Below are 56,977 nucleotides of genomic sequence, written 5' to 3'. Positions count from 1 at the left end.
AGAAGAAGCCGTCACCCCGCACATCGCCGACGATCGGCAGATCGTAGAGCTTCTCCAGAGTGGCCCGGAACGCCGGTGCCAGTTCCTTGACGTGATCGTTGATCTTCTCGCGCTCGAAGATGTCGAGATTGGCCAGCGCAACTGCCGACGAAACCGGGTGTCCGCCAAAGGTATAGCCGTGCCCGAAGACGGTCTTGCCATCGTTGAACGGCTCGAACAGCCGGTCGCTGGCGACCATCGCGCCCAATGGCGAGTAGCCCGACGTCAAGCCCTTGGCACTGGTGATGATGTCCGGTACGTAGCCGAAGTCGTTGCAGGCGAACATCGAACCGATCCGGCCGTACGCGCAGATCACCTCATCGGAGACCAGCAGCACGTCGTAGCGGTCGCAGATTTCGCGGACGCGTTCGAAGTATCCGGGCGGCGGCGGGAAGCAGCCGCCGGCGTTCTGCACCGGCTCGAGAAAGACAGCGCACACCGTGTCCGGTCCCTCGAATTCGATGGCCTCGGCAATGCGGTCGGCGCAGTAGCGGCCGAATGCCTTCTCGTCGTGGGCATATTCGGCAGGTGCCCGGTAGAAGTTGGTGTTCGGGGCGCGGAAACCGCCCGGAGTCAATGGCTCGAACGGTGCCTTGTACGCCGGGATCCCGGTGATCGCCAGCGCGCCCTGCGGCGTGCCGTGGTAAGCGATCGACCGTGAAACCACCTTGTGCTTACCCGGTTTTCCGGTGAGCTTGAAGTATTGCTTGGCCAGTTTCCAGGCGCTCTCGACCGCTTCGCCGCCGCCGGTGGTGAAGAAGACCCGGTTGAGATCGCCCGGTGCGTACCCGGCGACGCGTTCGGCCAGTTCGATGGCCGGCGGGGTGGCGTAGGACCATAGCGGGAAGTAGGACAGCGTCTCGGCCTGTTTTGCCGCCGCCTCGGCAAGTTCCTTGCGGCCGTGGCCGACTTGGACGACGAAGAGCCCGGAGAGGCCGTCGATGTAGCGCTTGCCCTTGTCGTCGAAGATGTAGACGCCCTCGCCGCGGGTGATGATCGGTGGCGTGATGCCCTGCCCGTGCCGGGCGAAGTGGCCCCACAGGTGGCGGTCGGCTTTGGCGGCCAGATCAGACGGAGCTCGCCGGGTAGGATCTGTGATTGTCATCGTGTACCCCAATTATATTGCTGTTTAACGAGTTTCAAATAGACGAGCGTTTCGGTTGATATCACTCCCGGTAGTGCGCGAATCTGGGTGTTGAGCAGGTCGAGCAGGCTGTCGTCGTCTTCGCAGACAACTTCGATGATGATGTCGAATGATCCCGCGGTCAGCACGACGTAGTCGACCGATGCCATGGCGGCCAGCTTCTCGCCCAGCTTGATCGTGTCTCCGGTGCAGCGGATGCCGATCATCGCCTGCCGGGAGAAGCCGAGTTGCAGCGGATCGGTCACGGCGACGATCTGCATGACGCCGGCGTCGACCATCCGTTGCACGCGCTGGCGGACGGCGGCCTCGGACAGCCCGATGGCCTTCCCGATGCCCGCATATGAGCGTCGACCATCCTGCTGAAGTTGTTCGATGATCGCTTTTGACAGTTCATCGAGCGGAAAGGCGGCTCCTGGCCGAGAATAGTTGACACGAAAGGGGACGGGTGCGGATGTCTGCTCGTCACCATCCGGGTCGGTCATACAACGATTTTGCACGGAATTCGTTGTTTGTGGCAGCTATTTCGATGAAATCATTTGTCTAGTTGGCCCCTGACCGCGGTATCTCGTAGGGATTGGTCATCGCATGGCGCCATGAGGGTGGCAGTGAACGCGGCCGACGGTCGGATCAACGGTGCCGCGGTGACTACCCTCGGGTAGGTGACGACGGCGGCGCAGACCGACGAGTTCGAGGCGTTGCGGCCCCACCTCCTGGCGGTCGCGTACCGGTTGACGGGCACCTACGCCGATGCCGAAGACATCGTCCAGGACGCCTGGATCCGGTGGAATGCCAACCGCGGCGAGATCAACGACCTGCGGGCCTGGCTGACCACAGTGGTCAGCCGGCTCGGCCTGGACCGGTTGCGGTCGGCCGCCCATCGGCGCGAGTCCTACGTCGGCGAATGGCTGCCCGAGCCGGTGGTGACGAGGTTCGATCTGACCGGGTCCGGCACCGTCGACCCGTTGACCGCGGTGGTCGCCGGCGAAGACGCGCGGTTCGCGGCGATGGTGGTGCTGGAACGGTTGACGCCGGATCAGCGAGTGGCCTTCGTGCTGCACGACGGTTTCGCTGTGCCGTTCCCCGAGATCGCCGAGGTGCTCGGCGTCAGCCCCGCGGCTGCGCGGCAATTGGCCTCGCGGGCCCGTCGGGCGGTGGCCGACACTCCGCCCGCGGCCCCGGCCGACACGCACAACGAGGTGGCAGGGGCGTTCATGGCGGCCTTGGCCACTGGAGATCTGGAAGCCGTTGTGCGTCTTTTGCATCCGGACGTCACGTTCACCGGCGACTCCAATCGCCGGGCGCCCACGGCCGCGCGGGTCATCCATGGCCCGGACAAGGTGGCCCGGTTTCTGCTCGGGTTGGCGGCGCGCTACGGGCCGAACTGGTTGGCGGAGGCGCAGCTGGCATTGGTCAACGGCGAGCTGGGCGTCTACACCCCGGGTGCACCCGCGGGTGCGGGCTATCCGGAGATGATGCCGCGCGTCACCGCGATGACCATCCGTGACGGGAAGGTCTGTGCGGTATGGGATATCGCCAACCCCGACAAGTTCACCGGTTCTCCACTCCGCGGAGATGCGTTGTGATGCGAGAAGAGCCCGCTTCACCGGCTTCGATCACCTGCATCGAGATCACTCCAGCTGGTCGGCCCACGGCACCCGGCACGCATCCCCCGAGCTGAAGCCCTGCTCGGTGATTCCCAGCGCCGAGTACATCCGCGCCCGCATATTCTCCACGCCGACCTGATACGTCAACTCGAACACGCCGTCGTCGCCGAATCGCTTTCGCAGATCGGCGACTTGCTCGTCGGTCACGGTGTGCGGGTCGGTGGTCATGGCGTCGGCGTAGGCGATCGCAGCGCGCTCGTCATCGGTGAACAGCGGTGAGGTGGCGTACTCGTCTATCGATTTGAGCCGGTCGACATCCAGGTTCTCCAGGCGCATGAGCATCGACCCGAAATCGACACACCACGAGCAACCTACGGTGCGGGCGGTCCAGAACACCGCCAGTTCCCGGACACTGGCCGGCAGTTTCTTCGAACCACTCTGCAGGAGGGTCTCGTGCACCGCGTTGGCGACCAGCAGCCGCGGGTGATGGGCGGCCACCGTGAACGGTTCGGGCACCTCACCGAATTTCCGCTTGGCAACGCGGTACATGATCCGGGTCAGCAGGCCGGCGCGCTTGGGGGTCACAGGGGAGATTCGTGTGGTCATATCAGTCAGACGAGACGACCCGGTGATGTGTGACAGACCGAGTGTGAAGAAGATCGCGAGATTTTCGAGAAATCTCGCGATCTTCTTCACACTCGGCGAAAGGAACTCACCGTGCGAACATCAGGGCGCGTTTGACTTCTTGGATGGCTTGGGTGACTTGGATGCCGCGGGGGCAGGCTTCGGTGCAGTTGAAGGTGGTGCGGCAGCGCCAGACGCCGTCGACTTCGTTGAGAATGTCGAGTCGTTCGGCGGCGGCTTCGTCGCGGGAGTCGAAGATGAATCGGTGGGCGTTGACGATGGCTGCGGGGCCGAAGTAGCTGCCTTCGTTCCAGTAGACGGGGCAGCTGGTGGTGCAGCAGGCGCACAGGATGCACTTGGTGGTGTCGTCGAAGCGGGCCCGGTCGGTGGCGCTTTGGATGCGCTCCTTGGTGGGCGGGTTGCCGCTGGTGATGAGGAACGGTTTGACGGCGCGATAGGCGTCGAAGAACGGTTCCATGTCGACCACGAGGTCCTTTTCCACGGGCAGGCCGCGGATGGGTTCGATGGTGATGGTGAGCGGTTTGCCGGGCTTTTTGGGTAGCAGGTCGCGCATGAGCACTTTGCAGGCCAGTCGGTTGACGCCGTTGACGCGCATGGCGTCGGATCCGCAGACACCGTGGGCGCAGGAGCGTCGGAAGGTCAGGGTGCCGTCGAGGTAGCCCTTGACGTAGAGCAGCAGGTTGAGCAATCGGTCGGTGGGCAGGCACGGCACTCGGAAACTCTGCCAGCCGGCAGCGTCGGGGTTCTCGGGGTTGAACCGGGCGATCTTCAACGTGACCATGACCGCACCCTCGGGGACAGGGGGCAGGGGCGGGTCGCCGGCTTCGGGTTTGTCCACGACTGCTGCGACTGGGGCCATGTCTAGTATTTCCTTTCCATCGGCTCATACCGGGTCTGGACCACTGGCTTGTGGTCCAGCCGGATATCGCTCAACAGGTCAGTGCCTTGTTTGTAGGCCATGGTGTGGCGCATGTAGTTGGTGTCGTCGCGGTTGGGGTAGTCCTCGCGGGCATGTCCGCCGCGGGATTCCTTGCGGTTGAGCGCACCGACCACGGTGACTTCGGCCAGTTCCAGCAGAAAGCCGAGCTCGATGGCTTCCAAGAGATCGCTGTTGTAGCGCTTGCCCTTGTCGTGCACGGTGATGCGGGAGTACCGCTCCTTGAGCGCGTGGATGTCGGTCAGCGCTTGTTTGAGGGTTTCTTCGGTGCGGAACACCGCGGCGTTGTTGTCCATCGACTGTTGCAGCGCGGTGCGGATGTCGGCGACACGTTCGTTGCCGTGTTCGGAGAGGATGTCGCTGACCCAGCCGACCACCATGTCGGCGGGGTTCTCGGGGAGGTCGACAAAGTGGTGGTTGTTGGCGTATTCGGCGGCGGCGATGCCGGCACGGCGACCGAAGACGTTGATGTCGAGCAGTGAGTTGGTACCCAGCCGGTTGGCGCCGTGCACCGAGACGCATGCGCATTCCCCGGCGGCGTAGAGGCCCGGGATGGTGTTGGTGTTGTCGCGCAGTACCTGGCCGTGCACGGTGGTGGGGATCCCGCCCATGACGTAGTGACATGTCGGGTAGACCGGTACCAGTTCGGTGACCGGATCCACGCCGAGGTAGGTGCGGGCGAATTCGGTGATGTCGGGCAGTTTGGCTTCCAGGACGTCGGCGCCGAGGTGGCGTACGTCGATGTAGACGTAGTCCTTGTTGGGGCCTGCGCCGCGGCCTTCGAGCACCTCCAGCACCATCGAGCGGGCGACGATGTCGCGGGGGGCGAGGTCGACGATGGTGGGGGCGTAGCGCTCCATGAAGCGTTCGCCCTCACCGTTGAGTAGCCGGCCGCCCTCACCGCGCACGGCCTCGGAGATCAGGATGCCCAGGCCGGCCAGGCCCGTGGGGTGAAACTGGTGGAATTCCATGTCTTCCAAGGGAAGTCCCTTGCGGAAGATGATACCCAGGCCGTCACCGGTCAGGGTGTGGGCGTTGGAGGTGGTCTTGTACATGCGGCCGGATCCGCCGGTGGCGAACACGATGGCCTTGGCGTGGAAGACATGGATATCTCCCGTCGCCAACTCGTAGGCGATGACGCCGGTGGCCACGGGGCCGGCGAGGGTTTCGGTCAGGGCGACGTCCAGGGCATAGAACTCGTTGAAGAATTCGACATCGTGTTTGACGCAGTTTTGGTAGAGGGTTTGCAGGATCATGTGGCCGGTGCGGTCAGCGGCGTAGCAGGCTCGGCGCACCGGGGCTTTACCGTGGTCGCGGGTGTGTCCGCCGAAGCGACGCTGGTCGATGCGGCCTTCGGGGGTGCGGTTGAAGGGCATGCCCATCTTTTCCAGGTCGAGCACCGCGTCGATGGCTTCCTTGGCCATGATCTCGACGGCGTCCTGGTCGGCGAGGTAGTCCCCACCTTTGACGGTGTCGAAGGTGTGCCATTCCCAGTTGTCTTCTTCGACATTGGCCAGCGCGGCGCACATGCCGCCCTGGGCGGCACCGGTGTGGCTGCGGGTGGGGTAGAGCTTGGTCAGCACCGCGGTGCGCGCGCGGGGGGCTGCCTCGACCGCGGCGCGCATCCCGGCGCCACCGGCGCCGACGATGACGACGTCGTAGCGATGGTGGTGGATCATGCTTTTAACCCCCGATGTTCGCGTCGAAGGTGACCAGGACGTAGGTGCCCAGCACCAGGGTGAATCCGGTTGCCAGTAGCAGCAGTGAATTCAGGTAGAACTTGGTCACGTTCTTGCGCGCGTAGTCGCCGATGATGGTGCGCATCCCGTTGGCACCGTGGATCATCGCCAGCCACAGCAGGGCCATGTCCCAGATCTGCCAGAACGGTGAGGCCCAGCGCTGCGCCACGTAGTTGAAGTCGATCCGGTACACGCCGTCTTGCCACATCAGCATGATGAACAGGTGGCCCAGCGCCAGAAAAACCAGCGCCACACCGGAGAACCGCATGAACAGCCAGGCGTACTTCTCGAAGTACGGAATGCCCCGGGGGCGCCGTGGGGCGCGCGGGTGATCGAGTCCGGCCGGGCGGTCGTGTTCGCGTTCGAGGATCGGCGCGGGCCGGCCCAGGCGGGATTCGCCCGTCCCTGGCGCGCTCATAGGAACCGCTCCACCATATGCATACCGAGAACTCCCAGTCCGGCGATGAGGGCCACAGCGAAGACGCTGACGGCGACGGCGAGCATGTGCCGCTGATAGCGCGGGCCGTACTGCCAGAAGTCGATGAGGATGACGCGGATGCCGTTGAGTGCGTGGAAGAGCACCGCGGCCACCAGGCCCATCTCCATCAACCCGACGATGGGGGTCTTGTAGGTCTCGATGACTGCGTTGTACGCCTCGGGGCTCACCCGGACCAACGCGGTATCCAACACGTGCACGAACAGGAAGAAGAAAATTGTGGCGCCGGTGATGCGATGCAACACCCACGACCACATGCCGGGATCACCGCGATACAACGTCAACCGGCGGGACTTGACCGGGCGCGGAGCCGGCACCTCCGTCTGTGCGCTCATAGGGCCCTCCAACATCATCAGCGGATGTTCGGGACCGGTCTGTCGATTAGCCCCAAACCTCGGGGCGACTCTAAACCCATTTGCACGGGCGAACGAATACGGTGTCGTCGTAAGAAGCCGTGAACATGAGAAAATTAGGCTTACCTATCTACATCGCGCGTCGATGGGGTGGAGGTTTCGGAATGCATTCAGTAGCTGGCCGAGGTTGTTGAATTGGCGCCGAATATCGACTGGAAAGTATTGCGGGACAAGGCGATTTCCGTGTCGCATACCGCTTATGCACCGTATTCGCAATTTTCGGTCGGCGCCGCGGCGCTGGTGGACGATGACCGAATCGTGGCCGGATGCAATGTGGAGAATGTCTCATATGGCCTAGGTCTCTGTGCCGAGTGCGCTGTGGTCTGCGCCCTGCATTCTTCGGGTGGCGGCCGGCTTGTCGCTTTGAGCTGTGTCGGGCCCGACGGAGCGTTGCTGATGCCCTGTGGGCGCTGCCGGCAGGTGCTGTTGGAGCATGGCGGGCCGGGGCTGTTGATCGATCACCCCCGTGGTCCACGCCGGCTCGCAGAGTTGCTTCCCGACGCGTTCGGACCCGAGGATCTCGCCCGCTCGGGGCGCCGCCCCCCGCAGGCGTGATGTCAAGCATGTCAACGGCTCTGGCCTGGGCGTGGCTCACCGGTCCCGAAACAGCCAAAGGGGTAACACCAGTCCGCCTGTCGCGGCGGCGCCGGCCGCGATCGAAAACGCCACGGTAAAGCCGGTGTTGACGCCGGCGGGGGCAGTGCAGCCGGCCAGTACCGCTGCTGCGATCTGCCCGCCCAGCGCGCCGCCGACGGTGCGCGCCACCGTGTTCAGTCCGTTGGCGCTCCCGCTTTGTGTCGGCGGGCAGGCCGCATTGACCATCCGGGGCAGCGCCGACATCGCCAAGCCCCAGCCGAGACTCGCGATCGCGTAGTCCAGCACCGCGTGCCATACCGATCCGTGCGCGACGGCCAACAGAGCGGTGCCGATCGCCCCGCACAACAGTCCGGCGGCCAGTGGCGTACGCACCCCGAACCGGTTGGCGAGGCCAGGAGCAGCCCAGCTGGCCGGCATCGTCAACAGCGTTCCGGGCACCAACACGAGTGCCGCGCCTGTCACCGATAGTCCGAACCCGTCGTTGCCCGTGGGGAGTTCGGCCAGTTTGGGTAGGGCCACGTACACCGCGAACTGGTTCACGCCGAGCAGCAGCCCGCCCAGATGTGCTGCCGTCAGAGGCGGTTTGGTGAGCAGTGCCAGGTCCACGACGGGGTGGGCGACCCGTTGCTCCACGGTGACAAACACTGCGAGCACCGCCACCGCCGCGCCGAACAATCCGAGTACCCGGGCCGAAGCCCACCCCCATGCCGGTCCCTGGGTGATGGCGAGCAACAGGGCCAGCAGGCCGACCGTCATCAAGGCTGTGCCCCACAGGTCGAGCCGGCCGGGGTGGCGTCCGCGACTCTCCGGGATCCATCGCGCCGTCATGATCAGCGCAATCAACACGGGAACGGCTCCGATTACGAACAGCCACCGCCACGATGCATGGTCGACCACCAGGCCGCCCACCAGCAGGCCCACCCCGGCGGTGCCGCTCACGAGCCCGGACGCCGCGGCCAGGCCACCGTGCACCCGCGCTGCGGGCAGCGCCTCGCGCAGGATTGCGAACGTCAGCGGCAGCAGGGTGAGGCTGACGCCCTGCACGGCCCGGCATGCGATGAGCGTGCCGATGTTCGGCGCCGCGACCGCCGCGAGCGTGGCGGCCAGGAAAATCGTGAGCATCCCCAGCAGCACCCGGCGCTTGCCGAACCGGTCGCCGATCCGGCTCGCGACGGGGGTGATGACCGCGCTGGCCAGCAGCATGGCCGACAGCACCGCCCACGACGCTGCTGCGGTGGTCGTCTTCAGATCGCGTTGCAATACGCCGATGGTGGGCACCAGCATGGTCTGCAGGAGCCCGTATGAGACGACGACTGTGCACATCGCCGTGAGGACGCGCCGCGAACCGCCCCGCCGGGCGGCCTCGGATGCGGCATGCTGGCGGGCGATGACGTCCATGGATCTCCTCGAACAGGTGTTTCCGACATGTGCGAACGCTGTTCGCATCTGCGGTAACCGTAACGCGAACGCTGTTCGCGTCGGGGCCTACCTATGACGCCGCCGCTGAACAAGGACTCGATTGTCGCGGCGGCGCGCCGTATCGCCGACCGGGACGGTCCGGCCGAGCTGACGCTGCGGCGGATCGCAGGCGAACTGGGCACCGGCGCGGCCTCGCTCTACCGGCACATCGCCGACCGACAGGAACTACTTCTCCTACTCGTCGAAGACCTGGTGGCCGGTTACCCGATGATCGACACTGTCGGAGTCGCCCCGGTGGAGGCGGTGGTCCGGCAGTGGCAGGCCATGTACGACTACCTGGTTGCGCACCCGTGGAGCGGACCCGTCATCGCCGACGGCGACTACGCGCTGTCGTCGGCGAAACCGATCGCCGACCATTGCGTGGCGTTGCTGCGCGCGGCGGGCCTCGACGACGTGGCCACGCAACGCACGTACCGCGCGGCGTGGCGGTTGATGATCGGCCACCTGACCTGCCGGCATCCGTTCGGGCATCTGCAGGGCGCTCCACCCGAACGGGACGATTTCGACTGGGCCCTGCGGGCGTTGCTGCGGGGTGCGCTGGTGGGGTGAGCGGCTAGGATTTGCGCCATCGACGCGCCCACCATCATCCGAACCAAACGCGACGGCGGAGTGCTGTCGGACGCCGCCATCGACTGGATCATCGACGGCTATACGCATGGCCGTGTCGCCGACGAACAGATGTCGGCACTGCTGATGGCGATCTTCCTACGCGGCATGACGCCGGCTGAGATCACCCGCTGGACCGCGGCGATGGTGGCGTCGGGCGAGCGGTTCGACTTCACCGATCTGCGCCGGGCCGGTAAACCGCTCGCGCTGGTGGACAAGCATTCGACCGGCGGCGTCGGCGACAAGATCACCATTCCGCTGGTGCCCGTGGTGTTGGCGTGCGGAGGCGCGGTGCCGCAGGCCGCCGGGCGCGGCCTCGGGCACACCGGCGGCACGCTCGACAAACTGGAGGCCATCCCCGGCTTCACCGCCGAGCTGTCCAAAGACCGTATCCGCCAACAGCTTTGCGATGTGGGGGCGGCCATCTTCGCCGCCGGCGAGCTGGCGCCGGCCGACCGCAAGATCTATGCCCTGCGCGACGTCACGGCCACCACGGAATCGCTGCCGCTCATCGCGAGTTCGGTGATGAGCAAGAAACTCGCCGAGGGCGCCGAGGCGCTCGTGCTCGACGTCAAGGTGGGCCGCGGCGCGTTCCTCAAGACCGAGGCCGAATCGCGGCAGCTGGCCCGCGCGATGGTCGACCTCGGAAACGCGTACGGGGTGCCGACCCGGGCCTTGCTGACCGATATGGACCGGCCGCTGGGGCGCACTGTCGGCAACGCCGTCGAGGTGGCCGAGTCATTGGAGGTGCTGGCCGGTGGTGGGCCCTCCGACGTGGTCGAACTGACGTTGGCACTGGCCGCCGAGATGCTCGACGCCGCAGGCATCGAAGGGGTTGATCCTGCCGCCACGCTGCGCGACGGGTCGGCGATGGACCGATTTCGGGAACTGGTGAGGGCCCAGGGCGGCGACCTGTCCCGGCCGCTGCCGATCGGCAGGGCAACCGAGACCGTCACGGCAACCCGCGGCGGCGTGATGGGCGACATCGACGCGATGGGCGTGGCGATGGCTGCCTGGCGGCTCGGCGCCGGCCGCGCCCACCCGGCAGACCCCGTGCAGGCCGGCGCCGGGGTGCGGATTCATCGCAGACCCGGCGAGCCGGTGGCCGCCGGTGAGGTCGTGTTCACGCTCTACACCGACACACCGGATCGGCTGGGTACGGCGCTGGCCGAGCTCGACGGCGCCTGGGGTGTCTGTGATTCCGCGCCGGGGCCGCCGCCGCTGATCATCGACCGAATCGACCGACCGCAGCGCTGATCCATCGCCTCACGACGCGTAGAGCCGCGTGATGGCGTCGACGAGATTGTCGAGCCCGGCGGGGCGATCGTCGTGTCGCCACTTCGCGCAGTCTCGGTGTTGTGACGTTCACTGAAATTCGCCCGCGAGGGGTGTTCTCGCGGGCGAATTCCACTGAGTTGCCGAGTGTCACACGATCGGCGCCGGCTCGTCCTTCATGAACTGACGCAGGACGTTGCCCGTGATGCGGGAGACATTGTTGTCGTAGTTGTTGTGCGACAGGCTCCCGAGATAAGAGATCGACGAAGCGCTGAACATTCCGCCGCCGTTGGCCGTGGAGAAGTACGTCATGTCGGCACGAACCAGCGGATGCTCGCCGCCGTTCATCCCCGGATGTGGGAATGACTTGTCCTCCGGCACCACGGTGTAGACGACGCTGTGCTCGACCGAACTTGCAAGGACTGCGGTATTGGGCGGTGTACCGAGCGACAGGTCGTAGCGGTCCAGCTCGTAGCCTGCTGCGCCGCCGCCGACCAGGCCGAAGTCGCCGATCGTCTCGCCCTCCTCGATCCCCTCTAATATCCAGGAAACACGCGGATCCGTACTGTCGGGCATCTGAACGAAGTAGCCCGAATGATCAAAGCCGTAACTGCTCATTCCGGTGCCCCAAATCTTCTGCGTGGCGCGAGCGCGACGACGGAACCGGCCGCCGCGCTCACCCGTCGTGCTGTGGTGGGACTCACCCGGAGGCGCCGCCCAGGCGGTCACGCCAAGCTCCTTACGCACCTCCATCACCCACGGTTTCTCCGGATGAAATGACACGATCCAGTACAGGCCGTTGGCGCCGAGGTACATTCCACGACCGCCATCGGCGAGATAGTCCTCCCACGCATCGGCATTCGCAGTGGTGTAGTACTCCGGATGAGACCCCGTGAGCACAACGTTGTAGCGCTGCAGCAGGTCGACGCCCTGCTCGTTGAGGTCGTGCTCGGTCGCCACGTCGTACTCGAAGCCTTGCGCATTGAGCCAATCGACGAGGTGCAAGTCGGCGGGCAGCTCCCAGATCGACCCGAATCCCTGGCGATGCCGTGGCCGCAAGTTCAATATCGGACGGCGCCAGGAGGTGTACTGGACGCCGCGTCCGTCGACATGGCCGTCATAGGTGGACAGGCCGTAGAAACTCAGGTTCTCGTGCAACTCCACATCACGCTCGTTCAGAACGGGAACGTGCCCGGCCACCGCCTGCCCGATATCAGCCTTGTGCATGATCTGCTCGTTGGCGTAGGCGAGATAGCTGCATGTGCTCACCAAGAGGAGGATCTTCGCGGTTGCGGTGCCGCGCGGCGGCAGGACGAAGAAGGGAATATGGTCTTCCGCCTCACCCATCCGGATGCGAATCGCGTAGAAGTCACTTCGCAGCCCGTCGGGAATGGTGAAGGTGAAGTCGCGGTCCCAGCGGCAGTCGTCGAGCGAGTCCTCGTGGAACCACAGCGCTCCGTACTGCTCGGGGCAATGGACGAAGTTCTCTTCGTGGCTGTCCCAGTTCCAGCCGGTGACACCGCGGTCGGGTTGGTTGACGCAGAGCCCGTGCCGGCCATGACCCGAGACGTCCTCGACATGGTCGGTAGGGATGCCGTTCGGTCCGATGCCCGCCGAGAAGTCCCAGTGCGCAAGCCGTGCTTCGGCTTTCACGATCTCGCCGGTCGCCAGGGCTGTCGCGTCCGCAGCGTCGAGCACCGTGTCGTAGACCTTGGGTGCATCGATCTTGCCGTTGTACATAGCTGTGCACCAGGTGCGACCCCGCTCCGTGTGGCCGCCTTCGGCCAGGCCCGCGATGAGCACGGGGACCTGACCATCGTCCGGGCGGATACTTGTGGCCGCGGACACCGCGGTATCCGAATTGAGCGGCACGACAAGTCCGAAGCGGCTGTTGACCCGATTGACTACCGAGGTCTGATGGAGGGCAAGCTCCATGCGGTCGGGATCGAACGTCGCGGCAATGGAATACCAGACCTCCTGAAAGAGCGGGCGATCGCTGACCACCCGATCGATTCGACCGCTGCCGTCGCCGATCATGAACACCACATAGCCATCGTCGATGGCCAGTGCCCAGCCGCTCTTCGCGCTGTCATTCCACCGGGAGACCAGGCCCTGGCGCCCACGGGTCGGGGTGGTGGACCACAAAAACGTATGGACCGAGAATCCACCGGATGGATGCAGAGCCACCGCGTCCGACGCCTCGACATAGCTGCCGAACTGCGTCCGCTGAAAGCGCGCCGGATATCGACCTCGAATCGTGGAATCCACAACCTCTTCTTTGTACCCCGGACCTTCCGGGTGAACGTCGCCGTGGATCAGTCGGACCACCTCGGCATCGTATTCGCCAGGTTCGTCCGCCGACACATAGAAATTCAGATCTTCACCGGGCGCCGCGCTCATGTTGTCGCAGTACCCACGGATAAAGGTCGTCGTCATTCGATTAATCCCTTTCAGGCCTCGCCGTTGAGAACATCGTTGATTCGTTGGAGGAACACTCCGTGCAGGGCGGCCTCTTCGGTATCGAAGTGAGGCTCGTCCAAGATGACCGGACGTGTTCCAAATTCTCCGACAACGGCGATGCGATAATCGCGCCACGGCTCCACCGTGTAGATGTAGTATTTGCCGAGCGTCGGTTGCATACGGAAATAGTTGTGGATTCGTTGCAGATATGGGCTGGGATGGTTGCGGTAACCGAAAGGATTTAGCGCATGCTCGGCAATGATCTCCGGATGCTCTCGTACGATGCGAGCGATCTCCTCGCGTCGGTGTCGATTGAAGTACTCGAGCCAGTCGATATTTCTATCTCGATAGTCGGCGGGATCGCGAACGGCGCCGACGCCGGTTTTTGGCATGGATGTCTCCTCAGAGGGTTGTAGGGGTTTTCAATGACAGGCGCGTGATACGCCTAGACCTGTTTTCGGCGAGGGGAAGCTACAGATCTCTAGGTGAGCGTGGTATGGCGCGCGAGATCACGCAGATCTATGAGACCCTCACTCCACGCGGCGGCCGAGAGGGCTGTACGGCTGCGCACGCCGGTCTTGTCGAAGATGTTCTCCAGGTGTCGGCGTACTGTTCCGGTCCGCACGCCCAGTTGGGCCGCAATCTGCACGTTCGTCATGCCATGGGCGGTGAGGGAGCACACCTCGATCTGCCGGTCGGTCAGCTTGTACGGCAGATCGAGCGGACGATGCAGCACCGTCCATCCGTAGCTGCACTTGACAAGTTCGACCTGCTGCGGCTCGTCGTCATCCAGAAACCAGCAGCGCCGCGGGAATCGGTCGATGAGCATCGTGATCCCGTCATCACGGGACGGCCTGGCGACCGCCGGCTTGGCTAATCGGTGCAGTCGCTGATGTATCCCCGAGCCAGAGCAGAGGGCCGATCCAGGGACTGCATGCTCAGTACCGTCGGGTGAGATGAGCGCGGCGCAGGTGCCGTCCGGCCACCGCCGCAGAATATCGCGGGGTTCCCTCCATGCATCCACGACGGGTGCCAGCATAGGCGAAATATCACAAAGCGCTTGGAGTGCGGAAGAATTCGGCCATTCAAGCTTCTCTGTACTCACGTGGATATTTCCGACATATCTGTTGTCGTGGGTCGTGAGATACCAGCTGGCGCCGCCTGAATAACCCGCGGGAAGCCAGTAGTTGATAGCCGAGGTGGTTTTCGAATAATCGAAGCCGGTGGTCTCCCAGCTGAAGTAGGGACGGCCCGTCGACACAATCCAGCGGTAGGCGGGATCAACCTGGAGATACGACTCATCAAGGTAACGCACCGTGCTCTCGTCGTAACCGGCGGAGGCGATCGAGCGATGTTGCTGGGCGACGGGATCATAGGTGGACAACGAGATGCCTACCCAAGGGATCAGCGGACGCAGAAGTTCCGCGACCTCGGCAGCGAGCTCGACGCTCGCGCGATTCTCCATGACGGTTGCGGCTACCTCGGCGACAGCACGTCGGCTCGGCGAGGCCAGACTGTCCAGCGCTTCAAGTCCATTCATGCGATCGACCCTAGAGTTAGATGTGATGTAAGTCATATTTGACTCTAGGGGTGGCCTCCGTTCCCGTCCATGTGTCAGGTGACGCACGACCACCAGGCATCTTCGATTCGATCAGGCGACCCGGCAACACCGGACCGACGGTGTTGGCCACCCCGACGATGTCGCCCTAGCTTGGTGTTCTCGAAGAACCATCGGACGTTGGCGGTGCTCACGTTCAGGATCCGTGGCTGGTGGGCGTGCCGTTCTCGCCCATCGAGATCGGCATGGTCTTGACGACCGCGCGGTTGCGCCGAATGGTCAGCGTCTTGGTGTTGTCGTCCGGGGTCGCGATGACCTCGTCGCCGATGGTGAAGTGATTGGCGACGGCGTGGTTTCGTCTGCACAGTTGCACCGCGGTCGCGGATGATGGACGAATGAATACGCCACTGACTCTCGACACGATCCGCCACGCCCCCAAGGCCTTGCTGCACGATCACCTCGACGGTGGCCTGCGCCCGGGCACAGTGCTCGATCTTGCCGGTCAGTTCGGGTACGAAGACCTACCCGCCACCGAAGTCGACGAGCTGGCGACGTTCTTCCGCACCGCCGCGCACAGCGGCTCGCTGGAGCGTTATTTGGAGCCGTTCGCCCACACCGTCGGCGTCATGCAGACCCCGGAGGCGCTGTACCGGGTCGCCTACGAATGCGTCGAGGATCTCGCCGCCGACAACGTGGTCTATGCCGAGGTCAGGTTCGCGCCGGAACTGCACATCGACCGCGACTTGTCCCTGGATGCGGTCGTCGACGCGGTGCTGGCCGGTTTCGCCGACGGCGAGAAGGCCGCTGCGTCCGAGGGGCGCACCATCACAGTCCGGTGCCTGGTCACCGCGATGCGGCATGCCGCAAGATCCCGGGAGATCGCCGAACTGGCCATCCGGTTTCGCGACAAAGGTGTGGTGGGCTTCGATATCGCCGGGGCCGAGGCCGGTTATCCACCGTCGCGGCACCTCGACGCATTCGAGTACATGCGAAGCAACAACGCCCGCTTCACCATTCACGCGGGGGAGGCGTTCGGGTTACCGTCCATCCATGAGGCGATTGCGTTCTGCGGGGCCGACCGGCTCGGTCACGGCGTGCGCATCGTCGATGACATCACTCAGCTCGACGACGGTACCCAGAAACTCGGACGGCTGGCAGCGATCCTGCGGGACAAGCGAATTCCGCTGGAGATGTGCCCGAGCAGCAACGTGCAGACCGGGGCTGCGCCGTCCGTCGCCGAGCATCCGTTCGACCGGCTGGCCCGGCTGCGGTTCCGGGTCACCGTCAACACCGACAACCGATTGATGAGCGACACCACCATGACCCAGGAGATGACCCGCCTTGTCGACGCCTTCGGCTACGGCTGGAGCGACCTGGAGCGCTTCACCATCAATGCGATGAAGTCCGCGTTCATCCCGTTCGACGAGCGGTTGGCCATCATCGACGAGGTGATCAAGCCGCGCTACGCGGTGCTGGTGGGCTGAGCGGTGTTGGTGGGCTGAGCTCTCAGCCGCAGATCTACTCAGGCCGCAGCCGCGACTCGACGAAGCGCTCCAGCGTCTCCCACTGCTCGACCGCATCAGCGTAGGGCGCTGCCGGGGCCTTCACCTTGTCCGGGTCGAGCACGTGCCCGACAAACTTGCCCAGCGGCGTGGTGGTGGCGAGGGTCTCCTCGACGGTCTTGTCCTCGGCGTAGTCGCTGACGTCGCGCAGCAGTTCGACCGCGAGCTCGAGCTGATCGTGGTCGATCGCATCGGGCCCGTCGGCGATGTCGTCGGAGATTCCGCTGAGCACGTAGACGTTCTCGTCGGAGACATCCACCCGCAGCGATCCGTCGGTGGCGGCGGTGCGGATGTCGTCGTAGGTGGCCAGATCGGACAGATCGTGGTCATGCTCGTCGGCCAGGTAGCGGGCCAGCGCACGTTCCGAGCTGAACACACTGATACGGCCGTTGCGGCCCAGGAAAACCGGTTCGTCGTCGAGGTAGCAGCGCAGCGTGTACACCGTGCCGGACCGCGTCATCAGCCGCACCGGGTCGATACCGACCTTCACCCAGAAGTCCTCGTCGCCGCCCAGCACGGCGTCGGTTTCCTCTTCCTCCTCGGGCTCGTCCGCCTCGTCGGCCTGAGCCTCGTCAGCCTCGGTCTCCTCGACCTGGGTCTCGTCCTCGTCGGGTTCCGGTGCGGGCTCGTCGAGTTCCTTTTCGGCCTTCTTCACCGCGTCGGTGTCGACGTCCTCGGGGATCGTGACGATCTCGTCGATGGCGTCGAGCACATTGTCCCAGCCACGGGCGATGACCGCTTCGATCTCGCCCCAGCGCTTGCGCCCGCTGCGACCGGTGAATTCGTCGAGGCCGCCGCCGAGGCTGCTGAGCACCGGGTTGCCGTTGAAGAACTTGCTGATCGCTGCCAGCTCACACACCGAGCCGATCGACGACACGATCGCCAGCGTCCGGTGCAGGCTGGCCACCGACTCCTCGGAGGGCTTGTCGGCCACCAACTCCGGTACCCCGACGATGTCGTACCGCCGGTCCTCGGCCGGATCGAACCTGTGTGCCGAGGCCTCGGTCAACTTCTCCCACGCCGGGTGATCGCTCAGGTCGTTGTCGGTATCGGTGCGCACGAAGGCGACCAGGTCGGCGACCGACTCGAAGGCGAACAGGTCTTCGTCGTCGCCGAGGAACGCCTCCCATTCGTCACCGGCGTCCCGCCACCGCGGAGCCCACAGGGTGTAGAGGTCGCCCTTGGTCAGTGCCAGCCGAACCGGCACGATGTCAGCAGCCATGCGGCACAGCCTAACGGCGCACCCTGACGGGTTGTCAGGTCGTCTCCGGTTGGTCGCCGAACTCCGCCGCGAGGTCATCGAGCAGCCGCCGGCGTCGGTTCACCGCATCGGCCCCGTCACGCAGTGCGCTCAGGTCGTCACCGGCCCGCGCGAGCGTCTCGAGGAAGGCCCTGGCTCGGGCCATCGTTGCGGCAAAGTCAGGCGGTGGGGCGGAAGAACCCATGGAAGCCCTGGCCGGCGTTGGTGGTTCGGATCGGGGAAAGCTGGACCGGGTCACCCGCCTCGATCATGGTCGAATCACCGACGATCATCGCCACGTGGCCGTCCCACACCGCGAGGTCGCCGGGCCGCAGCGCATCCCCCGAAACCGCGGCGCCGACATCCTGTTCCTGCGCCAGGCGGGGAATCTCCAGCCCCGCTTCGTGATACGCCCACTGGGTCAGGCCGCTGCAGTCCAGGCCGACGCCGGGGGCGGTGCCGCCCCAGCGGTACGGCACGCCGAGCTGGGTCAACGCGTTGCGCACGGCGTTGGCTGCGACCGCGTTCGGAGCCAACGCGGTGCTGCCGTCTGGCAGTCGCACCGCCACCCCTTCGCCGAACACGCCGGGATCACGCCCGCCGAGAGCCGCCTCGGGCGTCGAGCCGGCTGGACCGCCGAAACGGTGCCGGCCGGCCAGCGCGGCCAGCTGGCCCGTCATACCGGCCAGGGAGCCCAGACCCGACGGCGCCGACCCTGCCGACGGCGCGAGACCTGATGACGCACCGAAGCCCGACGGCATGCCGAAACCGCTCTGAGTCGAGGCGGAGCCCGCCGGAACGGTCGCAGCGGGCAGCGCCGGACCAGCGGCGCTGACCGCCGCGGCATGGTCGTCCAATTGAGCCCGCAACTCGTCAACCACGGTGATGGCCTCCCGCAGGGCGTCGTGCGCTTCGGCAAGCAGCGCCTCGGCCACCCCGGGCTCCGCGAGGCGGGTTTCCAATGCCGCAGCCCGGGTCTGGAAGCCGTCCACGATGGCTCGCAGTCGGGACGCCGCCGACTGCACCGCAGCGCCGGCCTGGCGTGCGGCGGTGCCCAGCGTTTCAGCGTGGTCGGCGAGCGCGTCCGCCGTCGCAGCGGCGCCGGCTGCTGACCGTTCGGCAGCCTCGGCCGCCATGCCCGACCAATCGCCTGCGGCCGCCCACGAACGGCGGGAAGCGGCGGCCACGGCGCCGAGCGCATCGCGTACTTCGGCGATCGCCGTATCGGGACCGGCAAGCGTCGACCATCCCGGGCCGACCAGCGCCTGCACTTCACGTAGCGGCGCGATCAGCGCGCTGACCAGTGCGCTCGGCATTGCTACACCCTGGGTAGCAGTTCGGCGGCACGGTCGCCCGCGGCGTCCAACCATCCGGCGGTTCGGGCCGCGGCCACGCCGGTGGCCCTGGTGTCCTCGCCCAGCGCAGCGATCGCTGCCGACTGGTCGGTGAGGGCTTGGCGGAACGCGGCCGAGAAGTCTGCGCCGACCGGTCCGAGAGCCGACGCGGAGGCATCGACCGTACGCAGCAGCGCTGCGGCAGCGGTGAGATCGGCGGCGTGCATGGCGTACGCGCCGCCGAGAGCACGGATCAGGGCGGTATCGGCGAACATGTCGTTTATGACGCCCGCCGGCGCCGATCGGTTCCGTCTCGATTGCGGGACCGTCTAAGGTCGGCCGATGGACGTCCGTGTCGTCGAGCACCCACTGGCCGCTGCCCGGCTGACGACCCTGCGCGACGAGCGCACCGACAATGCGGCGTTTCGTGCGGCGCTACGCGACCTGACGCTGATGCTGGTCTATGAAGCCACCCGCGACGCACCGTGCGAACAGATCCCGGTGCGTACCCCGCTGGCCGACACCACCGGTTCGCGGCTGGCCAACCCACCACTGCTGGTGCCGGTGCTGCGTGCCGGCCTCGGCATGGTCGACCAGGCGCACGCGCTGATCCCGGAGGCTCAGGTGGGTTTCGTCGGGATGGCGCGGGATGAAACGACACAGCGACCCATTCCTTACCTGGCGTCCCTGCCCGACGACCTGAGCGACCGGGCGGTGTTGGTACTCGACCCGATGCTGGCCACCGGAGGGTCGATGGCGTACACCATTGGATTGCTGCAGGCCCGCAACGCCGTCGACATCACCGCGGTGTGCGTGGTGTGTGCACCGGAAGGTATTGCGGCGCTGGAGAAGATCGCTCCCGGCATCCGGCTGGTCGCTGCGACCATCGACGACGGTCTCAACGAGATCGCCTACATCGTCCCGGGTCTCGGCGACGCGGGGGACCGCCAGTTCGGTCCTCGGTAGCCGTTACCAGAGCGCGGCGGCCGCGATGAGTTCGTCGCTGAGTGTGTTCGCGCGTGCCCGGGCCAGGGTCAGGTCGTCGGTGGGGGCACACCGAACTTCGGTGTAGGACTTGAGTTTCGGCTCGGTTCCCGAGGGGCGCACAACAACGCGCACCGTGGTCCGATCGTCACCGCCGGTGAGGATCAGCGCATCGGTACGTTGCTCACCGGGCCGGTCCAGGAGATCGTCGACGACGACCGGAAAGCCTGCGAGATCGGTCGGTGGCGTGGCTCGCAGTCGCGACATGGCGTCGCCGGCGTCCTCGACCGGCCGAGGCACCGCGCCCGTCACGTGCACGCCGTGTCGCCGGGCCAGGGCGTCGAGCGCATCGGTGACCGTGCGGCCCTGATCACGCAGTGCGACGACCAGATCGCAAAACAGGGCCGCGGCGCTGATGCCGTCCTTGTCGCGCACCGCCGCCGGGTCGACGCAGTACCCGATGGCCTCCTCGTAGGCGTAGGCGAGCGTGGCGCCCGGACCGCCGGCCCGCGCCAGCCACTTGAATCCCGTCAGCGTCTCGGCGTGGTGGGCACCGTGTGCGGCGGCGATCTCGGCCAGCATGCGCGATGACACCACGGTGCTGGCCACCACGGTGGCCTCGCTGACCGGCCCCGGTTCCACCTGGGACAAGATGTAATCGCCGAGCAGCCAACCGGTTTCGTCGCCGGACAACATGCGCCAGCCGGTGGCCGTGGGGATCCCGACGGCACACCGGTCGGCATCGGGATCCAGTGCGATCGCGACGTCGGCAGACACCTCGGCGGCCAGCGTGAGCAGAGCGTCGGTGGCTCCCGGTTCCTCGGGGTTGGGGAACGCCACGGTCGGGAAATCCGGGTCGGGAGTGAACTGGCTCTCGACCACGTGGACGTCGTCGAACCCGGCCAGGGCCAGGGCGTCGAGCGCAAACTCGCCGCCCACCCCGTGCAGCGGCGTCAGGGCCACCCGCACCGAGCCCGTGGTGTGACGCACGTGCGCAACCCGCTCCAGGTAGTGCCGAATCTCTTTGAGTCCGCCGGTTTCCACGGTTACCCGGGGAATCTCGTCGGCGTATGGTGCCCGCGCAACGATCTCCTCGATCTCGCGGTCGGTGGGGGAGATGATTTGCATACCGCCGTCGGCGAATACCTTGTAGCCGTTGTCCGACGGCGGGTTGTGTGATGCGGTGATCTGAATTCCCGCCGTCGCCCCCAGGTGGCGCACGGTGAATGCCACCACCGGTGTGGGCACCGCGGCCAGCATCAGCATCACCCGAAACCCTTGGGCAGCAAGGACTTCAGCTGCAGCGAGCGCGAATTCGTCGGACCGGTGCCTGGCGTCGCGGCCCACCACCACCTGCGTTTCCCCGGGGCTGAAGGCATTTCCCTCGTGTCCCTCGTGTGCGAGATGCCGCTTGAGCACTTGTGCCACCGCCCAGGTGGTCCGCAGCACCACGGCCAGGTTCATCGCGTCGGGTCCACCGCGTACCGGCCCGCGCAGCCCTGCCGTACCGAACGTCAACGGATGAGCGAATCGCCGTTCCAGCTCCTCGGGATCGCACGCGGCCAATTCCGCAGCCGTTTGTGGGTCCGGGTCATGAGCGATCCAATTCTGCACAACCGCCGAAATCGCCGATTGGGTCATGGAGCAAGTGTGCCCGCTTTTGCGTCGGCGTACGCGATCTTGCGGAGTACTGGTGCCACGAGCGCGAGCAGCCCCAGCTCGAGTTCGGTGAGGTTGTCATGCATCGCGGCGTGCAACCAGGCATCGCGTTCGGCCCGGTCGATCTGTAGTAGCTCACCGCCCTGTGCGGTGAGCTCGATGAGTTGGCGCCGCCGGTCGTGGGGGTCGGGGCGTCGGGTGATCAGTTGGCGGTTCATCAGTTCGTTGATGCCGTCGGTCAGTGACTGCACCCGCACCTGCATCCGCGCACCGAGCTCGGCGGGCGTGGTGGTCCCGGCGCGACCGATCTCGCCGAGTAGCTGGAGCTGGAGCTGGCTGAGTGTCAGACCGTGGTCGGGACGGTGCCTGCGCATCTGTCGCGCGACCGCCATCATCGATTCCCGCAGCTCGGTGGCGGTGCTGTCCTGTGTCGGTGCCCCGGGGGCCGTGGACGTTATTCCAACCATAAGCAAGTTATACCTTGGTAAATCTCACACCGCATCAGAAGATCATACTGGTTGTCGCTGTGATTTAATCAGTTAGTACTTGGGATTATCTGATATGGAGGGTGGATGCGGCCATTGTTGCGCTGGGTCGTTCTGGTGACACTGACCGTGGCCACCACCATTGCACTCACCGTCATCGGTATCCCGTCGGCCGGACTGTTCGCCGCACTGGTGGTCGGTATCGCACTGGCACTGACCTGCTCGGCCCCGGCACGGTTATCCCGACATGGCGGATTGGCAGCACAGGGTGTGCTCGGCGTTTACATCGGCACCATGGTTCGGCCGGAGGCTGTTGACGCGCTGCGGCCCGACTGGCTGATCGTGTTGACGGTCGCGGTGGGCACGCTGTTACTCAGTGTCGTCGCCGGAGCGCTGCTCGGCTTGCATCGCGACATCAGCCCGCTGACGGGTTCGCTGGCGTTGGTGGCCGGTGGGGCATCCGGGCTGGTGGCCATCGCCCGCGAACTCGGCGGCGATGAGCGCGTGGTAGCAGTGGTGCAGTATCTGCGGGTGGCGCTGGTGACCGCGACGATTCCGGTCATGGTGACCGTGTTCTATCACGCCGACAGGTCGCACCCAGGCGTGTCGCCGACCCAAACCGATCCGGCCCCTTGGCCTCTGAGCCTCGTCATGCTGGCGGTGCTGGTCGTGGTGGGAGCTGCTGCGGGCCGGCTGGTCCGGCTGCCCGGCGCGGGGCTGCTCGGGCCCCTCGCGCTGACGATCGTGCTGCAACTCACCGGTTTGCCGTTCGGTCTGACCGTGCCGATGGTGCTGGTGCAGGTGGCCTACATGCTGATCGGGTGGCAGGCCGGGCTGTCCTTCACCTTGGCTTCGATGCGCGCGATAGGCCGAGCCCTGCCGCTGGCGCTCGTGCTGATCCTGGCGTTGGGCGCAGGCACCGCCTGCCTCGGCGCCGTGCTCGCGAAAGTCACCGGCATCACCCAGTTGGAGGGTTACCTCGCGACAAGTCCGGGCGGTGTGTACGCCGTGCTGGCGACTGCCGTGGAAACGGGGTCCAACGTGACCTTCATCATCGCGGTCCAGGTGGTGCGCATGTTGCTCATGCTGTTCGCGGCGCCACTGATGGCCCGGGCGCTTGCCAAGGTCAGCGGTCAGAGACGCGCGATCACCCCGGCCAGCAGGGAGCCCATCCGGGTTGCGCACTGACGGCCGGCCTCCAGCACTTCTTCGTGGCTGAGCGGCTGGCCCGTCATCCCCGCAGCCAGGTTGGTCACCAGCGACACGCCCAGAACCTGCGCTCCGGCGGCCCTGGCGACGATTGTCTCGTGCACGGTCGACATGCCAACCAGATCGGCGCCGAGCGTGCGCAGCATCCGGATCTCGGCCGGGGTCTCGTAGTGCGGTCCGGGCAGACCCGCGTAGACGCCGTCGGTCAGCGTCGGGTCGATCTCACGGGCGATATCGCGCAGGCGCGGCGAGTAGGCGTCGACCAAGTCGACGAACTGTGCCCCGACCAGCGGCGACCGTGCGGTCAGGTTGAGGTGGTCACTGATCAGCACGGGTTGACCGACCTGGTAGTCGGCCCGCAGGCCACCGGCGGCATTGGTCAGCACCACGGTGTGCACCCCGGTCGCGATCGACGTGCGCACCGGGTGCACGACGTGCTGCAGGTCGTGCCCCTCGTAGGCGTGGATACGGCCGACGAGCACCAGGACTCGGTGGGCACCGATGCGGACCGACAGCACCTGTCCACCGTGTCCGGTGGCGCTCGGCGGGGTGAATCCGGGTAGCTCGGCCATCGGCACGACGGCGACCGGGTCGCCGAGTTCGGCGACCGCGGGCGCCCAGCCGGAGCCCAGCACCACCGCGACGTCGTGGTGGTCGACGCCGGTGCGCTCGGCGATGGCTTCTGCGGACGCGAGGAGCAAATCGGCTTCTGCGGACGCGAGGAGCAAGTCTTGTTCTGCGGAGGCATAGCTTGCGGTGTCCGGATCGGTCACGGTGGCCGAGCTTAACCGGCGCAAACAGGCAATGCGATACTGCGATGATGCCCACCGTCGCCGCCTCGCTGAGCGTCGAAGACGCCGTCAACCGGCGCCGTGGCGACCTCGTCGAGCTGTCGCACTCCATCCACGCCGAGCCTGAGCTGGCTTTCGCCGAGTTCCGCAGCTGCGCCAAAACGCAGGCTTTGGTGGCCGAGTACGGCTTCGAGATGACGGCCGCGCCCGCTGGGCTGGAGACCGCGTTCCGGGCGTCGTACGGAAGCGGACCGCTCGTGGTCGGCATCTGTGCCGAGTACGACGCTCTGCCGGAGATCGGGCATGCGTGCGGACACAACATCATCGCGGCCTCGGCGGTCGGCACCGCGCTGGCGCTGGCCGAGGTGGCCGACGAACTCGGGCTCACGGTGGTGCTGCTGGGTACCCCGGCCGAGGAGCTCGGCGGCGGAAAGGTGTTGATGCTCAACGCCGGAACGTTCGACGACATCGCCGCCACGGTGATGCTGCATCCCGGTCCGGTGGATATCGCCGCGGCCCGCTCGCTGGCACTGTCGGAGGTGACGGTCGATTACACGGGCCGGGAATCGCACGCCGCGGTGGCGCCGTACATGGGTGTGAATGCCGGTGACGCGGTCACTGTCACCCAGGTGGCCATCGGGTTGCTGCGTCAGCAGCTGCTGCCGGGGCAGATGGTGCACGGCATCGTGACTCTCGGTGGCCAGGCCACCAACGTGATTCCGGGCCGCGCGGAGCTGCGCTACACCATGCGGGCGACCGACATGACGGCCCTGCACGAGCTGGAGGGCCGGATGGCGGGGTGTTTCTCGGCGGGGGCTGTCGCGACGGGGTGCACGCATCAGGTCAGTGAAACCGCACCCGCCTATGCCGAGCTGTTGCCCGACCCCTGGCTTTCGGAGACCGTCCGGGCGGAGATGGTGAATTTCGGTCGGGAACCGCTCCCGGCGAGTGTGGAAGCCAGCGTGCCGATGGGCAGTACCGACATGGGCAACATCACCCAGGTGATGCCGGGCATTCATCCGGTCATCGGCATCGACTCCGGCGGCGCCGCCATCCATCAGCCCGCGTTCGCCGCGGCGGCTGCGGGACCGAGTGCTGACCGGGCCGTGGTAGAAGGGGCAATCATGTTGGCCCGCACCGTCGTTCGGCTCGCGGAGACTCCTGTCGAACGGGATCGGGTGTTGCAGGCGCAAGAGAGGCGGGCGGCATCATGACTGCGGTGAACCTTGCTGGGATCGCCGACAGCTGGCTGGCTGCCCACTACGACGAGCTGGTGTCCTGGCGCAGGTACTTGCATGCTCACCCCGAATTGGGCCGTCAGGAGTTCGCCACCACCGACTTCGTCGCCAAACACCTCGCCGAGGCCGGGCTCAACCCGAAGGTTCTGCCCGGTGGAACCGGCCTGACCTGTGACTTCGGTCCAGAGGACGGTCTGCGGGTCGCACTGCGGGCAGACATGGACGCGCTGCCGATGGCCGATCGGACCGGGGCGCCGTACGCGTCGACCGTGCCGAACGTCGCGCACGCCTGTGGACACGACGCCCACACCGCGGTGCTGCTGGGCACCGCGATGGCGCTGGCGTCGGCGCCGGAACTTCCGGTCGGGGTCCGGCTGGTCTTCCAAGCCGCGGAGGAGCTGATGCCCGGTGGGGCGATCGACGCCGTCTCCGCCGGGGTGCTCAACGGGGTGTCGCGGATCTTCGCGCTGCACTGTGATCCGCGGCTGGCTGTCGGCCGCGTGGCCACCAAGCCGGGGCCGATCACGTCGGCGGCAGATTCGATCGAGATCACCCTGCACTCGCCGGGTGGCCACACGTCGCGGCCGCACCTGACCGGTGACCTGGTGTACGGGCTGGGCGCCCTGATTACCGGATTGCCCGGGGTGTTGTCGCGGCGCATCGATCCGCGGCACAACACCGTGATGGTGTGGGGTGCGGTCAACGCCGGTGTCGCCGCCAACGCTATTCCGCAGATCGGCACCTTGGCCGGCACCATCCGCACCGCGAGTCGGGAGACCTGGCTGACGCTGGAATCGATTGTCCAAGAGGTTGTTTCGTTTTTACTGGCACCTCTGAACATCGAGCACACCCTCAACTACCGGCGCGGCGTGCCACCGGTGGTCAACGAAGAGGTGTCCACCCGCATCCTCACCCACGCGATCGAGGCCGTCGGCCCCGACGTGCTCGCCGACACCCACCAGTCGGGCGGCGGCGAGGATTTCTCCTGGTATCTGGAGGAAGTGCCCGGCGCGATGGCGCGGCTCGGGGTGTGGAGCGGCCAAGGGCCCCAGCTTGATCTGCACCAGCCGACCTTCGACCTCGACGAGCGTGCGCTCGGTGTCGGCGTGCGCACGCTGGTCAACATCGTCGCCGCGTCGTCCTGCTAGTCCTGCCCACTCGCACCGCGAGCGTGTGCGTCTGTCACCCGACACACCGTGTTCCCTCGACATTTTGAGCACCTTCGCGAAAACCTGATCCCCGCGAATCTATCCACAGGCCGTCACTCATCCACAATTGAGCGCTGCCGCCTTCCGTAAGTCGGTTTCGGTGTCGACGCTCGTCGACATGAACCCGCAACTCATCGAGCTCTTCGATGCCCAGGGTGGCGTCGCCACCAGTGGACAGATCCTCAGCCTGCTCACTCGGTACGCTTTCGACCACGCAGTCGATACCGGTGTGCTGGAACGGATTTGGCAGGGCATCTACTGCCTGGGTGAACCGACCGATGGTCTGCGTCTCCGCGGGCTGGACCTGTCCTGTGGCCGTAAGGTGGCCGTTTGCCTCGGCACCGCCGCCGCGATACACGGATTCGACACAGAACACCCTCCGGACCTGCATGTCCTCAATCCGCCATGCGGTCAACTGCGATCGGTGGACGGATTGATCGTGCATCGCCGCGACGGCGCTCCATTGACATTCGTCGACGACAGATACACGACCGCTCCCGCATGGACCGCCGTCGAGGTGGCGCGGGCTCTGCGTCGCCCGCGGGCGCTGGCGACCCTGGATGCCGCGCTGCGCAGCGGGACGTGCACCCGCACCGGGCTTTGGCAGGCTGCCATCGCGCAGGCCGGGCGGCGGGGGATCGTCAATGTCCGGAATCTGATCGCGTTGGCCGACGCGCGTGCTGAGTCACCGATGGAGAGCGAGGCGCGCCTGGTCATGCTCGATGGTGGTCTTCCGACGCCTGAGCTGCAGTACGAGATCGTTGACGGCAACGGCCAGCCGAGAAGGCTCGACTTCGCGTGGCCCGAGCACCGGGTCGCGGTCGAGTACGACAGCCTGGATTGGCACGGCAACCCCGACGCGCTACGTGACGACCGGAGGCGTACCGCAGCGTTGATGGCGATCGACTGGATCGTCATCGCGATCGTGTTCGAGGACGTGCGTCACCGGCAAGGAGAGATGGTGGCGCGGATCAATGCGCAGTTGAGTCACGCTCGCGCGGCGTGAGGGTGCGCACAGTGCTGACGAAATGCGGCGTGGCGGACGACAGACGCGCACGCTCGCGGTGCAGGGGAACCAGCTATGGACCGATGTTGCGGGCGGGCCGGGTGCGCAGGCCGTGCACGTAGGCGGGCGGCGCGCCGGCGATCTCCGCGGCGTCGGCCATCACACCGAGGTAGCGCGCCGAGGGCAGCCCGCCCTCCCACGCGTCGACCACGTACAGCCAGGCCAGGATGGGATCGGTGTTGGTGTCCGACGACAGCCGGTCCACGCGGCACCGGATCTTCTTGTGGAAGCCGAGCTCCGATCCCTCCCACCGGTCCAGCGACAGCTCGTCGGCGGGGGTCATGTCGTAGAGGACCACGAACACCTTCGACAGCGGATCCTCGACAACGGTGGCCAGCGCACCCTCCCAGCCGATGTCCTCACCGCCGAAGGTCAACCGCCACCCGTGCAGCCACCCTGTTCCCGCCATGGGGGAGTGCGGAGCCCGCTCGAGCATCTGCTCTGGATGCATGTTGGACCCGTAGGCGGCGTACAGCGGCACGGTAAGACAGCTTAATGCGCGAAGTTCGTTAGGTTGGTCCGGTGGCAACCCGCATCGTGATCATCGGAGGTGGCCCCGCCGGCTACGAGGCGGCGCTGGTCGCCGCTGCGCGCGGCCCGCATGTCGCCCAGGTCACAGTTGTCGACAGCGACGGCATCGGCGGCGCCTGCGTGCTGTGGGACTGCGTGCCGTCGAAGACGTTCATCGCGTCGACCGGCGTGCGAACCGAGCTGCGCCGCGCGCCCGACCTCGGCTACTCGCTGGATTTCGAGCAGGCCAAGATTTCCTTGACGCAGATCAATGCGCGGGTCAAGACGCTGGCGACGGCGCAGTCCGCCGACATTGCCCAGCGGCTGCGCAGCGAGGGCATCGATGTCATCGAGGGCCACGGGGAGTTGATCGACGACCGTCCGGGCATGGCCCAGCACCGCATCAGGGTCACCGGTGCCGACGGCCGGGTCAGTCAGTTGACCGCCGACGTGGTGTTGATCGCGACGGGTGCAAGCCCACGCGTGTTGCCGAATGCCGTGCCGGACGGCGAACGCATCCTCAACTGGCGTCAGCTCTACGATCTGCAAACCCTGCCCGAGCACCTCATCGTGGTCGGTTCCGGTGTCACGGGTGCCGAGTTCGTCAACGCCTACACCGAACTGGGTGTCACGGTGACCGTGGTGGCCAGCCGCGACCAGATCCTGCCGCACGAGGACTCCGACGCGGCGGCTGTGCTGGAGGACGTGTTTTCCGAGCGTGGGGTCACCCTGGTCAAGAATGCCCGGGCCGAATCCGTCACCCGCACCGACACCGGCGTCCGGGTGACCATGGCCGACGGGCGCACCGTCGAGGGCAGTCACGCGCTGATGACGGTCGGTTCCGTGCCCAACACCAGTGGGCTCGGCTTGGACCGTGTCGGTATCGAACTGGGCCCGGGTAAGTACCTCACCGTCGATCGGGTGTCACGAACCACGGTGCCGGGCATCTACGCGGCCGGGGACTGCACCGGCCTGCTGCCCCTGGCCTCGGTGGCCGCCATGCAGGGCCGCATCGCGATATACCACGCGCTGGGCGAGGCCGTTGCGCCGATCCGGCTGCGTACAGTGGCCGCCGCGGTGTTCACCCGGCCCGAGATCGCCGCGGTCGGGGTTCCGCAGGCCAAGATCGACGACGGTTCGGTGCCGGCCCGCACCTTGACCCTGCCGCTGAACACCAATGCCCGAGCCAAGATGTCCAGCCTGCAGCACGGCTTCGTCAAGATCTTCTGCCGCCCCGCGACCGGCGTGGTGATCGGCGGCGTGGTGGTCGCGCCGATCGCCTCGGAGCTGATCCTGCCGATAGCGCTGGCCGTGCAGAACGGCATCCCGGTCGCCGAGCTGGCCCAGACGTTCTCGGTGTACCCGTCACTGTCCGGTTCGATCACCGAGGCCGCGCGCCAGCTGATGAGACATGACGACTTGGACTGAACTCGGGCCGCGCCGAACCGTGGCGGCAAGCAAATGCCGACCGGGCCACGTAGCCTAGGCACCGTGACTGACCCGATCTCAGCACCGGGCGACGGGCAAACCCTCCTCGGACCCGAACAACGCGCACAAGCCTGGCAGCAATTGAACAGCGAACAGTTCGACGTCGTCGTCATCGGCGGAGGTGTGGTCGGGGCGGGCGCGGCATTGGACGCCGCGACGCGCGGCCTGAAGGTCGCTCTGGTCGAGGCCCGGGACTTTGCGTCGGGCACGTCCAGCCGCAGCTCGAAGATGTTCCACGGCGGTCTGCGGTACCTGGAGCAGCTGGAATTCGGCCTGGTGCGCGAAGCCCTCCACGAGCGCGAACTGAGCCTGACCACCCTGGCCCCGCATCTGGTCAAGCCGTTGCCGTTTCTGTTTCCGCTGACCAACCGGTGGTGGGAGCGGCCATACGTGGCGGCCGGAATCTTCCTCTACGACCAGCTGGGCGGCGCGAAATCCGTTCCGGCGCAGAAACATCTGACCAAGGCCGGGGCCCTTCGGCTGGCTCCCGGGCTCAAGCGCAGCTCGCTGATCGGCGGAATCCGCTACTACGACACCGTCGTCGACGACGCCAGGCACACGATGACCGTGGCCCGGACCGCGGCGCATTACGGCGCGGTGGTGCGCACGTCGACGCAGGTGGTCGCGCTGCTGCGCGAGGGTGACCGGGTCACCGGTGTGGTGGTGCGCGACTCGGAGAACGGCGCCGTCACCGAGGTCCGCGGCCATGTGGTGGTCAACGCAACCGGCGTGTGGACCGACGAGATCCAGGCGCTGTCCAAACAACGCGGCCGGTTCCGGGTGCGGGCCTCCAAAGGTGTGCACATCGTGGTGCCGCGCGACCGCATCGTCAGCGAGGTGGCGATCATCCTGCGCACCGAGAAGTCGGTGCTGTTCGTCATCCCGTGGGGCACGCACTGGATCATCGGCACCACCGACACCGACTGGAATCTCGATCTGGCCCATCCGGCCGCCACCAAGGCGGACATCGACTACCTCCTGAGCCACGTCAACACCGTGCTGGCCACGCCGCTCACCCATGACGACATCGACGGCGTGTACGCCGGGCTGCGTCCGCTGTTGGCCGGCGAGAGTGAGGAAACCTCCAAGCTCTCCCGTGAGCACGCTGTCGCGGTGCCGGCTCCGGGGCTGGTCGCGATTGCCGGCGGCAAGTACACCACCTACCGCGTCATGGCCGAGGATGCGATCGACGCGGCGGCCGAGTTCATTCCCACCCGGGTGGCGCCGTCGATCACCGAGAAAGTGCCGCTGATGGGTGCCGACGGATATTTCGCGCTGATCAACCAGACCGAACATGTCGGCGCGCACTACGGTCTGCATCCGTACCGGGTGCGTCATCTGCTCGACCGGTACGGCTCGCTGATCGGTGAGGTGCTCAAGATGGCAGATGGTCGCCCCGAGTTGCTGGAGCCGATCTCCGAGGCGCCCGTGTACCTGAAGGTGGAAGCCTGGTACGCCGCAGCGGCCGAGGGCGCGCTGCATCTGGAGGACATTCTGGCCCGCCGCATGCGGGTCTCGATCGAGTACCCGCACCGCGGGGTGGCGTGTGCCCGCGAGGTCGCCGAAGTCATTGCGCCGGTGCTGGGTTGGAGCGCCGAGGACGTCGACCGTGAGGTCGCCACGTATCTGGCGCGGGTCGAGGCCGAGGTGCTGTCGCAGACCCAGCCCGACGACGAGTCCGCCGATGCGCTGCGTCAGGCCGCACCCGAGGCCCGCGCCGAGATCCTCGAGCCCGTGCCACTCAATTGAGAAGGCCGGCGCCACTGCCGGTCCGAGAGGGCCTCGGCCCGGCGCGGCTGCGGCTGTGGGGCGGCAATGTGCTCGACGAACTGCAGACGCGGTTCGGTATCGGTGCGAAAGTGCTTGCCGGAGAAGTGGTTCGGCCCGACGGCGCGGTGGTCGATGCGACGACGGTGCTGCCCGCAGGGGCGCACGTGTACTTCTACCGCGACCTGCCCGACGAGACGGTGGTGCCGTTTGACATTCCGGTGCTGTACCGCGACGACAATGTCGTCGTCGTCGACAAACCGCACTTCCTGGCCACCATGCCTCGCGGTGGACACGTCGCGCAGACCGCGCTGGTGCGATTGCGCCGAGAGTTGAACCTGCCTGAGCTGAGCCCGGCGCACCGGCTGGACCGTCTCACTGCCGGCGTGTTGCTGTTCACCGCCCGCCGCGAACTCCGCGGCCGCTACCAGACGCTGTTCGCCCAGGGTGCGGTACGCAAGACGTATCTGGCCCGCGCGCACGGAACGCCGAACATCGCACTGCCCGTCATGCTGCGCAGCCGGATCATCAAGCAGCGCGGACGTTTACAGGCTTTCGAGGAGCCCGGTGAACCCAACGCCGAGACCTTCGTCGAGGCACTCGACGGCGGTCTCTACCGGCTGACCCCGCACACCGGGCGTACGCATCAGCTGCGTGTGCACATGGCTTCTCTCGGCGTGCCGATTCTCGGTGATCCGTTGTACCCCAACGTGATCGACGTGGCACCCGACGACTTCAGCGCGCCACTGCAGCTGCTCGCGCACCGCCTCGAGTTCGACGACCCGGTGACAGGCCGTCTCCGGGAGTTCATCAGCCGCCGCACCTTGTGACGGCAGGTCAGTTGCGGCCGGGTCCGGTGCCACCCGCGGCGATCACCGCACGATTCTGAGCGGCGACGGCCGCGACGTCGACCTTCACCAGCCGACGGTCATAGCTCAGGTAGCCGTTCACCTCGTTCTCGACATCGGTTGTCTGCGTGTAGATCGCGCCGGACAGGCCACCCACACGAACCTGCCGTTCGAGATCCCGGCCGATCTCGAGATAGCGCCTGGTCAATTGTGCTTGGTCGCTGGTCATTTCGTAGGACTCCGGCGGACCTGGCCACCGATTGCCGGGAAGCACCAGCCCGAGCCCGCCGTACTCGCCGATCATGGCCGCCCGGCCGTCGTGCACGGCGGTAGCGCCCGGTCCGACATAGGTGTGGTCGTCGTAGATGTCGCCGGCACCGCTGTCGGGGCGCGATTTACAGCAGTTGACCCCGCTCTCGGCGTCGACCAGCCGGGTCGGATCCTGGGCCTTGACGTGATTGGCGATTCGCGCGGTGTCGTATTCTCCCCAGCCCTCGTTGAACGGCACCCAGCCGATGATCGAGGTGACGCTGCGCAGCTGGTCCACGATCCGCGACAGCTCCTTCTCGAATTGCACTTTCGCATCGAGAGGCGGATCGGGGTCAGGGCCCCACGGGCCGCCGATCGGCACGCCCAGAGACGGCATGTCCTGCAACACCATCAAGCCCAATTTGTCGGCCCAGTAGTACCACCGGGCCGGCTCCACCTTGGCGTGTTTGCGAACGGTGTTGAGCCCCAGCTTCTTTATCTGTTCGAGGTCCGATCTCAGGGCATCGTCGGTGGGCGCGGTGTAGATCCCGTCAGGCCAGTACCCCTGATCCAGAACGCCTTGCAGGAAGGTGATCTGGTTGTTCAGAGCGATGCGCGGGCGGCCCTGCGCGTCCCGCACGAGGCCGATGGTGCGTAGCCCGCCGTAGCTGGAAATCTCGTCGACCATCTTGCCGGACCGGTTGATCAGCCAAACCTTGATGTCGTACAGGTAGGGATCGTCGGGCGTCCACAGATGCGGTGCGGATACCTGCACCCGAACCGTGTCCCCGGGCTTGCCGGATGCTCGGGCAACCTCGCGGCCGTTGCGCGTGGCGACGGACACCACGACGCGCCCGGGATCCGGCCCGGTGATGGCGGGGGTGACGGCGAAGCCGGTCAGGTCCGGCGTGATGTCCAGTTTGCCGATGTGCGTCGCACGCACCGGCTCCATCCACACGGTCTGCCAGATGCCCGATGCGCCGGTGTAGGTGAGCCCGTGCGGCTGGTTGCGTTGCTTGCCGACCGCGTACGGGCTGTTCTCGTTGCGGTCCTCGACCCGCACGGACAGGTTCTGCGGGCCGGGCCATTGCAGGGCATCGGTGATGTCCACGGTGAAACTGGTGTAGCCGCCCTCGTGATAGCCGACCTGACGGTTGTTCACCCAGACGGTGGCGACCTGGTCGACGGCACCGAAGTGCAACAACACCCGCCGGCCCCACCAGGTGCGTGGGATTTTCAGTGTCTTGTGATACCACATCTGGTCGTCGTGACGCTGGATACCGGACAGCGCGGACTCCGTGGGATAGGGCACCAGGATCCGCTCGTGATAATCGTTCGGTGCCGGAGGGTTTGGTGCTGACCGGCGCGCGTAGTCCCAGCCGCCGTTGAGGTTCCGCCAGTGTTTGCGGGCCATCTGCGGGCGTGGGTAGTCGGGGAGCGCGTGCGCCGCATCGACCGATTGCGTCCACGGTGTGGACAGGGGCGGCTGCCGATGCTGCCAGCTGTCGACCGCGTGCGCGGGTGCGGCGACCACGATGATGCCGATCCACAGCACAAGAACTGTCACCATGAGCCCTGCCGGCCCAGCGCCGCGATACCACGCCCGTGCGCCGGCGTTCATGATCGTTCCCCCACAGATCTACGGTCAGTACTCGAGCTCAGCAACACTACTGTGTCGTGCCGGCCCCGCCGCGACTCGACTGTCGATGGGTGAATCGACGGCACGGCGTCGTTCGTTACAGCACCAACCGTACCTGCTGTCCTACCTGAGACGACGCGGTGACTCGGACGGCTAGTGGTATCGAATCACCAAGCGCAGTAACCGGTTTCCTGGAGAAAATGGGTGAAGTCACTGGTCAACGTCAGTGGATTCGTCTGACGTCGGACTGTGATTCTCGGCTAACTTTCGCTGTGCCAGCCTTGAACGCCCACTGCGATCATGCGCAGTTGTTTGACCGCGGTGCGGTGGATCGCATCGACAGACTGGGCGTCGGCTGCGTCGTCCAGGGCCTCGGCGATCGAGATCATCGCGTTGACGAACAGATTGGCCAGGATGTTGAGGTCCTCGCTGCTCCAGTCCGTCAGACCCGGGTAGCGGGCCAGGTCGATTGCGAGTTCTGAAGTGATCAACCGGATCTCGGTGCGGATGGCGTAGCGCAACACCGAGACGCCGCTGTTGCGTTCGCGGGAGATGAAGCGCCAGTGCTCACGGCGCTCGTTGACGCTGCCGATGAGGATGTCCGCTGACGACTCGATGAAGTGGTGTGGGTCGAGCTTGCCCGCACGGGCGCCGCGCAGCATGTCGCGCAAGGAGCGGAACGACTCGTCGATGAGCACGAGGCCGAGTGCGTCCATCGAATCGAAGTGCCGGTAGAACGCAGCGGGCACGATGCCCGCCTCGCGGGTCACCTCACGCAGGCTCAGCGAGCTGAAGCTCTGATCCTCCAGCAGCTTGAGTGCCGCGGCGATGATGGCTCGACGGGTGGCCTGTTTGCGTTCGTCCCTGGACAGCACGTCCCGCGAACGTGCTGGTCGCGATGATTCCGCTCGTCGTGTTCGTGAATTAGGCGTACGGTTGTTCACTGATGTGAAGTGTAACACAACCAGTAATTTTAGCGTTGACAGGCCCCGTGTTACCGGCGGTACCGTGTACATATGTTCACTCAAACTCTGACAGCGGGAGTTCGCCGGAGAGTGTCCAGCTCGTCACTGGTGAACCTGCTTACCGGGCCGCACGGTGTGGATCGCTACACCGAGCTGGTCGAACCGACTTGGACGCGCGGCGATGCCCGCGCCAAGGTAATCGCGGTGCGGCGCCAGACACCGCGCAGCGTGACGCTGACCCTGGAACCGAACGACGCGTTCACCGGATTTCGGGCCGGCCAGCACATCAACCTGTCGGTCGAGATCAACGGGCGGCGTCGCACGCGGTGCTATTCGCCCGCCAGCGCCGAGCGTGCCGGATCGATCGAGCTGACCATCGGCCGCCACGACGGTGGTCTGGTGTCCACCTACCTATGCGACCACGCCTACCCGGGCATGGTGCTGGGGCTGGACTCCGTCGGCGGCGACTTCGTGATGCCGGCCGTACGGCCCCGGCGCATCCTGTTCGTCTCCGGCGGCAGCGGTATCACCCCGGTGCTGTCGATGCTGCGCACCTTGCACACCGAAGGCTTCACCGGTGAGGTGGCCTTCGTCCATTACGCGCGCACGGCCGACGAGGCCTGCTACCGGTCTGAGCTCGCGGCGATGCGCGGTGTCCGGGTGCTGCGCGGATATACCCGGACCACCGGCGGTGCCGCTCTTGACGGCCATTTCGGACCCGCGCATCTGGCCGCGGCGTTCCCTGGGACTGCACCCGACGCGGTCTATGTTTGCGGCCCAGCGGCGCTTGTCGACGCTGTCCGCGAGCTGTGCCCGGATGCGCAATCCGAGAGCTTCGTACCGCCGATGTTCGCGGTGCCCGCCGAAGCGACCGGAGGTGCCGTCTCCTTCACCAACAGCAACATCACGGTGACAGACGACGGCCAACCGCTGCTGGTGCAGGCCGAGGCCGCAGGCCTGACGCCGGAAAGTGGTTGCCGCATGGGCATCTGCCACAGCTGCACCCGATTCAAGACCCGTGGTGCCGTGCGCAACCTCATCACCGGCGCGGTGTCCAGCGCCGACTGCGAAGACATCCAGATCTGCGTTACCGCCCCGGTCGGTGACGTCGCCATCGATCTCTGACCCGAAAGGAACAGTCATGTCGGACAATATTTCCCGTCGCTCCGCTCGCCCCGAGAAGAAGATCTACAGCCTCACCCCCGAGCAAGCCGACGCGTTCGGCGCCGAACTCGATGCCATCCGCGAGCGCGTGATCGCCGATCTCGGTGAGCGTGACGCCACCTACATCCGCAACATCATCAAGACCCAGCGCAAGCTCGAAGTCGGCGGCCGCGCACTGTTGTTCGCCTCGATCTTCCCGCCGTTCTGGTTGGCCGGTACCGCCATGCTGGGCATCGCGAAGATCCTCGACAACATGGAAATCGGCCACAACGTCATGCACGGCCAGTACGACTGGATGGGCGATCCGGCCATCTCCAGCAAGGCATTTGAGTGGGATACCGCATGCCCGGCCGACCAGTGGCGGCACTCGCACAACTACATGCACCACACTTACACCAACATCGTCGACATGGACCGCGACATCGGTTACGGCATCCTGCGGATGAGCGAAGACCAGAAGTGGTCGCCGTACTACCTGGGCAATCCGGTCTACGCCTTCTTGCTGATGGTGTTCTTCCAGTACGGCGTGGCATTGCACGAACTGGAAACCGAGCGCATCCGGTCCGGCGAGATCAGCATCGCCGACAAGAAGGATGTGCTGCGCGGCATCTGGGCGAAGACCAAGCGCCAGACACTCAAGGACTATGTGGCCTTCCCGCTGCTGGCCGGACCATTCGCGCCGTTTGTGTTCGCCGGCAACATGACCGCGAACCTCATGCGCAACGTGTGGTCCTACATGATCATCTTCTGCGGGCACTTCCCGGAAGGCACCCAGGAGTTTTCCATCGAGGAAACTCAGAACGAGTCTCGCGGGCAATGGTACTTCCGGCAGCTGCTCGGTTCGGCAAACCTGACCGGCGGCAAGCTGTTCCACATCCTCAGCGGCAACCTGTCCTTCCAGATCGAGCACCACTTGTTCCCCGACATCCCGGCCCACCGGCACGCCGAGATCTCCGTCGAGGTCCGCGAGATCTGCGAACGCTACGGCCTGCCCTACAACACGGGCCCGCTGCACAAGCAGTTCGGTACCGTCGTCCGCAAGATCGTGCGGTTGGCCTTCCCGTGGGGTGGCGGCGGAAAGGACACCCAACCCGAGGTGGTCGATTCCGTCGCCGAGTCGGTGGTGGACGTGGTGACCGAGCAGGTTGTTGAAGCGACGGCGGAACGCGAACTGGTGCTCGTGCCCTGACGTCGCACGCTTTTATTGCCATGCGGGCGGAGCCGGGATACTGGCTTCGCCCGCATGGTGTTTCGCGCACAAACTGCACTGCAGCAGCACGGTATCGAGCAACCGGCCGTGTTTGAAACCGACCGCGCGCAGCCGCCCGGCGTCGACGAAACCGTGTTTGCGATGCAGTGCCAGCGATGCGGCCGCGTCGCCAGTGTCGACGATCACCGCGATGACCTCACGGATCCCCGCCGCAGCGCAGCCGTCGAGCAGCGCCGTCATCAACATGCCGCCGACACCGCGGCCGGTGGCTTCAGGTGCCAGATAGATCGAGTCCTCCACGGTGTGGTGGTACGCGGGTCGCGTCTTCCACGGCGCGCAGTAGGCATAGCCGATAACGGTGTCGTCGAATATTGCAACAACAAACGGCAATTCGCGCTCGCGGACAGTGTGCAGCCGACGGTCCCATTCGGCCCGGTCCGGTGCGGTCAGCTCGAAGGTGGCTACCCCGGTCTGGACGTGGTGGGCGTAGATGGCGCCGATCGCGTCCAGGTCCGCAGAAGCGGCCGGACGGACGGTGATGGCGTTGACCATAACGTCCCAATCTAGCTACGGGTCATCGATGGGTTCGTGTCGCTGCGTGACGGTCATGCGGCTGGATGACCGCCGGGACCCACACCACCGTCGGTCGTCTGCACGATGCGGTAGGACGGGTCTGTCATGAAGATCGGCTGGTTGCCGGATCGTCGGGCCTTGCCGGTGACCTGAACCAGTTGGCCGGGTTCGACGTCGTCGCCGCGGTGACCGCGCCCGAGGGTGATCCGCAGTTCCCCGGTGTCGTCGCCGATGACGACGATGCGGACCCGCTTGCCCTGCTTCTGGACGTCATCGACCTCGTTCACGCGTCCTTCGACCATCGCCCGGTGTCCGGGGATCAGGCCGTCGATCGCGACCGCCATCGGTGGCGGCTCCGGATGCTCGTAGGCGTCGGCGCGTTCTTGGTCAGCCTGGGTGACGCGGGCTTGAACCTTTTCGACTCCGCGGGTGATGCGTTCCTCGAACAGGTCGGGGAACGCCTGCCGGATACGCGACTGCACGTCATAGGGCACGATGGTGGCCGCCGCGTCGGGGACGTGGCTGATGGCGCGGGCGATCCTGTCGGCGGTCCGGTCGTGCAGCAAGCGCCCCAGCAGCGGAGCGTAGCTCCGCCTGGGCAACAGGACGGTGACGTTGGCGTTGTGGTACTGGTCCCGGGCGGCGGCCACCAACTCCACAGCGGTGCGGGTCAGGCGACGGTCGGGGCAATCCACCACCCGCAGGGGGATATCGAATCTGTAGTATTCCCAACGCTTTCGCACTTGCTCGGCGTGCGCGGCGTCGATCATGATGTGCACCGCGGTCAACTGATCGGCACGCAATCCGCGCCCGTACCGCAGCGCCTCGATCACCGCGAGATCGACGGCGTTGACCAACACCAACACGATGTGCCGGGCGTACTTCGTCACCTCCGACCGATCGGCGTGGAGCTTCTCCAGAATCGCGGCCTCGGCCCGGTATTCGCGGTTCAACCGCATCAGCACCCACACGAGAAGCGGGAAGACCACGACGACGAGCCAAGCCCCCTCGGTGAACTTTGCGACCGCGAAGATCCCGACGACGACGGTCGACACCACGGCGGCTGAGAGGTTGATCGCGAGCTTGTACCGCCAGCCTCGCTCTCTTTGTGTCAGATGGTGTTTCGTCATTCCGTAGCCGGCCATGGCGAACCCGGTGAACACACCGATCGCGTAGAACGGCACCAGGGCGTTGACAGACCCGCCGGTGGCAACGAGCAGCGCGACGGACAACGCGGTGAGCACGATGATCCCGTTGGAGAACACCAGGCAATGTCCCCGCTTGGTCAGCTGCCGCGGTAGGAAGCGATCTTCGGCAACGAAGCTGGCCAGCGCCGGGAATCCATTGAAGCTGGTGTTCGCGCCCGTGAACAGGATCGACGCGGTCGCGATCTGGAGGAGAGCGTAGCAGGTGCTGCCGATCGGCCCGGCACCGAAAACGACGCGTGCCTCCTCGGACAACACCGACGGATATCCCGCCGCGTACGGCGCCGAATGCGTGGCGTAGGCGAGGTAAGACACTCCTCCGACGAGGAAGGCGAGTATGCAGGCCATGACCGTGAGCACCTTGCGTGCGTTGGCGCCCTGCGGCTTTCGGAAAAAGCTCACGGTGTTGGAGATCGCCTCGACTCCGGTCAACGACGATCCACCGTTGGCGAATGCTCGCAGCAGCACCAGAATCGATGCCCCCATCACCAGGCCGTCGGCCTGATGGATCTCGACCAGGCCCGTCATGTGCTGCGGATCGTAGGTCGGCAGATCACCGAAGAGTGCACGGGCAACGCCGACCACGATCATCAACGTCATCATGGTGATGAAGAAGTAGGTCGGAATGGCGAACGGTCGGCCGGCTTCGCGCAGCCCGCGCAGGTTCGCGTAGCACATGACGATGACGACGCCGACCGTGATCTCGAGGCTGTAGGGCCCGAGCAGGCGCAGCGCCGACGCCACCGCGACCGTGCCCGCAGCCGCCTGCACCGCAACGGTCACCACATAGTCGATCAGCAGGGCGGCCGCGGCGATCTGCGCGACCCGCGGACCAAAGTTCTCGCGCGCAACCACATACGAGCCGCCGGCACGCGTGTAGGCCATCACCACCTGGCGATACGAGGCCGCCACCAGAACCAGGATCACCAGGATCACTCCGGTGATGGGCAACAAGAGCGTGAAAGCGGCCAACCCGGCGAACGGCATCAGCTCGATCAAGATCTCCTCGGTGCCGTAGGCGCTCGACGAGATGGCGTCGGGCGACAACACTCCCAGGGCAACCGAATTTGATAACTTCTCGGAACTCAGCTGCTCACTGACCAGTGGCTTGCCCAAGAACAGTCGCTTGAGCACATAGCCGACCGACTCGGGCACCCCGGCCCAGCCGCTCTGTATCGCCATGACCCGATTCTCATCCTCCGGTGGCGAACCTCGGGGTGGATTTGGGCTTCGCTGTAGCTGAAGATCCGCTGTGCATCGCACCATGGCAGCCTGTGCGGTCGAGTGGCCACTCAGCGAGTTGTCACACCTGGCAGCTCGGGCACCAATACGTCACGCGGTCGCCTGCACTGTCGGTCTCGATGAGGGTGCCGCAGCGTCGGCACGGTGCACCGGCCCGGCCGTACACCCATAGTTGGCGGCCGTTCCTGGTATCACCGGTGGTGGTCCGATTCCAGCGGGACCGATTGAGCCACAGCATGTCCCGGGCGCGCTGCACGACCCGCAGCGGGTCCTTCAGGGTGCCGACCGGTGTGGTGGGGCGACGCCCGAAAACGAAACACAGTTCATTGCAATAGACGTTGCCGACACCGGCCATCACCCGTTGGTCGAGCAAGGCCGCCGCCAGCGACCGGGCCGGGTCGGCGGCCAGATTGGCTGCTGCGGTGCGGGGCTCCCAGTCGGAGCCCAACAGGTCGGGTCCGAGGTGTGCGACGGCGTCCATATCGCGGTCCCGATCCAGCACTTCCAGTACCCCCAGGTCGATGCCGGTGGCTCGACTGTCGTTGGTTTCCAGCACAATCCGAATCCGGTGTGGTGCACCACCACCGGTCCACCCGATCTTCCAGCTGCCTTCCATCTTCAGATGTGAGTGGATGCTGGCCGCACCTACCCGGATGAACAGATGCTTGCCACGGCTGAGCACTTCATCGACGACGTCGCCGGTCAGGTCCACCGCGGCATAACGCGGTACACGGATGTCGCAGCGCGTCAACGTCTTTCCTGCCAGTGCGCTGCGCAGCACCGCGGCGGTGTGGAAAACGGTGTCACCTTCGGGCATGACCTATTGAACCGCTCTAGTATCGAACTGCCTAACGCAGTCGCAGCCCGCGCGGCGTCCGGGCGAAGCCCGCTCCGGTCAGCGCATCCTGCACCACGCTGCGTTCCTCGTCGATGCCCGGGTCGAGCACGGCGGTGCCGTTGACGCGTTCCACCAGTAACGACGGTACCCGGCCCGAGCTGACCAGATCGGCCAGTGCCGCGGCGGCGGCCCGCTGCGCGTCGGTGTTGGAGCCGAAACTGAGCAGCGATTTCCCGCCGCGCTCCAGGAACCACACGAGCTGTCCGTCCACCAGTGCCACCAGTGCGCCGGCCTTGCGGCCGGGCCGGTGGCCGGACCTGCCGTCGTCAGGCCAGCCGAGCGCGGCCCCATAGGGGTTCGCCGGGTCTGTCGCGGCGAGCACGACCGCGTGGTATTCGGGACGCTGGGGATCGACGCTGTCCAGGTAGGACCGTAACCGGTCGACGGTTGAGGCCGCGGCGAACTGTGCGCCACCCAGCGACTCGACAAAGTATCCGCGCTGGCACCTCCCGGCCTCCTCGAAAGCGCTCAGCACTTTGTAGAGGGTGGCGAAGCCGCCCGGCACACCCTCGGCGTTGACCGCGCCCTTGGTGAGCACGCCATGCCGATTCAGCAGCAGTTCTGCCTGGAAATGCGCCCGCACCGTCGAATCGGGTTCCGCGCCGGGCAAGGCCGACCACCGCCCGGACACGGTCGGATCGGCGGGCCGGGCCTGCGGGCGGGCCACGCTGTAGCGGCTCAGCCGCGGCGGGCGTTGCCGCTGCCGGTGCGCAGGGGTGCCACCGCGTCGCGGGCCCGACAGCCCCGCCAAGACCGCGCGCACCGGAGCAAACGTGTCCCCGGTGACCCACCCGGCCCAAATAAGTTCCCACAGAGCAGTTTTCAGCTCATCTGCGGGCACTCCTTCGGCGAGCTGTCGAAAGAAGTAGGCTCCGCCGCCACCCAGGGTCTCCATGATTGCGCGGTGGGTATCGGTGAACTCGATCTCGGTGGGCGCGTACAGCGTCAACGGCACAGTCTCGGCCTGGTGGAACGCGATCCACCCGTCACCACCACCGATCTGCCCGACGCCCGACCATATGACCTCACCGGAGGCCAGCAGCTCGTCGAGCATGGCGGGCTGGTAGTCGCGCACCCGTTGGCCGAACACCAGCGACTCCACGGCCGAGGCGGGTATTGGCACCCCGGCGAGTTGGTCGATCACCGCGGCCAACCCGTCGACACCGCTGCCGTGCGAGGATCCGACGTGCTGCCAGGCCGGCAGGAACCGCGCGTAGGCCGCGGTGGACACCGGCTCCACCTGGGCCCGCAGCGCCGCCAGCGACCGGCGGCGCAGGATTTTCAGCACCTCGGCGTCGCACCATTGATCACCGGCCAGGTCGGTGACGAACTCGCCGCGCACCATGCGGCCGTCGACCGCCATCCGGCCCAGTACGTCGGCGGTGACCCGCAGGCCGAGGCCGAACCGGGCGGCGGCGTCGGTAGTCGTGAACGGGCCGCGGGTGCGGGCATAGCGCCCCAGCAGGTCGCCGAGCGGATCGGCCACCGATTCGGTGAACGCGGCGGGCACACCGATCGGCACCGGCACTCCGATGCCATCGCGAAGCAGACCGATGTCCTCGACAGCCACCCACCAAGCCTGACCGGCGAAGCTCACCGGCAGTGCCCGCTTGGCGGCGTGCAGACCGTCGAGCCAACCGCCGACGACCTCCGCAGTGCAGCGTTGGGCGATCTCGGCCTCGGTGAGCGGGCCGAGCAGCCGCAGCAGGTCGGCAACTCCCTCGGCATCGCGTGCGGCCCGATCCGGGGCCAGATGCTGTAGCTGAGCGGCGGTCGAGGCGATCACGGCCGGGTCGAGCAGTTCCCGCAGTTCGACCCGACCCAGCAGCTCGGAGAGCAGCATGGTGTCCAGTGCCAAGGCAGCGGCGCGGCGTTCGGCCAGCGGACTGTCACCTTCGTACATGAACGCGCCGACGTAGCCGAACAGCAGAGAAGCGGCGAACGGCGACGGCGTGGCGGTTTCCACCTCGACCACCCGAAGCCGACGCTGGGCCACCTTGCGCATGAGCTCGGTCAGCGCCGGCACGTCGTAGACGTCCTGCAGACATTCCCGGACCGCCTCGAGCACGATCGGGAAATCGGGGTACTTGCGCGCGATGTCGAGGAGTTGGGCGGCGCGCTGGCGCTGATGCCACAGTGGCGACCGTTTCCCCGGGTGGCGTCTCGGCAGCAGCAGGGCCCGTGCGGCGCATTCCCGGAACCGGGAGGCGAACAGTGCCGACCCGCCCACCTCGGCGGTGACGATCGAATCGATCTCATCGGCATCGAAGACGAAAAGATCGGCGCCGGGCGGGCTTTCACCGCCGTCGGGTAACCGCACGATGATGCCGTCGTCCGACGCCGTCGGCTTCTCGTCGATGCCGTACCGGTCGCGTAGCCGGCGACCGACCGCCAGCGCCAGCGGGCCGTGCACCCGCAACCCATACGGCGAGTGCAGGATCACCCGCCAGTCGCCCAGCTCGTCACGGAACCGCTCGACCACCAGGGAGCTCGCGCTGGGGACGATACCGGTGGCCTCCCTCTGCTCGCGCAGCAGCTGATACAAATTGTCCGTTGCATATCCGTCGAAACCCATTGCCCGGCAACGTTCGTCGAACGATTCTCGATCGAGTGCGGCAAGCTCGCCGGTGAACGCACCGACTGCCGCGCCCAGTTCGACCGGGCGGCCCATGCTGTCGCCCTGCCAGAAGGGCAGCCGAGCGGGCTGGCCCGGAGCCGGGATGACCAGCACGCGGTCGTGGGTGATCTCGGTGATGCGCCAACTGGTGGCGCCGAGCGAGATGACGTCGCCGGGACGCGATTCGTAGACCATCGTTTCATCGAGTTCACCTACGCGGGAAGGCTTTTCGGAATCGGTGGCCAGGTATACGGTGAACAGTCCGCGATCCGGGATGGCTCCGCCGGAGGTCACCGCCAACCGCTGGGCGCCGGGGCGGGCCGTCAGCGTGCCGGTGTCGCGGTCGTAGACCAGCCGGGGCCGCAGCTCCGCGAACTCGGTGGACGGATACTTGCCGGACAGCAGGTCCAGCGTCGCTTCGAATGCGCTGCGCGGCAGCGTGGCGAACGGCGCGCTGCGCCGCACCGCGTCGAACCAGCCCTCGGCGTCGAGTGGTTCGAGCGCGGCTGCTGCGACGGTGTGCTGGGCCAGCACATCGAGCGGGTTGGCCGGGACGCGCATGGTTTCGATCTCACCGGCCAGCATCCGCTGGACCGTCACCGCGCAGCCGATCAGGTCGGTGCGGTGTTTCGGGAACAGCACTCCTTGGGAGATCTCGCCGACCTGGTGGCCGGCGCGGCCGATGCGCTGCAGGCCGCTGGCCACCGACGGCGGCGCCTCCACCTGGATCACCAGATCCACCGCGCCCATGTCGATACCGAGCTCCAGACTGGAGGTCGCGACCACGGCGCGCAGCCGCCCGCTCTTGAGATCGTCTTCGACCTGGGCGCGCTGCTCCTTGCTCACCGATCCGTGGTGGGCCCGGGCCAACAGTGAGGGTGCGCCGTTGGCCTGACCGCTGGCCATCAGCTGTGCCGGAGCACCGCCACCGACCTGTGGGTTGCGGTCGAGTGGCAGTTCGATGCCGGTGCGTTCGGCGTGGATCTCGTTGAGCCTCGAGGTGAGCCGCTCGGCCAGACGCCGGGAGTTGGCGAACACGATCGAGGAGCGGTGCGCCTCGATGAGGTCGACGATGCGCTCCTCGACATCGGGCCAGATGCTGTTGTTGTCCAGATGAGCCATATCCGGCACCGGGACCTGCACCGTCAGGTCGAAGGTCTTGCTGGCCGGGGGAGCGACGATGGTGATCGGGGCCGCACCGGACAGGAATCGCGCGACTTCTTCCGGTGGCCGCACGGTCGCCGAGAGCCCGATCCGCTGGGCGGGCCTGTCCAACAACTGGTCCAGCCGTTCCAGCGAAAGTGCCAGGTGCGCACCGCGTTTGGTGGCAGCCACGGCATGCACCTCGTCGACGATGACGGTCTGCACGGTGGCCAGCGTGTCCCGCGCCGCCGAGGTGAGCATCAGAAACAGTGACTCGGGGGTGGTGATCAGGATGTCGGGCGGTTTGGCGATCAGGGCGCGGCGCTGGTTGGGCGGGGTGTCCCCGGAGCGCAGGCCGACGCTGATCGACGGCGCGGGCAGGCCCTGGCGTTCTGCGACGCGGGTGATCCCGGTCAACGGCGTGCGCAGGTTGCGCTCGACGTCGACGGCCAAGGCCTTGAGCGGGGACACGTAGAGCACCCGGGTACCGGGGCCTGTGGCGGCGGTCTGTTGCTCGAAGGCCAGCCGGTCGATCGCCCACAGAAAGGCCGCCAACGTCTTGCCCGATCCCGTCGGTGCAATGACCAGGGTGTTGTTGCCCTCGGCGATGGCAAGCCAGGCCTGTGCCTGCGCGGCCGTCGGCGCCGGAAACGCCGTCGCAAACCACTCCCGGGTCAGCGGGCTGAACCGGGTCAGCGGATCGGGCGGGGCCATCCACCCATACTGCCGCGCCGCACCGACAACTAGCCGTCAGCGGTATTCGGGAGAGGCTGCGGACGCCAACCCGGCGGGCAGGCCGGGCACCCGTCCCACCGCGTCGAGCAGGGCATGGGCACAGGTGTCGGCGACGAATCCGGCGTCGATCGACGGGTCGGCGAGGCGCTGACGGCACATCTCGAGCGTGAACGCCAGCCAGCCGTAGACGATGGCACGCACATCCCGCTCCAGTTTGGCGTCCAACGGTTGGGCCGCCGCCTCGCCGATACGGCTCATGATCCGGTCGGCCTGCCGGTCGTCGTCGATGCCGCGTAGCACCGGGTCGGTGCGTCCCATGCCCAGGTAGGCCGCCCAGGCACCGTGCGGATGCTCCTCGTCGTACTGCAGGTACGCCATGACGCCGGCCCGCAGTTGGCCGAACAGGTTCTGACCGGGTTCGGTCGGAGTGTTGGTGGCGGCGAACAGGCGCTCGCCCTCAGCCCGCACCACGGCGGCGAAGAATGCCCGTTTGTCCGGGAAGTAGTGGTACATCAGGGCGCGGGACACTCCGGCACGCTCGGCGATCTCGTCGATGCGGACCTGGTCGTAGGGCAGCTGACCGAACACCTCGGCTCCCAACGTCAACAGCTCACTACGGCGGTCGGCGGGGGATAGCCGTCGTCTCGTCTCGGCACCCACCCGGTCAGCTTAACTTCGACGGCCGGTCAGAAGCTCCAGGCGTACTACTTGACGCATGTATAACAGTGGCGGAGGCTGGACACGTGACCGCCCTGGACCACCGGCGTGTGTACCCGAAGCTGCCCCACCCGCCGCGGCGCGTCCCGGTCCTAGGTGACGTGCTCGGCCTGGATGCCGATGCACCATCGCAGTCCGCGGCCGCGCTGGCCGAACTCGGGCCGGTTCTCGAATTCCGTTTCCTTGGTGCGCAATACGTCATCGCGGCAGGGGCCGACGCCGTCATGGACCTCAATGACGAGACCCGGTTCGCCAAGCACATCGGCCCCGATATCGAGGCGCTGCGCATCATCGCCGGTGACGGTCTGTTCACGGCGTACAACGATGAACCGAACTGGCTCAAGGCGCATCAACTACTGATGCCGGCGTTCAGCCAGGCCGCCATGCGCCGCTACCACGGGGTCATGCTCGACGTCGCAGGGGAACTCACCGATCGCTGGGACAGCCGGGATCCGACGGACGTCTCGGCAGACACCACCCGGGTGACCTTGGAAACCATCGGCCGGTGCGCGGCGGGCTACTCATTTGGTTGTTTCGGCTCCGAGCAGACCCACCCGTTCGTCGAACACATGGTGTCTGCTCTACGGGGTTCCGACCGGCTCGGGGTGTTGCGGAAGACATTCCTGCCCGGATTCGTCGCCAGGCGCTATGAGCGACGGGTCCGCCGCGACGCGGCGTACTTGCACGCCCTGGCTGACGACATCGTCGCCAAGCGTCGCGCCAGCGCCTCATCGGGTCACGACGACCTGCTGGCGATCATGCTGGCGTCGGATCTCGATGCCGCCAATATCCGCTACCAGTTGATCAACTTCCTTGTGGCCGGGCATGAAACCACTTCGGGTGCACTGTCGTTCGCGCTGTACTTCCTGTCGCAACATCCCGAGGAATGCGCCCGGGCCCGCGCCGAGGTCGACCAGGTGTGGGGCGACGAGCAGCGGCCCGACTTCGAGAAGGTCGCAAAACTGCGATATGTGCGACGCGTTCTCGACGAGTCGCTGCGGCTGCAGCCGACTGTTCCGGGCTACTACCGGGCCGCCCGTGTGGACACTGTGCTGGCCGGCATCCACCCGATGCGTAAAGGCGACTGGGCGCTTGCGCTGACGATGACCCTGCACCGCGATCCTCGGTGGGGGGTAGATCCGGACCGGTTCGATCCCGACCGATTCCTCCCGGAGCGGGTCCGCGCGCGGCCGGCAGGCCTGTACAAGCCGTTCGGCACCGGGGAAAGATCCTGTATCGGAAGGCAGTTCGCATTGCACGAGGCGGTGTTGCTGCTCGGCGTGCTGCTGCGGCGCTACGATCTGATCGCCGACCCGGATTGTCGGCTGCAGATCCAGGAACGGCTCACGACGATGCCGCGCGGCTTCCGGCTGGAGCTGCGGCGGCGCTGACAAGCGCAACCATTGCCGCCGCGATGGGTGGGTGCTTAGCATGGAAAGAGCCCCTCGACAGGCCCTCACATGGAATGGTTCACCGCACCGGAATACTGGTTGGCCAGACAGGTGTTGCAGCGGGGGACCGCGGCGATCTACCTGATCGCATTCATCGCGGCCGCCCGGCAGTTTCGTGCGCTCATCGGTGAGCGGGGGATGCTGCCCGTGCCCCGATATCTGGCCCGGACACCGTTCCGTCGAGCACCGAGTATCTTCCAATTCCATTATTCTGACCGGTTTTTCGCGGCGACATGCTGGGCCGGTGCGCTCCTGTCGGCAGCGCTGGTCGTGGGTGTGGGTGATCTGGTGCCGTTGTGGGCGGCCATGCTGGTGTGGTTGCTCATCTGGGTGCTCTACCTGTCAATCGTGAACGTCGGTCAGGCGTGGTACTCGTTCGGCTGGGAGTCGCTGCTGCTCGAAACCGGGTTCCTCGTGGCGTTCCTGGGCAATGACGACATCGCGCCCCCGGTGCTGACGCTGTGGCTCGCGCGGTGGCTGGTGTTCCGGGTCGAGTTCGGTGCCGGCCTGATCAAGATCCGCGGTGATCGGTGCTGGCGCAATCTGACCTGCCTGTATTACCACCATGAGACGCAGCCGATTCCGGGCCCGCTGAGCTGGTATTTCCATCACCTTCCCAAACCGCTGCACCGGGTCGAGGTGGCGGGTAACCACGTCGCGCAGCTGGTGGTGCCGTTCCTGTTGTTCACCCCGCAGCCGGTGGCGGGTGTGGCCGCCGTCATCGTCGTGGTGACACAGCTGTGGCTGGTGATATCCGGGAACTTCGCCTGGCTCAACTGGGTGACGATCCTGTTGGCGTGCAGTGTGATCCCGGATTCGTTCGTCGGGGTCGCATCGCCCGCCCTACCCGATCCACCGTACTGGTTCGTCGCCGTAATCATCGCCTTCACGGCGGTGGTGGTCGTCCTGAGTTACTGGCCGGTGCGCAATCTGCTGTCACGCCGACAGCGAATGAACGCGTCTTTCAACCGGTACCACCTGGTGAACACCTACGGGGCGTTCGGCGTGGTCGGCCGCACTCGCGACGAGGTGGTCATCGAAGGCACTGCAGACACCCGACTGACCGAGCACACGATCTGGCACGAGTACGAGTTCAAAGGTAAGCCAGGAGATGTGCACCGCCGGCCGCCGCAGCTCGCCCCATACCACCTGCGCCTGGACTGGTTGATGTGGTTCGTCGCGATATCCCCGGCGTACGGGCAGGACTGGTTGCCTGCTTTCCTGCGGCTGTTGCTCGACAACGACCCCGGCACCGTTCGTCTGTTGCGGCGCAATCCTTTTCCCGAATCGCCTCCGAATTATGTGCGGGCGCGGGTCTACCGGTACCGCTTCAGCAGTCGGCACGAGCTCAGGCACGAAGGGATCTGGTGGCATCGCACCCTGCTGGGAGAATATGTCCCACCGGTCGCCCGCCGCGCGCCGCACGACCAGACCACGGGTGGATGACTGCCTGCTAGGTACCGCGAAGTGTCCTCTGGTAGCGGCGCATTCCCGAGATCCACCGGTCGTAGTCACTGCCTTTGCGGCGATACATGTCGAGCACTTCCGGGTGCGGTAACACCAGGAACCGATCGGCGCGGATCGCATCGACGATATCCGTCGCCACCTGCTCGGCGGTGATCACCGCGCCGGACCGCACCACGGCTTCGGCGCTGGCGTGGGTTTCGGGGTCGGCCGCCGCACGCACCGTATCGAGGAGCGGGGTATCAACACCCAGCGGGCACACACAGCTCACCCCGACGCCGTCATCGCCGTAGGTGATGGCCAGCCACTCGGCGAACCCGACCGCCGCGTGCTTGGTGACGGCGTACCCGGCCGCGCCGATCTGCGACAGCAATCCGGCCGCCGAGGCGACCGAGACGAAATATCCTTCGCCACGCGAGAGCCACTCGGGTACAACGATGTTCGCTGCTCTGATATGCGCCCGCAGGTTGACGTCGAGGATGACGTCCCAGTTCGCATCGGTGCCGAGGCCGGGCGCGCCCATGATCCCGGCGTTGGCGATATAGATGTCGACCGGCCCGAACTCGGCTTCGGCCAACGCGACGAGATTCGCGATGTCCGCGGTGACCGAGGCATCGGCGCGGATGGCCACCGCGGTGCCGCCGGAATCATGAACGAGCTTCGCGGTTTCTGCGGCACCCGTTTCGTCGATATCGCCGACGACCACCCGTGTGCCCGCCGCGCTCAACACCCGCGCCACGGCCCGGCCGATCCCCGAGCCGGCACCGGTGACTATCGCTACCCGGTCTTCGATCTGCATCCCATCTGTTTACCGGACTTTCTGCCGAACGGATGATGAGGCCGCAGCCGCACTCGTCGCCGGGCGGCGGCGACCCGAGTGCCGGTCAGCCGAAGTGCACGCCCTGGGCCAGCGGCAGCTCCGACGAGTAGTTGACGGTATTGGTGGCGCGCCGCATGTAGGCCTTCCAGGCGTCCGATCCGGACTCTCGGCCACCGCCGGTCTGCTTCTCGCCGCCGAACGCCCCGCCGATCTCGGCCCCGGACGTCCCGATGTTGACGTTGGCGATACCGCAGTCGGAGCCGTCAGCTGCTAAGAAACGCTCCGCCTCGCGCACATCGTTGGTGAAGATGGCCGATGAAAGACCCTGCGGCACTGCATTGTTCAGTGCAATGGCCTCGTCTAGCGAATCGTAGGTCAGCACGTAGAGGATCGGCGCGAATGTCTCGGTGTGTACCACGGCCGTCTGGGCGGGCATCCGTACCACCGCGGGCGCCACGTAGAACGCGCCCTCGCCTGATTGCTCCTCGCGTCCGCCCTCGCCTGGTTGCTCCTCGCGTCCGCCTAAGTCACCGAGGTTATGGCGCTCGCCACCGAACACCTCACCACCGTCGGCTCGGGCCTGGTCCAGCGCTCCCACCATGTCGCGGTAGGCGCGCGCGTGAATGAGCGGCCCGACGAGTGTGCCGTCACTTCCCGGGGCGCCGACGGGCAGGCTGCGATATGCCGCGACGATCCGCGTCACCAGCTCGTCAGCGATGCTCGAGTGCACGATCAGCCGGCGAAGCGTGGTGCAGCGCTGCCCCGCAGTACCTGCGGCGGAGAAGACGATCGCGCGTACCGCCAGATCGAGGTCGGCCGACGGAGCGACCACCGCCCCGTTGTTGCCACCGAGCTCGAGTAGGACTTTGCCGAACCGGGCCGCCACCCGCGGCCCGACCTCCCGACCCATCCGCACCGAGCCAGTCGCACTCACCAGCGCCACGCGAGGGTCGTCGACCAGATGCTCGCCGAGCTCACGGCCGCCGAGCAACAGCCGACTCACCGATGCCGGGGCTCCGACATCTGAGGCGGCCCGCTCGATCAGAGCCTGACAGGCGATGGCGGTCAACGGGGTCAGCTCGGACGGTTTCCACACCACGGTGTCCCCACACACGAGCGCGACCGCGGTGTTCCATGCCCACACCGCGACGGGAAAGTTGAAGGCGGTGATGACACCGACCACACCCAGTGGGTGCCAGGTCTCCATGAGTCGGTGGCCCGGGCGTTCGGAGGCGATGGTGCGGCCGTAGAGCTGCCGCGACAGCCCGACGGCGAACTGGCAGACGTCGATCATCTCCTGCACCTCGCCCAGGGCCTCCGAGACGATCTTCCCGGCCTCGATGGTGACCAGTGTCGCCAATGCGTCCTTGTGCTCCACGAGCAACTCACCCAGCCGGCCGACGAGGGCGCCCCGTACCGGCGCGGGGGTGGTACGCCAGACCGAAAATGCCTGTGCAGCTTCGCCTATGGCGGTATCCGCCCGTTCGGGAGTGTCTTCGGCGATGGTGAACAGCACGTCCCCGGTGATGGGCGTACTTGCCGGCACGCCGGCCGGGTGTGCGTCGGGCGGGCCGAGCGTGACTGCCGCGCCGACGGCCTCGAAGGCTTGACGCACCTGACGGCGCAGGTCATCGGCGGTGGGCAAGTGGGTCCGTTCGGTCGTGGTCATCGTGCGCCTTTCTGATCTGCTCGGAATGAGAGCGGGGTCAAGGGGTTACAGTTCGGGCCATGGGTGAACCGGACGAGCAACCGCTGGACGGCATCGACCGGGTCTTGGTACGTGAACTCGTGGCCGACGGCCGGGCCACATTGGCACACCTGGCCGCGGCGGCGGGGTTGTCGGTGTCGGCGGTACAAGCCCGGGTGCGCCGGTTGGAGGCGCGTGGCGTGGTGACCGGATATTCGGCGCGGCTCAATCCCGAGGCGTTGGGCAACATGCTGTCGGCGTTCGTGGCCATCACTCCTCTCGATCCGTCTCAACCCGATGATGCGCCTGCTCGGTTGGAGAGCATCCCCGAAATCGAATCGTGTCATTCGGTGGCCGGTGACGAGAGTTACGTCCTGCAGGTGCGGGTCGCGTCAGCGCGCGCGCTGGAGGACTTGCTGCAACGCATCAGGACCGCGGCCAATGTACGCACCCGTAGCACCGTCATCTTGCAGACATTTTACACCGGAAGGAACTTCATCCCGTAACTATTACGGTTGTCAATAAGCATAGACGTAAAAAGCACGATAAGCTGGTGTCATGACCGCTGTGTTTACACTCATCACTCCCGGCCGTGTGCGCGAGGTGCTGGCTCGCAGCATCCTGACCGACGGCTACGATTTTGTGCTCGATCTGGACCGTTCGGCAGGCTCGTATCTGGTGGACGCCGCCACCGGTGAGCGGTACCTGGACATGTTCACGTTCTTCGCGTCCTCGGCGCTGGGGATGAACCATCCGGCTCTGGCCGACGATCCGAAGTTCCGTGCGGAGTTGCTGCAGGCCGCGATGAACAAGCCGAGCAACTCCGACATCTACAGCGTCCCGATGGCACGTTTCGTCGACACCTTCCGCAGGGTCCTCGGCGATCCCGCATTGCCGCATCTGTTCTTCGTCGATGGCGGCGCACTTGCCGTCGAGAACGCCCTCAAGGTGGCATTCGACTGGAAGAGCCGGCACAACGAAGCGCGCGGGATCGATCCGGCATTGGGCACCAAGGTCTTACATCTGCGCGGGGCCTTCCACGGCCGCAGCGGCTACACACTGTCGCTGACCAACACCGACCCGAACAAGGTGGCCCGCTTCCCGAAGTTCGATTGGCCGCGTATCGACGCTCCCTATATCAGGCCGGGGGCCGACATGGCCGAGGTGGAAGCCGAATCGTTGCGTCAGGCCAGGGCGGCTTTCGAGGCCGATCCGCACGATATCGCCTGTTTCCTGGCCGAGCCGATCCAGGGTGAGGGCGGTGACCGGCACTTCCGGCCGCAGTTCTTCGCCGCGATGCGGGACCTGTGCGACGAGTTCGACGCGCTGCTCGTCTTCGACGAGGTGCAGACCGGGTGCGGGATCACCGGAACCGCTTGGGCCTACCAGCAATTGGGTGTGACGCCCGATGTGGTGGCGTTTGGCAAGAAAACGCAGGTGTGTGGCGTGATGGCGGGCGGCCACACGGGTGGGGAGCGGTATGGAACCGGCGCACGCGCGGAGCGGTATATAACCCGGATCGACGAGGTTGCCGACAACGTGTTCACCGTCAGCTCCCGGATCAACTCCACATGGGGAGGCAACCTGGTCGACATGGTTCGGTCGCGGCGCATCCTGGAGGTCCTCGAGGGCGACCGGTTGCTGGACAATGCGGCGTCGACCGGTCGGTATCTGCTCGGCGGGTTGCAGCAGTTGGCACATGAATTCCCGGAGCTGGTGCTCGATCCCCGCGGGCGTGGACTGATGTGTGCTTTCAGCTTGCCGACTCCCGCCGAGCGTGATGCGCTGATCCGTCGACTGTGGGATCGGCACGTCGTCATGCTGCCCAGCGGTACTCACAGCGTCCGGTTCCGGCCGGCATTGACGGTATCCCGCAGCGAAATCGACGCCGCCGTTGACGCCGTGCGCGCCGCGATTCGTTAAACGCATCGCGACGAACTCGTCGACCGACACCGGAACGCTATTGCGTGACGGCCCGCCGGATCACTGATTTCAACCGAGGGAGATCCGCACCCCCGACAAGCTCGCAGCCGTGCAACTCGGCGAGTTTGCGTGCGGCAGGAGTGAACTCGTGGTTGGTCACCACCATGGTCTTGGCGCAGTCCTGCATCGGTGCGCCGGCGACCACTTCCTGGACTGCACCCGCCCCGACCGGGCGGCCTTGCCGCTTGCACTGAACGGCAAGACGATTGGGCCGGTGCCCGACGATCAGGTCGACACCCCAATCCCCACTGAGGGGAGTCATGATGACCGGCACACCGCAGGACCGGGCGATGCGCGCCACATAGTCCTCGAACTCCAGTCCAGTCATCTCCGTAGTCTTGTTCTCGTGCGAACCGGGGGTAGTGATTCCTGCCAGGGCCCCGAGCAGAAAGCGGGGCGCTATCAAGAGCGCGACCGCCACGCATACTCCGGCTCCGAGACTGACCGCCGGGCTACTGCCGTTCAGGTGTAGTGCGGCGCCGCACGCCACACCTGCCGTCAGATAGAGCTTGAAACTCAGCCGCGTCACGCAACGAACGCTAGACGTCGGCACCGACATTTAGGGCCGCTGGTGGGCCTGCTCACGCTGTTCGGCCGCTTTGGCCCGTGCGCGTGCGGAATCGGCCTCTGCCTCCTTCTTGGCGACATCCTGTTGAGCATCGGCCTTGTCCTGCTGGGCCTTACCCTCACGGACCAGGTCTTCGCGCCCGGTTACCGTGCCGATGGCTTCCTTTGCCTTGCCCTTCGCGTCTTCGACGATGCCCTTGACTGCTTCCTCGGGACCTGACTTCTTCTCGGTCATACTTACCTTCCGCTACTGGAGTGGATTGGTCACTACACGCACCGTTGCGTGTCCGACCCGTATTCCCGATGCTCTCGTTGCGAAACCTGAAACCGTAGTCAACTCTTGCGCAATTCTGCCAAAACGGTTACCAGAGGGGCAATCTGAGGGCTTTGGGGTTTACACCCTGTGCTGCGCGGGTACCGGAGGTAGTGCCCCGCGAAAGGAATGAGATGACAGCCTTTGCCGTCGACGGTGTGTATCCGCCGCAGCAGGATTCTCAGCTGCTGATCGACGTGCTGGCTCGCAGCGGTCCGCTGCAGCGCCGGCGCGTTGCGGATCTCGGTACCGGAAGTGGAGTCGTGGCGGTCGCGGCCGCCCAACTGGGAGCGACTTCCGTTACGGCATTCGACATCTGCCCCAACGCCGTCCGATGCGCTCGCAGGAATGCCTTGGCTGCCGGCGCGGATGTTCACGTCAAGCTCGGCTCCTGGACGCAGGCGTTGGAATGCGAACCGTTCGACATCGTGGTGTGTAATCCGCCCTACGTCCCCTCTGGCGTCGACGTCGACACCAGCTCGGTCCCGCCGTGGTCCGGGCCGATGGCCGCCTGGAATGGTGGTGCGGACGGCCGCCTTGTTCTCGATCCGCTGTGTGCGGCGGCGCCGCGCATGCTGACCGACGGTGGAACGCTGCTGCTTGTCCAGTCGGAATTCTCGGGTATCACCGAGTCGGTGACATTGCTTCGCGGGTTGGGTATGAAAACGAAAATAATTGCTGTACAGGCGATTCCATTCGGCCCGGTATTGTCGGCACACGCCTCCGGTCTCGAAGCTTCGGGCCGGCTCAGCCCGGGGCGTCGTCATGAGCTACTGGTGGTGATCAGGGCGGACAAGCGATGAGCGAGTGCCGAGTTGTTCGGGTGGTGGCGGGTGGACCGATATTGGTCGAGGGGCCGGTGCGGATCGAGACGCCGGATGGGCGCATTGTTGAATCGTCACGATTCATGGTGGCCATCTGCGCCTGCCGCCGGTCGAAGAACTATCCACTGTGCGATACCAGCCACCGCAAGGCCAGACGATCAGTCAAGCGGGCGAAGTAACGAGCTGCGCTCGGATTTCCAGCATTTCATCATCCAGTCGGCGAGCCGGTTTTCCACGACTTCCCAGGCACGGATACCGAACACCACGTCAGCAGCCAGCGCAGGCTCGGCCGACAGGAGGCTATTGATCACCTCGGTGCGGACCACCTGTTCGTGGACCGCGTCTGCCTCGACATGCTCGCGGTAGAACTTGACGCATGCGTTCGGCGCCGACATCCGTTGCAGCGCGGCCACCATTCGCTGTGAGCCCGGGGAGGATGTGATCTCCGTCGCCGCGAAATGTCCTACCGCCGCGCCGCGGAGACGACGGTGCAGTCCGAACAGCGACATCAGAGTGACCGTGAGCAAGGATTCCGCGGGCACGGCACCGATGTACCCGAGATAGCTGTTGTCGAGTCCAGCGGCCAGCATGAGGTCGGCGAACAACTGTTGGTGCACTTGACTTCCCGAGCCCGCGCCGAACTCGTCGAACTCGATGGCGACGAACGAGGCCTTCGCCTGCCCGGCGAGTCTGGGAATCAACCAGGCGTGCGGGTCGCCTTCCTTGAGGTGGTACACCGATCGGTGCGCGAAGTACTCGCGCATCTGCTGCCACGTGCCGTGATCCCGCAGGTGGTAGCTGGGGCCGGTGCCGTCGACGGGTTCGACCGACAGTCGGTCCATCTCGTCGGCCGGGGTCGCGGCCGGTTCCACCGTCCCAATCTCGCGGCGAAGCGCCGTAAGGAACACGCGTTCCAATCGCGAACGCAAATGCAGCAGACCGGCGTTCCATTCCCAGGCCGGGTCGGCCTCCGCGAAACCCCGGTAGTGCAGTTCGTAGCACACGTAGAGCGCCAGTTGCAGGTCCAGACCCAGCGGGTCGGAGTCGTGCAATCGTGCTTCGACCGGCTCGAGGTGAGCGTGGGGGGTGCATCGGTTAAGCAGTTCGATGACCACGGCTGAAACAGGTCC

The 56,977-nt window shown here is 66.1% G+C and carries 51 protein-coding genes and 2 pseudogenes (2 of these 53 only partly in view); 21 read left to right on the top strand and 32 right to left on the bottom strand.

The features are described from left to right. Both H276_RS0111570 and H276_RS0111565 read right to left on the bottom strand, forming a co-directional pair. A protein-coding gene (locus H276_RS0111570) for an aspartate aminotransferase family protein (RefSeq protein ID WP_019971473.1) crosses the window boundary here: on the bottom strand, nt 1-1,144 show its 5' portion. 242 nt of this gene lie to the left of the window's left edge; 1,144 of the gene's 1,386 nt are visible here — the first part of the coding sequence; the start codon lies at nt 1,142-1,144; its stop codon lies beyond the left edge, outside the window. Continuing rightward, nucleotides 1,141-1,665: an Lrp/AsnC family transcriptional regulator gene (locus tag H276_RS0111565; protein WP_019971472.1), complete on the bottom strand. Its 525-nt coding sequence runs from the start codon at nt 1,663-1,665 to the stop codon at nt 1,141-1,143. The genes H276_RS0111570 and H276_RS0111565 overlap by 4 nt, the downstream gene beginning before the upstream one ends. 177 nt (nt 1,666-1,842) lie before the next feature. On the opposite strand from H276_RS0111565, the gene H276_RS0111560 reads away from it, so the two are divergent. Beyond that, nucleotides 1,843-2,766 carry a sigma-70 family RNA polymerase sigma factor gene (locus H276_RS0111560; protein WP_019971471.1) on the top strand — a complete coding sequence of 308 codons (924 nt, stop codon included), beginning with the start codon at nt 1,843-1,845 and terminating at the stop codon, nt 2,764-2,766. Between the two features lie 45 nt (nt 2,767-2,811). Here H276_RS0111560 and H276_RS0111555 read toward each other — a convergent pair. The 5 genes and pseudogenes from H276_RS0111555 to sdhC all read right to left on the bottom strand — a co-directional run. Beyond that, nucleotides 2,812-3,408: pseudogene (locus H276_RS0111555) on the bottom strand (carboxymuconolactone decarboxylase family protein); the annotation flags it as partial. Nucleotides 3,409-3,499: 91 nt separating this feature from the next. Continuing rightward, nucleotides 3,500-4,291, bottom strand: a complete 792-nt coding sequence (locus tag H276_RS0111550; protein WP_019971469.1) for a succinate dehydrogenase iron-sulfur subunit — start codon at nt 4,289-4,291, stop codon at nt 3,500-3,502. Between the two features lie 2 nt (nt 4,292-4,293). Continuing rightward, on the bottom strand, nt 4,294-6,048 hold the full coding sequence (gene sdhA / locus H276_RS0111545) for a succinate dehydrogenase flavoprotein subunit (RefSeq protein ID WP_019971468.1): 1,755 nt from the start codon (nt 6,046-6,048) through the stop codon (nt 4,294-4,296). 4 nt (nt 6,049-6,052) lie between these two features. Beyond that, nucleotides 6,053-6,526 carry a succinate dehydrogenase hydrophobic membrane anchor subunit gene (locus H276_RS0111540; protein WP_018601659.1) on the bottom strand — a complete coding sequence of 158 codons (474 nt, stop codon included), beginning with the start codon at nt 6,524-6,526 and terminating at the stop codon, nt 6,053-6,055. Beyond that, nucleotides 6,523-6,939, bottom strand: coding sequence for a succinate dehydrogenase, cytochrome b556 subunit (gene sdhC, locus H276_RS0111535; protein WP_019971467.1), 417 nt, complete (start codon nt 6,937-6,939; stop codon nt 6,523-6,525). The genes H276_RS0111540 and sdhC overlap by 4 nt, the downstream gene beginning before the upstream one ends. Nucleotides 6,940-7,152: 213 nt before the next feature. On the opposite strand from sdhC, the gene H276_RS0111530 reads away from it, so the two are divergent. Continuing rightward, on the top strand, nt 7,153-7,572 hold the full coding sequence (locus tag H276_RS0111530; protein ID WP_026356873.1) for a cytidine deaminase: 420 nt from the start codon (nt 7,153-7,155) through the stop codon (nt 7,570-7,572). A 36-nt stretch (nt 7,573-7,608) separates the two neighbouring features. Here H276_RS0111530 and H276_RS0111525 read toward each other — a convergent pair whose 3' ends face one another. Beyond that, nucleotides 7,609-9,012 carry an MFS transporter gene (locus tag H276_RS0111525; RefSeq protein WP_019971465.1) on the bottom strand — a complete coding sequence of 468 codons (1,404 nt, stop codon included), beginning with the start codon at nt 9,010-9,012 and terminating at the stop codon, nt 7,609-7,611. A 93-nt stretch (nt 9,013-9,105) separates the two neighbouring features. Between H276_RS0111525 and H276_RS0111520 the strand changes: the two genes are divergently transcribed. Both H276_RS0111520 and H276_RS0111515 read left to right on the top strand, forming a co-directional pair. Beyond that, the gene (locus tag H276_RS0111520; protein ID WP_019971464.1) at nt 9,106-9,642 is read left to right on the top strand and encodes a helix-turn-helix domain-containing protein; all 537 of its coding nucleotides are present in this window, start codon (nt 9,106-9,108) and stop codon (nt 9,640-9,642) included. Between the two features lie 9 nt (nt 9,643-9,651). Further along, the gene (locus H276_RS0111515; protein ID WP_196807896.1) at nt 9,652-10,956 is read left to right on the top strand and encodes a thymidine phosphorylase; all 1,305 of its coding nucleotides are present in this window, start codon (nt 9,652-9,654) and stop codon (nt 10,954-10,956) included. A 168-nt stretch (nt 10,957-11,124) separates the two neighbouring features. Here the strand turns inward: H276_RS0111515 and H276_RS0111510 are convergent, their stop codons facing one another. From H276_RS0111510 to H276_RS24060, 4 genes and pseudogenes are all read right to left on the bottom strand, one after another. Next, the gene (locus tag H276_RS0111510; RefSeq protein WP_026356871.1) at nt 11,125-13,410 is read right to left on the bottom strand and encodes a N,N-dimethylformamidase beta subunit family domain-containing protein; all 2,286 of its coding nucleotides are present in this window, start codon (nt 13,408-13,410) and stop codon (nt 11,125-11,127) included. Between the two features lie 14 nt (nt 13,411-13,424). Beyond that, nucleotides 13,425-13,826, bottom strand: coding sequence for a hypothetical protein (locus H276_RS0111505; protein WP_019971461.1), 402 nt, complete (start codon nt 13,824-13,826; stop codon nt 13,425-13,427). Nucleotides 13,827-13,915: 89 nt separating this feature from the next. Further along, nucleotides 13,916-15,010 carry a helix-turn-helix transcriptional regulator gene (locus H276_RS0111500; protein ID WP_081625446.1) on the bottom strand — a complete coding sequence of 365 codons (1,095 nt, stop codon included), beginning with the start codon at nt 15,008-15,010 and terminating at the stop codon, nt 13,916-13,918. Between the two features lie 82 nt (nt 15,011-15,092). Further along, nucleotides 15,093-15,338: pseudogene (locus tag H276_RS24060) on the bottom strand (hypothetical protein); the annotation flags it as partial. 49 nt (nt 15,339-15,387) lie between these two features. On the opposite strand from H276_RS24060, the gene H276_RS0111490 reads away from it, so the two are divergent. Next, the gene (locus H276_RS0111490; protein ID WP_019971458.1) at nt 15,388-16,476 is read left to right on the top strand and encodes an adenosine deaminase; all 1,089 of its coding nucleotides are present in this window, start codon (nt 15,388-15,390) and stop codon (nt 16,474-16,476) included. Nucleotides 16,477-16,510: 34 nt separating this feature from the next. Here H276_RS0111490 and H276_RS0111485 read toward each other — a convergent pair whose 3' ends face one another. Genes H276_RS0111485 through H276_RS0111470 form a run of 4 tightly spaced genes read right to left on the bottom strand, consistent with a single transcriptional unit; the run spans nt 16,511 to nt 19,403 of the window. Further along, nucleotides 16,511-17,776 (bottom strand): hypothetical protein, encoded by a 1,266-nt coding sequence (locus H276_RS0111485; protein ID WP_019971457.1) that lies wholly within the window; start codon nt 17,774-17,776, stop codon nt 16,511-16,513. Between the two features lie 34 nt (nt 17,777-17,810). Further along, the gene (locus tag H276_RS22880) at nt 17,811-17,960 is read right to left on the bottom strand and encodes a hypothetical protein (protein ID WP_019971456.1); all 150 of its coding nucleotides are present in this window, start codon (nt 17,958-17,960) and stop codon (nt 17,811-17,813) included. A gap of 13 nt (nt 17,961-17,973) precedes the next feature. Then, nucleotides 17,974-19,110: a C40 family peptidase gene (locus tag H276_RS0111475; protein WP_019971455.1), complete on the bottom strand. Its 1,137-nt coding sequence runs from the start codon at nt 19,108-19,110 to the stop codon at nt 17,974-17,976. A gap of 2 nt (nt 19,111-19,112) precedes the next feature. Continuing rightward, nucleotides 19,113-19,403, bottom strand: coding sequence for a hypothetical protein (locus tag H276_RS0111470; protein ID WP_019971454.1), 291 nt, complete (start codon nt 19,401-19,403; stop codon nt 19,113-19,115). Between the two features lie 67 nt (nt 19,404-19,470). On the opposite strand from H276_RS0111470, the gene upp reads away from it, so the two are divergent. Beyond that, a complete protein-coding gene (gene upp, locus H276_RS0111465; protein ID WP_019971453.1) occupies nt 19,471-20,094 on the top strand; it encodes a uracil phosphoribosyltransferase in 624 nt (207 codons plus the stop codon). Nucleotides 20,095-20,097: 3 nt separating this feature from the next. On the opposite strand, the gene H276_RS0111460 is transcribed toward upp, so the two are convergent. Together H276_RS0111460 and H276_RS0111455 are read right to left on the bottom strand one after the other, a co-directional pair. Further along, nucleotides 20,098-21,753 carry a phospho-sugar mutase gene (locus tag H276_RS0111460; protein ID WP_019971452.1) on the bottom strand — a complete coding sequence of 552 codons (1,656 nt, stop codon included), beginning with the start codon at nt 21,751-21,753 and terminating at the stop codon, nt 20,098-20,100. Continuing rightward, nucleotides 21,750-22,238: a MarR family transcriptional regulator gene (locus tag H276_RS0111455; protein WP_019971451.1), complete on the bottom strand. Its 489-nt coding sequence runs from the start codon at nt 22,236-22,238 to the stop codon at nt 21,750-21,752. The genes H276_RS0111460 and H276_RS0111455 overlap by 4 nt, the downstream gene beginning before the upstream one ends. Nucleotides 22,239-22,343: 105 nt before the next feature. Here H276_RS0111455 and H276_RS0111450 point away from each other — a divergent pair, with 105 nt between their 5' ends. Beyond that, complete coding sequence (locus H276_RS0111450) at nt 22,344-23,444, top strand: AbrB family transcriptional regulator (RefSeq protein ID WP_019971450.1); 1,101 nt, start codon at nt 22,344-22,346, stop codon at nt 23,442-23,444. On the opposite strand, the gene H276_RS0111445 is transcribed toward H276_RS0111450, so the two are convergent. Then, nucleotides 23,390-24,193, bottom strand: coding sequence for a purine-nucleoside phosphorylase (locus H276_RS0111445; protein WP_051111423.1), 804 nt, complete (start codon nt 24,191-24,193; stop codon nt 23,390-23,392). The genes H276_RS0111450 and H276_RS0111445 overlap by 55 nt on opposite strands. Nucleotides 24,194-24,285: 92 nt before the next feature. Here H276_RS0111445 and H276_RS0111440 point away from each other — a divergent pair, with 92 nt between their 5' ends. The 3 genes from H276_RS0111440 (at nt 24,286) to H276_RS0111430 (ending at nt 27,708) form a co-directional block, all read left to right on the top strand. Further along, nucleotides 24,286-25,470: a M20 family metallopeptidase gene (locus H276_RS0111440; RefSeq protein ID WP_026356869.1), complete on the top strand. Its 1,185-nt coding sequence runs from the start codon at nt 24,286-24,288 to the stop codon at nt 25,468-25,470. Between the two features lie 5 nt (nt 25,471-25,475). Beyond that, the gene (locus H276_RS0111435) at nt 25,476-26,642 is read left to right on the top strand and encodes a M20 family metallopeptidase (protein WP_196807891.1); all 1,167 of its coding nucleotides are present in this window, start codon (nt 25,476-25,478) and stop codon (nt 26,640-26,642) included. 178 nt (nt 26,643-26,820) lie between these two features. Then, nucleotides 26,821-27,708 (top strand): type IV toxin-antitoxin system AbiEi family antitoxin domain-containing protein, encoded by an 888-nt coding sequence (locus tag H276_RS0111430; protein WP_026356868.1) that lies wholly within the window; start codon nt 26,821-26,823, stop codon nt 27,706-27,708. Between the two features lie 73 nt (nt 27,709-27,781). Here H276_RS0111430 and H276_RS0111425 read toward each other — a convergent pair whose 3' ends face one another. Continuing rightward, nucleotides 27,782-28,249: a gamma-glutamylcyclotransferase gene (locus tag H276_RS0111425; protein ID WP_019971445.1), complete on the bottom strand. Its 468-nt coding sequence runs from the start codon at nt 28,247-28,249 to the stop codon at nt 27,782-27,784. A gap of 41 nt (nt 28,250-28,290) precedes the next feature. Here H276_RS0111425 and H276_RS0111420 point away from each other — a divergent pair, with 41 nt between their 5' ends. The 3 genes from H276_RS0111420 to H276_RS0111410 all read left to right on the top strand — a co-directional run bounded on the left by H276_RS0111420 (nt 28,291) and on the right by H276_RS0111410 (nt 32,363). Next, a complete protein-coding gene (locus tag H276_RS0111420) occupies nt 28,291-29,706 on the top strand; it encodes an NAD(P)H-quinone dehydrogenase (RefSeq protein WP_019971444.1) in 1,416 nt (471 codons plus the stop codon). A 63-nt stretch (nt 29,707-29,769) separates the two neighbouring features. Further along, nucleotides 29,770-31,515, top strand: coding sequence for a glycerol-3-phosphate dehydrogenase/oxidase (locus tag H276_RS0111415; RefSeq protein ID WP_019971443.1), 1,746 nt, complete (start codon nt 29,770-29,772; stop codon nt 31,513-31,515). After that, nucleotides 31,512-32,363, top strand: a complete 852-nt coding sequence (locus H276_RS0111410; RefSeq protein ID WP_026356867.1) for a pseudouridine synthase — start codon at nt 31,512-31,514, stop codon at nt 32,361-32,363. Before H276_RS0111415 ends, H276_RS0111410 begins: the two co-directional genes overlap by 4 nt. A 7-nt stretch (nt 32,364-32,370) precedes the next feature. On the opposite strand, the gene H276_RS0111405 is transcribed toward H276_RS0111410, so the two are convergent. Both H276_RS0111405 and H276_RS0111400 read right to left on the bottom strand, forming a co-directional pair. Next, nucleotides 32,371-34,251 (bottom strand): glycoside hydrolase family 2 protein, encoded by a 1,881-nt coding sequence (locus H276_RS0111405; RefSeq protein WP_019971441.1) that lies wholly within the window; start codon nt 34,249-34,251, stop codon nt 32,371-32,373. 278 nt (nt 34,252-34,529) lie between these two features. After that, the gene (locus H276_RS0111400) at nt 34,530-35,213 is read right to left on the bottom strand and encodes a TetR family transcriptional regulator (RefSeq protein WP_026356866.1); all 684 of its coding nucleotides are present in this window, start codon (nt 35,211-35,213) and stop codon (nt 34,530-34,532) included. 72 nt (nt 35,214-35,285) lie between these two features. Here H276_RS0111400 and H276_RS0111395 point away from each other — a divergent pair, with 72 nt between their 5' ends. Then, nucleotides 35,286-36,359, top strand: coding sequence for a ferredoxin reductase (locus H276_RS0111395; RefSeq protein ID WP_026356865.1), 1,074 nt, complete (start codon nt 35,286-35,288; stop codon nt 36,357-36,359). 16 nt (nt 36,360-36,375) lie between these two features. Beyond that, a complete protein-coding gene (locus H276_RS0111390; protein ID WP_019971438.1) occupies nt 36,376-37,587 on the top strand; it encodes an acyl-CoA desaturase in 1,212 nt (403 codons plus the stop codon). Between the two features lie 12 nt (nt 37,588-37,599). Here H276_RS0111390 and H276_RS0111385 read toward each other — a convergent pair whose 3' ends face one another. The 5 genes from H276_RS0111385 to H276_RS0111365 form a co-directional block, all read right to left on the bottom strand. After that, nucleotides 37,600-38,160, bottom strand: coding sequence for a GNAT family N-acetyltransferase (locus tag H276_RS0111385; protein WP_019971437.1), 561 nt, complete (start codon nt 38,158-38,160; stop codon nt 37,600-37,602). A gap of 53 nt (nt 38,161-38,213) precedes the next feature. After that, the gene (locus tag H276_RS22875; RefSeq protein WP_019971436.1) at nt 38,214-40,568 is read right to left on the bottom strand and encodes an amino acid permease; all 2,355 of its coding nucleotides are present in this window, start codon (nt 40,566-40,568) and stop codon (nt 38,214-38,216) included. 121 nt (nt 40,569-40,689) lie between these two features. Further along, a complete protein-coding gene (gene nei2, locus H276_RS0111375; protein ID WP_019971435.1) occupies nt 40,690-41,445 on the bottom strand; it encodes an endonuclease VIII Nei2 in 756 nt (251 codons plus the stop codon). A gap of 31 nt (nt 41,446-41,476) precedes the next feature. Further along, the gene (locus tag H276_RS0111370; protein ID WP_019971434.1) at nt 41,477-46,000 is read right to left on the bottom strand and encodes an ATP-dependent helicase; all 4,524 of its coding nucleotides are present in this window, start codon (nt 45,998-46,000) and stop codon (nt 41,477-41,479) included. Between the two features lie 36 nt (nt 46,001-46,036). Then, a complete protein-coding gene (locus H276_RS0111365; protein WP_019971433.1) occupies nt 46,037-46,681 on the bottom strand; it encodes a TetR/AcrR family transcriptional regulator in 645 nt (214 codons plus the stop codon). A gap of 83 nt (nt 46,682-46,764) precedes the next feature. Between H276_RS0111365 and H276_RS0111360 the strand changes: the two genes are divergently transcribed. Next, entirely contained in the window at nt 46,765-48,129 is a 1,365-nt protein-coding gene (locus tag H276_RS0111360) for a cytochrome P450 (protein WP_019971432.1), read from the top strand. 69 nt (nt 48,130-48,198) lie between these two features. Next, nucleotides 48,199-49,635, top strand: a complete 1,437-nt coding sequence (locus tag H276_RS0111355; RefSeq protein ID WP_019971431.1) for a lipase maturation factor family protein — start codon at nt 48,199-48,201, stop codon at nt 49,633-49,635. A gap of 7 nt (nt 49,636-49,642) precedes the next feature. Here the strand turns inward: H276_RS0111355 and H276_RS0111350 are convergent, their stop codons facing one another. Continuing rightward, nucleotides 49,643-50,452 carry an SDR family oxidoreductase gene (locus H276_RS0111350; RefSeq protein WP_019971430.1) on the bottom strand — a complete coding sequence of 270 codons (810 nt, stop codon included), beginning with the start codon at nt 50,450-50,452 and terminating at the stop codon, nt 49,643-49,645. A gap of 85 nt (nt 50,453-50,537) precedes the next feature. Then, nucleotides 50,538-52,142: an aldehyde dehydrogenase family protein gene (locus H276_RS0111345; RefSeq protein WP_019971429.1), complete on the bottom strand. Its 1,605-nt coding sequence runs from the start codon at nt 52,140-52,142 to the stop codon at nt 50,538-50,540. Nucleotides 52,143-52,201: 59 nt separating this feature from the next. Here H276_RS0111345 and H276_RS0111340 point away from each other — a divergent pair, with 59 nt between their 5' ends. Further along, nucleotides 52,202-52,666 carry an Lrp/AsnC family transcriptional regulator gene (locus H276_RS0111340; protein WP_019971428.1) on the top strand — a complete coding sequence of 155 codons (465 nt, stop codon included), beginning with the start codon at nt 52,202-52,204 and terminating at the stop codon, nt 52,664-52,666. A gap of 52 nt (nt 52,667-52,718) precedes the next feature. Next, nucleotides 52,719-54,083 carry an L-lysine 6-transaminase gene (lat, locus tag H276_RS0111335; RefSeq protein WP_019971427.1) on the top strand — a complete coding sequence of 455 codons (1,365 nt, stop codon included), beginning with the start codon at nt 52,719-52,721 and terminating at the stop codon, nt 54,081-54,083. Between the two features lie 37 nt (nt 54,084-54,120). Here the strand turns inward: lat and H276_RS0111330 are convergent, their stop codons facing one another. Together H276_RS0111330 and H276_RS0111325 are read right to left on the bottom strand one after the other, a co-directional pair. Continuing rightward, nucleotides 54,121-54,672 (bottom strand): restriction endonuclease, encoded by a 552-nt coding sequence (locus H276_RS0111330; protein WP_019971426.1) that lies wholly within the window; start codon nt 54,670-54,672, stop codon nt 54,121-54,123. 30 nt (nt 54,673-54,702) lie between these two features. Continuing rightward, complete coding sequence (locus H276_RS0111325) at nt 54,703-54,945, bottom strand: CsbD family protein (protein ID WP_019971425.1); 243 nt, start codon at nt 54,943-54,945, stop codon at nt 54,703-54,705. Between the two features lie 212 nt (nt 54,946-55,157). Between H276_RS0111325 and H276_RS0111320 the strand changes: the two genes are divergently transcribed. Both H276_RS0111320 and H276_RS24055 read left to right on the top strand, forming a co-directional pair. Further along, nucleotides 55,158-55,826, top strand: coding sequence for a HemK2/MTQ2 family protein methyltransferase (locus H276_RS0111320; RefSeq protein WP_019971424.1), 669 nt, complete (start codon nt 55,158-55,160; stop codon nt 55,824-55,826). Further along, nucleotides 55,823-56,026, top strand: coding sequence for a CDGSH iron-sulfur domain-containing protein (locus tag H276_RS24055; protein WP_081625445.1), 204 nt, complete (start codon nt 55,823-55,825; stop codon nt 56,024-56,026). The genes H276_RS0111320 and H276_RS24055 overlap by 4 nt, the downstream gene beginning before the upstream one ends. Here the strand turns inward: H276_RS24055 and H276_RS0111315 are convergent. Continuing rightward, a protein-coding gene (locus H276_RS0111315) for an iron-containing redox enzyme family protein (RefSeq protein WP_026356862.1) crosses the window boundary here: on the bottom strand, nt 56,006-56,977 show its 3' portion. It continues 48 nt past the right edge of the window; 972 of the gene's 1,020 nt are visible here — the last part of the coding sequence; its start codon lies off the right edge, out of view; the stop codon is at nt 56,006-56,008. The two genes, H276_RS24055 and H276_RS0111315, sit on opposite strands and share 21 nt — an antisense overlap.

It is taken from the genome of Mycobacterium sp. 141 (assembly GCF_000382405.1).
Lineage (GTDB): Bacteria > Actinomycetota > Actinomycetes > Mycobacteriales > Mycobacteriaceae > Mycobacterium.
Note: the sequence above shows the minus strand (reverse complement) of the source record. Positions and strands in the feature narration are given on the sequence as shown.

Excerpts from the sequence above, each read along its gene's own strand:
- H276_RS0111565 (WP_019971472.1), bottom strand. The coding sequence starts at position 1,665 with ATGACCGACCCGGATGGTGACGAGCAGACATCCGCACCCGTCCCCTTT.
- H276_RS0111550 (WP_019971469.1), bottom strand. The coding sequence starts at position 4,291 with ATGGCCCCAGTCGCAGCAGTCGTGGACAAACCCGAAGCCGGCGACCCG.
- sdhA (WP_019971468.1), bottom strand. The coding sequence starts at position 6,048 with ATGATCCACCACCATCGCTACGACGTCGTCATCGTCGGCGCCGGTGGC.
- H276_RS0111540 (WP_018601659.1), bottom strand. The coding sequence starts at position 6,526 with ATGAGCGCGCCAGGGACGGGCGAATCCCGCCTGGGCCGGCCCGCGCCG.
- sdhC (WP_019971467.1), bottom strand. The coding sequence starts at position 6,939 with ATGAGCGCACAGACGGAGGTGCCGGCTCCGCGCCCGGTCAAGTCCCGC.
- H276_RS0111525 (WP_019971465.1), bottom strand. The coding sequence starts at position 9,012 with ATGGACGTCATCGCCCGCCAGCATGCCGCATCCGAGGCCGCCCGGCGG.
- H276_RS0111520 (WP_019971464.1), top strand. The coding sequence starts at position 9,106 with ATGACGCCGCCGCTGAACAAGGACTCGATTGTCGCGGCGGCGCGCCGT.
- H276_RS0111510 (WP_026356871.1), bottom strand. The coding sequence starts at position 13,410 with ATGACGACGACCTTTATCCGTGGGTACTGCGACAACATGAGCGCGGCG.
- H276_RS0111505 (WP_019971461.1), bottom strand. The coding sequence starts at position 13,826 with ATGCCAAAAACCGGCGTCGGCGCCGTTCGCGATCCCGCCGACTATCGA.
- H276_RS0111500 (WP_081625446.1), bottom strand. The coding sequence starts at position 15,010 with ATGACTTACATCACATCTAACTCTAGGGTCGATCGCATGAATGGACTT.
- H276_RS0111490 (WP_019971458.1), top strand. The coding sequence starts at position 15,388 with ATGAATACGCCACTGACTCTCGACACGATCCGCCACGCCCCCAAGGCC.
- H276_RS0111485 (WP_019971457.1), bottom strand. The coding sequence starts at position 17,776 with ATGGCTGCTGACATCGTGCCGGTTCGGCTGGCACTGACCAAGGGCGAC.
- H276_RS22880 (WP_019971456.1), bottom strand. The coding sequence starts at position 17,960 with ATGGCCCGAGCCAGGGCCTTCCTCGAGACGCTCGCGCGGGCCGGTGAC.
- H276_RS0111475 (WP_019971455.1), bottom strand. The coding sequence starts at position 19,110 with ATGCCGAGCGCACTGGTCAGCGCGCTGATCGCGCCGCTACGTGAAGTG.
- H276_RS0111470 (WP_019971454.1), bottom strand. The coding sequence starts at position 19,403 with ATGTTCGCCGATACCGCCCTGATCCGTGCTCTCGGCGGCGCGTACGCC.
- upp (WP_019971453.1), top strand. The coding sequence starts at position 19,471 with ATGGACGTCCGTGTCGTCGAGCACCCACTGGCCGCTGCCCGGCTGACG.
- H276_RS0111460 (WP_019971452.1), bottom strand. The coding sequence starts at position 21,753 with ATGACCCAATCGGCGATTTCGGCGGTTGTGCAGAATTGGATCGCTCAT.
- H276_RS0111455 (WP_019971451.1), bottom strand. The coding sequence starts at position 22,238 with ATGGTTGGAATAACGTCCACGGCCCCCGGGGCACCGACACAGGACAGC.
- H276_RS0111450 (WP_019971450.1), top strand. The coding sequence starts at position 22,344 with ATGCGGCCATTGTTGCGCTGGGTCGTTCTGGTGACACTGACCGTGGCC.
- H276_RS0111440 (WP_026356869.1), top strand. The coding sequence starts at position 24,286 with ATGCCCACCGTCGCCGCCTCGCTGAGCGTCGAAGACGCCGTCAACCGG.
- H276_RS0111430 (WP_026356868.1), top strand. The coding sequence starts at position 26,821 with ATGAACCCGCAACTCATCGAGCTCTTCGATGCCCAGGGTGGCGTCGCC.
- H276_RS0111405 (WP_019971441.1), bottom strand. The coding sequence starts at position 34,251 with ATGAACGCCGGCGCACGGGCGTGGTATCGCGGCGCTGGGCCGGCAGGG.
- H276_RS0111395 (WP_026356865.1), top strand. The coding sequence starts at position 35,286 with ATGTTCACTCAAACTCTGACAGCGGGAGTTCGCCGGAGAGTGTCCAGC.
- H276_RS0111390 (WP_019971438.1), top strand. The coding sequence starts at position 36,376 with ATGTCGGACAATATTTCCCGTCGCTCCGCTCGCCCCGAGAAGAAGATC.
- H276_RS0111385 (WP_019971437.1), bottom strand. The coding sequence starts at position 38,160 with ATGGTCAACGCCATCACCGTCCGTCCGGCCGCTTCTGCGGACCTGGAC.
- H276_RS22875 (WP_019971436.1), bottom strand. The coding sequence starts at position 40,568 with ATGGCGATACAGAGCGGCTGGGCCGGGGTGCCCGAGTCGGTCGGCTAT.
- nei2 (WP_019971435.1), bottom strand. The coding sequence starts at position 41,445 with ATGCCCGAAGGTGACACCGTTTTCCACACCGCCGCGGTGCTGCGCAGC.
- H276_RS0111370 (WP_019971434.1), bottom strand. The coding sequence starts at position 46,000 with ATGGCCCCGCCCGATCCGCTGACCCGGTTCAGCCCGCTGACCCGGGAG.
- H276_RS0111355 (WP_019971431.1), top strand. The coding sequence starts at position 48,199 with ATGGAATGGTTCACCGCACCGGAATACTGGTTGGCCAGACAGGTGTTG.
- H276_RS0111350 (WP_019971430.1), bottom strand. The coding sequence starts at position 50,452 with ATGCAGATCGAAGACCGGGTAGCGATAGTCACCGGTGCCGGCTCGGGG.
- H276_RS0111345 (WP_019971429.1), bottom strand. The coding sequence starts at position 52,142 with ATGACCACGACCGAACGGACCCACTTGCCCACCGCCGATGACCTGCGC.
- H276_RS0111340 (WP_019971428.1), top strand. The coding sequence starts at position 52,202 with ATGGGTGAACCGGACGAGCAACCGCTGGACGGCATCGACCGGGTCTTG.
- lat (WP_019971427.1), top strand. The coding sequence starts at position 52,719 with ATGACCGCTGTGTTTACACTCATCACTCCCGGCCGTGTGCGCGAGGTG.
- H276_RS0111325 (WP_019971425.1), bottom strand. The coding sequence starts at position 54,945 with ATGACCGAGAAGAAGTCAGGTCCCGAGGAAGCAGTCAAGGGCATCGTC.
- H276_RS0111320 (WP_019971424.1), top strand. The coding sequence starts at position 55,158 with ATGACAGCCTTTGCCGTCGACGGTGTGTATCCGCCGCAGCAGGATTCT.
- H276_RS24055 (WP_081625445.1), top strand. The coding sequence starts at position 55,823 with ATGAGCGAGTGCCGAGTTGTTCGGGTGGTGGCGGGTGGACCGATATTG.